This is a genomic window from Streptomyces sp. NPDC004667 (assembly GCF_040609475.1).
Classification (GTDB): Bacteria; Actinomycetota; Actinomycetes; order Streptomycetales; family Streptomycetaceae; genus Streptomyces.
In genome coordinates, this window is sequence record NZ_JBEXKC010000029.1 from 1 (window position 1) to 56,674 (window position 56,674).

54 protein-coding genes (1 of these 54 cut by a window edge) are annotated in these 56,674 nt (G+C 74.7%); 31 read left to right on the forward strand and 23 right to left on the reverse strand.

Going from position 1 to position 56,674, the window contains the following annotated elements; genetic code table 11:
• From ABZW32_RS18215 to ABZW32_RS18225, 3 genes are all read left to right on the forward strand, one after another.
• A partial coding sequence (locus ABZW32_RS18215; protein WP_356217058.1) for a helix-turn-helix transcriptional regulator occupies nt 1-292 on the forward strand: 292 nt, incomplete at its 5' end.
• Entirely contained in the window at nt 289-2,844 is a 2,556-nt protein-coding gene (locus tag ABZW32_RS18220) for a LuxR family transcriptional regulator (protein WP_356217060.1), read from the forward strand. The genes ABZW32_RS18215 and ABZW32_RS18220, both read left to right, overlap by 4 nt.
• Before the next feature lie 5 nt (nt 2,845-2,849).
• The gene (locus tag ABZW32_RS18225; RefSeq protein ID WP_356217062.1) at nt 2,850-5,684 is read left to right on the forward strand and encodes an AAA family ATPase; all 2,835 of its coding nucleotides are present in this window, start codon (nt 2,850-2,852) and stop codon (nt 5,682-5,684) included.
• 33 nt (nt 5,685-5,717) lie between these two features.
• Here ABZW32_RS18225 and ABZW32_RS18230 read toward each other — a convergent pair whose 3' ends face one another.
• The 3 genes from ABZW32_RS18230 to ABZW32_RS18240 form a co-directional block, all read right to left on the reverse strand.
• On the reverse strand, nt 5,718-6,542 hold the full coding sequence (locus ABZW32_RS18230) for an AfsR/SARP family transcriptional regulator (protein WP_356217063.1): 825 nt from the start codon (nt 6,540-6,542) through the stop codon (nt 5,718-5,720).
• 189 nt (nt 6,543-6,731) lie between these two features.
• Entirely contained in the window at nt 6,732-8,666 is a 1,935-nt protein-coding gene (locus ABZW32_RS18235; protein ID WP_356217065.1) for a 5'-nucleotidase C-terminal domain-containing protein, read from the reverse strand.
• Nucleotides 8,667-8,962: 296 nt separating this feature from the next.
• The gene (locus ABZW32_RS18240; protein WP_356217066.1) at nt 8,963-9,400 is read right to left on the reverse strand and encodes a hypothetical protein; all 438 of its coding nucleotides are present in this window, start codon (nt 9,398-9,400) and stop codon (nt 8,963-8,965) included.
• A 269-nt stretch (nt 9,401-9,669) separates the two neighbouring features.
• Between ABZW32_RS18240 and ABZW32_RS18245 the strand changes: the two genes are divergently transcribed.
• Together ABZW32_RS18245 and ABZW32_RS18250 are read left to right on the forward strand one after the other, a co-directional pair.
• Nucleotides 9,670-10,035 carry a gamma-glutamylcyclotransferase family protein gene (locus tag ABZW32_RS18245; protein WP_356217068.1) on the forward strand — a complete coding sequence of 122 codons (366 nt, stop codon included), beginning with the start codon at nt 9,670-9,672 and terminating at the stop codon, nt 10,033-10,035.
• A 149-nt stretch (nt 10,036-10,184) separates the two neighbouring features.
• Complete coding sequence (locus ABZW32_RS18250; RefSeq protein ID WP_356217070.1) at nt 10,185-10,718, forward strand: DM13 domain-containing protein; 534 nt, start codon at nt 10,185-10,187, stop codon at nt 10,716-10,718.
• Nucleotides 10,719-10,773: 55 nt separating this feature from the next.
• Here the strand turns inward: ABZW32_RS18250 and katG are convergent, their stop codons facing one another.
• Nucleotides 10,774-13,005 (reverse strand): catalase/peroxidase HPI, encoded by a 2,232-nt coding sequence (katG, locus tag ABZW32_RS18255; RefSeq protein WP_356217072.1) that lies wholly within the window; start codon nt 13,003-13,005, stop codon nt 10,774-10,776.
• 378 nt (nt 13,006-13,383) lie between these two features.
• On the opposite strand from katG, the gene ABZW32_RS18260 reads away from it, so the two are divergent.
• The gene (locus tag ABZW32_RS18260; protein ID WP_356217073.1) at nt 13,384-13,800 is read left to right on the forward strand and encodes a Fur family transcriptional regulator; all 417 of its coding nucleotides are present in this window, start codon (nt 13,384-13,386) and stop codon (nt 13,798-13,800) included.
• Between the two features lie 70 nt (nt 13,801-13,870).
• Here the strand turns inward: ABZW32_RS18260 and ABZW32_RS18265 are convergent, their stop codons facing one another.
• The 3 genes from ABZW32_RS18265 to ABZW32_RS18275 form a co-directional block, all read right to left on the reverse strand.
• On the reverse strand, nt 13,871-15,103 hold the full coding sequence (locus tag ABZW32_RS18265; RefSeq protein WP_356217075.1) for a VWA-like domain-containing protein: 1,233 nt from the start codon (nt 15,101-15,103) through the stop codon (nt 13,871-13,873).
• A complete protein-coding gene (locus ABZW32_RS18270; protein ID WP_356217077.1) occupies nt 15,100-16,383 on the reverse strand; it encodes a MoxR family ATPase in 1,284 nt (427 codons plus the stop codon). The genes ABZW32_RS18265 and ABZW32_RS18270 overlap by 4 nt, the downstream gene beginning before the upstream one ends.
• Before the next feature lie 84 nt (nt 16,384-16,467).
• A complete protein-coding gene (locus ABZW32_RS18275) occupies nt 16,468-17,904 on the reverse strand; it encodes a hypothetical protein (protein WP_356217078.1) in 1,437 nt (478 codons plus the stop codon).
• Nucleotides 17,905-18,517: 613 nt separating this feature from the next.
• On the opposite strand from ABZW32_RS18275, the gene ABZW32_RS18280 reads away from it, so the two are divergent.
• The 6 genes from ABZW32_RS18280 to ABZW32_RS18305 all read left to right on the forward strand — a co-directional run bounded on the left by ABZW32_RS18280 (nt 18,518) and on the right by ABZW32_RS18305 (nt 24,546).
• On the forward strand, nt 18,518-19,309 hold the full coding sequence (locus ABZW32_RS18280; protein ID WP_356217080.1) for a serine/threonine protein kinase: 792 nt from the start codon (nt 18,518-18,520) through the stop codon (nt 19,307-19,309).
• Nucleotides 19,278-20,714: a serine/threonine-protein kinase gene (locus ABZW32_RS18285; RefSeq protein WP_356217082.1), complete on the forward strand. Its 1,437-nt coding sequence runs from the start codon at nt 19,278-19,280 to the stop codon at nt 20,712-20,714. Before ABZW32_RS18280 ends, ABZW32_RS18285 begins: the two co-directional genes overlap by 32 nt.
• 205 nt (nt 20,715-20,919) lie before the next feature.
• Nucleotides 20,920-21,393 (forward strand): RICIN domain-containing protein, encoded by a 474-nt coding sequence (locus ABZW32_RS18290; protein ID WP_356217084.1) that lies wholly within the window; start codon nt 20,920-20,922, stop codon nt 21,391-21,393.
• Between the two features lie 32 nt (nt 21,394-21,425).
• Nucleotides 21,426-22,454, forward strand: a complete 1,029-nt coding sequence (locus ABZW32_RS18295; RefSeq protein WP_356217086.1) for a hypothetical protein — start codon at nt 21,426-21,428, stop codon at nt 22,452-22,454.
• A 12-nt stretch (nt 22,455-22,466) separates the two neighbouring features.
• Nucleotides 22,467-23,501: a hypothetical protein gene (locus tag ABZW32_RS18300; RefSeq protein ID WP_356217088.1), complete on the forward strand. Its 1,035-nt coding sequence runs from the start codon at nt 22,467-22,469 to the stop codon at nt 23,499-23,501.
• A gap of 52 nt (nt 23,502-23,553) precedes the next feature.
• Nucleotides 23,554-24,546, forward strand: a complete 993-nt coding sequence (locus ABZW32_RS18305) for an esterase family protein (protein WP_356217090.1) — start codon at nt 23,554-23,556, stop codon at nt 24,544-24,546.
• 56 nt (nt 24,547-24,602) lie between these two features.
• Here ABZW32_RS18305 and ABZW32_RS18310 read toward each other — a convergent pair whose 3' ends face one another.
• Both ABZW32_RS18310 and ABZW32_RS18315 read right to left on the reverse strand, forming a co-directional pair.
• Nucleotides 24,603-25,910 carry an MFS transporter gene (locus ABZW32_RS18310; RefSeq protein ID WP_356217092.1) on the reverse strand — a complete coding sequence of 436 codons (1,308 nt, stop codon included), beginning with the start codon at nt 25,908-25,910 and terminating at the stop codon, nt 24,603-24,605.
• Entirely contained in the window at nt 25,907-27,013 is a 1,107-nt protein-coding gene (locus ABZW32_RS18315; RefSeq protein WP_356217094.1) for a PLP-dependent cysteine synthase family protein, read from the reverse strand. Before ABZW32_RS18315 ends, ABZW32_RS18310 begins: the two co-directional genes overlap by 4 nt.
• Nucleotides 27,014-27,432: 419 nt before the next feature.
• Between ABZW32_RS18315 and ABZW32_RS18320 the strand changes: the two genes are divergently transcribed.
• Complete coding sequence (locus ABZW32_RS18320) at nt 27,433-27,582, forward strand: hypothetical protein (RefSeq protein WP_356217096.1); 150 nt, start codon at nt 27,433-27,435, stop codon at nt 27,580-27,582.
• 307 nt (nt 27,583-27,889) lie between these two features.
• Here ABZW32_RS18320 and ABZW32_RS18325 read toward each other — a convergent pair whose 3' ends face one another.
• The gene (locus ABZW32_RS18325) at nt 27,890-28,270 is read right to left on the reverse strand and encodes a hypothetical protein (protein WP_356217098.1); all 381 of its coding nucleotides are present in this window, start codon (nt 28,268-28,270) and stop codon (nt 27,890-27,892) included.
• A 204-nt stretch (nt 28,271-28,474) separates the two neighbouring features.
• On the opposite strand from ABZW32_RS18325, the gene ABZW32_RS18330 reads away from it, so the two are divergent.
• Nucleotides 28,475-29,029 (forward strand): DoxX family protein, encoded by a 555-nt coding sequence (locus ABZW32_RS18330; protein WP_356217100.1) that lies wholly within the window; start codon nt 28,475-28,477, stop codon nt 29,027-29,029.
• 61 nt (nt 29,030-29,090) lie between these two features.
• On the opposite strand, the gene ABZW32_RS18335 is transcribed toward ABZW32_RS18330, so the two are convergent.
• The 4 genes from ABZW32_RS18335 to ABZW32_RS18350 all read right to left on the reverse strand — a co-directional run bounded on the left by ABZW32_RS18335 (nt 29,091) and on the right by ABZW32_RS18350 (nt 34,139).
• On the reverse strand, nt 29,091-30,992 hold the full coding sequence (locus ABZW32_RS18335) for an ABC transporter ATP-binding protein (RefSeq protein WP_356217101.1): 1,902 nt from the start codon (nt 30,990-30,992) through the stop codon (nt 29,091-29,093).
• Between the two features lie 369 nt (nt 30,993-31,361).
• On the reverse strand, nt 31,362-31,880 hold the full coding sequence (locus tag ABZW32_RS18340; RefSeq protein WP_356217103.1) for a universal stress protein: 519 nt from the start codon (nt 31,878-31,880) through the stop codon (nt 31,362-31,364).
• Between the two features lie 95 nt (nt 31,881-31,975).
• On the reverse strand, nt 31,976-33,379 hold the full coding sequence (locus tag ABZW32_RS18345) for an ATP-binding protein (protein WP_356217208.1): 1,404 nt from the start codon (nt 33,377-33,379) through the stop codon (nt 31,976-31,978).
• An 82-nt stretch (nt 33,380-33,461) separates the two neighbouring features.
• A complete protein-coding gene (locus ABZW32_RS18350) occupies nt 33,462-34,139 on the reverse strand; it encodes a response regulator transcription factor (protein WP_356217105.1) in 678 nt (225 codons plus the stop codon).
• A gap of 133 nt (nt 34,140-34,272) precedes the next feature.
• On the opposite strand from ABZW32_RS18350, the gene ABZW32_RS18355 reads away from it, so the two are divergent.
• From ABZW32_RS18355 to ABZW32_RS18375, 5 genes are all read left to right on the forward strand, one after another.
• Complete coding sequence (locus ABZW32_RS18355; RefSeq protein WP_356217107.1) at nt 34,273-34,917, forward strand: hypothetical protein; 645 nt, start codon at nt 34,273-34,275, stop codon at nt 34,915-34,917.
• 163 nt (nt 34,918-35,080) lie between these two features.
• On the forward strand, nt 35,081-37,213 hold the full coding sequence (locus ABZW32_RS18360) for a SpoIIE family protein phosphatase (RefSeq protein WP_356217109.1): 2,133 nt from the start codon (nt 35,081-35,083) through the stop codon (nt 37,211-37,213).
• Between the two features lie 84 nt (nt 37,214-37,297).
• Nucleotides 37,298-37,726, forward strand: a complete 429-nt coding sequence (locus ABZW32_RS18365) for a hypothetical protein (protein ID WP_356217110.1) — start codon at nt 37,298-37,300, stop codon at nt 37,724-37,726.
• Nucleotides 37,727-37,779: 53 nt separating this feature from the next.
• Nucleotides 37,780-37,965, forward strand: coding sequence for a helix-turn-helix transcriptional regulator (locus ABZW32_RS18370; RefSeq protein WP_356217210.1), 186 nt, complete (start codon nt 37,780-37,782; stop codon nt 37,963-37,965).
• Nucleotides 37,962-38,936, forward strand: a complete 975-nt coding sequence (locus ABZW32_RS18375) for an NAD(P)-dependent alcohol dehydrogenase (RefSeq protein ID WP_356217112.1) — start codon at nt 37,962-37,964, stop codon at nt 38,934-38,936. The genes ABZW32_RS18370 and ABZW32_RS18375 overlap by 4 nt, the downstream gene beginning before the upstream one ends.
• A gap of 68 nt (nt 38,937-39,004) precedes the next feature.
• Here the strand turns inward: ABZW32_RS18375 and ABZW32_RS18380 are convergent, their stop codons facing one another.
• Nucleotides 39,005-39,727 carry a hypothetical protein gene (locus tag ABZW32_RS18380; RefSeq protein WP_356217113.1) on the reverse strand — a complete coding sequence of 241 codons (723 nt, stop codon included), beginning with the start codon at nt 39,725-39,727 and terminating at the stop codon, nt 39,005-39,007.
• 175 nt (nt 39,728-39,902) lie between these two features.
• Nucleotides 39,903-41,600, reverse strand: a complete 1,698-nt coding sequence (locus ABZW32_RS18385; protein WP_356217115.1) for an AMP-binding protein — start codon at nt 41,598-41,600, stop codon at nt 39,903-39,905.
• A 107-nt stretch (nt 41,601-41,707) separates the two neighbouring features.
• Here ABZW32_RS18385 and ABZW32_RS18390 point away from each other — a divergent pair, with 107 nt between their 5' ends.
• The 7 genes from ABZW32_RS18390 to ABZW32_RS18420 all read left to right on the forward strand — a co-directional run bounded on the left by ABZW32_RS18390 (nt 41,708) and on the right by ABZW32_RS18420 (nt 47,009).
• Nucleotides 41,708-42,334, forward strand: coding sequence for an alpha-ketoglutarate-dependent dioxygenase AlkB (locus tag ABZW32_RS18390; RefSeq protein WP_356217117.1), 627 nt, complete (start codon nt 41,708-41,710; stop codon nt 42,332-42,334).
• A 6-nt stretch (nt 42,335-42,340) separates the two neighbouring features.
• The gene (locus ABZW32_RS18395) at nt 42,341-43,324 is read left to right on the forward strand and encodes a tellurite resistance/C4-dicarboxylate transporter family protein (protein ID WP_356217119.1); all 984 of its coding nucleotides are present in this window, start codon (nt 42,341-42,343) and stop codon (nt 43,322-43,324) included.
• Nucleotides 43,303-43,737, forward strand: a complete 435-nt coding sequence (locus tag ABZW32_RS18400; protein WP_356217121.1) for a VOC family protein — start codon at nt 43,303-43,305, stop codon at nt 43,735-43,737. The genes ABZW32_RS18395 and ABZW32_RS18400 overlap by 22 nt, the downstream gene beginning before the upstream one ends.
• Nucleotides 43,738-43,756: 19 nt before the next feature.
• A complete protein-coding gene (locus ABZW32_RS18405) occupies nt 43,757-44,434 on the forward strand; it encodes an epimerase (RefSeq protein WP_356217123.1) in 678 nt (225 codons plus the stop codon).
• 71 nt (nt 44,435-44,505) lie between these two features.
• On the forward strand, nt 44,506-45,714 hold the full coding sequence (locus ABZW32_RS18410) for an RNA ligase (protein ID WP_356217125.1): 1,209 nt from the start codon (nt 44,506-44,508) through the stop codon (nt 45,712-45,714).
• A 3-nt stretch (nt 45,715-45,717) separates the two neighbouring features.
• Nucleotides 45,718-46,653, forward strand: a complete 936-nt coding sequence (locus ABZW32_RS18415; protein ID WP_356217126.1) for an AAA family ATPase — start codon at nt 45,718-45,720, stop codon at nt 46,651-46,653.
• Between the two features lie 14 nt (nt 46,654-46,667).
• Nucleotides 46,668-47,009, forward strand: coding sequence for an NTP pyrophosphohydrolase (locus tag ABZW32_RS18420; RefSeq protein WP_356217212.1), 342 nt, complete (start codon nt 46,668-46,670; stop codon nt 47,007-47,009).
• A gap of 9 nt (nt 47,010-47,018) precedes the next feature.
• On the opposite strand, the gene ABZW32_RS18425 is transcribed toward ABZW32_RS18420, so the two are convergent.
• From ABZW32_RS18425 to ABZW32_RS18450, 6 genes are all read right to left on the reverse strand, one after another.
• Nucleotides 47,019-47,561, reverse strand: coding sequence for a hypothetical protein (locus ABZW32_RS18425; RefSeq protein ID WP_356217128.1), 543 nt, complete (start codon nt 47,559-47,561; stop codon nt 47,019-47,021).
• A gap of 95 nt (nt 47,562-47,656) precedes the next feature.
• Nucleotides 47,657-48,631: a helix-turn-helix transcriptional regulator gene (locus tag ABZW32_RS18430; protein ID WP_356217130.1), complete on the reverse strand. Its 975-nt coding sequence runs from the start codon at nt 48,629-48,631 to the stop codon at nt 47,657-47,659.
• A 252-nt stretch (nt 48,632-48,883) separates the two neighbouring features.
• Nucleotides 48,884-49,192, reverse strand: a complete 309-nt coding sequence (locus ABZW32_RS18435; RefSeq protein WP_356217132.1) for a hypothetical protein — start codon at nt 49,190-49,192, stop codon at nt 48,884-48,886.
• Between the two features lie 107 nt (nt 49,193-49,299).
• Complete coding sequence (locus tag ABZW32_RS18440) at nt 49,300-49,560, reverse strand: hypothetical protein (protein ID WP_356217134.1); 261 nt, start codon at nt 49,558-49,560, stop codon at nt 49,300-49,302.
• Nucleotides 49,561-49,812: 252 nt separating this feature from the next.
• The gene (locus ABZW32_RS18445) at nt 49,813-50,739 is read right to left on the reverse strand and encodes a hypothetical protein (protein ID WP_356217136.1); all 927 of its coding nucleotides are present in this window, start codon (nt 50,737-50,739) and stop codon (nt 49,813-49,815) included.
• Nucleotides 50,732-50,959, reverse strand: a complete 228-nt coding sequence (locus ABZW32_RS18450; RefSeq protein WP_356217137.1) for a hypothetical protein — start codon at nt 50,957-50,959, stop codon at nt 50,732-50,734. Before ABZW32_RS18450 ends, ABZW32_RS18445 begins: the two co-directional genes overlap by 8 nt.
• 948 nt (nt 50,960-51,907) lie before the next feature.
• On the opposite strand from ABZW32_RS18450, the gene ABZW32_RS18455 reads away from it, so the two are divergent.
• Both ABZW32_RS18455 and ABZW32_RS18460 read left to right on the forward strand, forming a co-directional pair.
• Nucleotides 51,908-52,282, forward strand: coding sequence for a YbjQ family protein (locus ABZW32_RS18455; protein WP_356217139.1), 375 nt, complete (start codon nt 51,908-51,910; stop codon nt 52,280-52,282).
• Between the two features lie 82 nt (nt 52,283-52,364).
• Complete coding sequence (locus tag ABZW32_RS18460; protein ID WP_356217140.1) at nt 52,365-52,997, forward strand: methyltransferase domain-containing protein; 633 nt, start codon at nt 52,365-52,367, stop codon at nt 52,995-52,997.
• Nucleotides 52,998-53,040: 43 nt separating this feature from the next.
• On the opposite strand, the gene ABZW32_RS18465 is transcribed toward ABZW32_RS18460, so the two are convergent.
• The gene (locus tag ABZW32_RS18465; RefSeq protein ID WP_356217142.1) at nt 53,041-53,979 is read right to left on the reverse strand and encodes an EamA family transporter; all 939 of its coding nucleotides are present in this window, start codon (nt 53,977-53,979) and stop codon (nt 53,041-53,043) included.
• A 29-nt stretch (nt 53,980-54,008) separates the two neighbouring features.
• Here ABZW32_RS18465 and ABZW32_RS18470 point away from each other — a divergent pair, with 29 nt between their 5' ends.
• The 3 genes from ABZW32_RS18470 to ABZW32_RS18480 form a co-directional block, all read left to right on the forward strand.
• Entirely contained in the window at nt 54,009-55,496 is a 1,488-nt protein-coding gene (locus ABZW32_RS18470) for a PLP-dependent aminotransferase family protein (protein ID WP_356217144.1), read from the forward strand.
• A 154-nt stretch (nt 55,497-55,650) separates the two neighbouring features.
• A complete protein-coding gene (locus ABZW32_RS18475; RefSeq protein WP_356217146.1) occupies nt 55,651-56,133 on the forward strand; it encodes an LAETG motif-containing sortase-dependent surface protein in 483 nt (160 codons plus the stop codon).
• A gap of 8 nt (nt 56,134-56,141) precedes the next feature.
• Nucleotides 56,142-56,674: the 5' portion of a SigE family RNA polymerase sigma factor gene (locus ABZW32_RS18480; protein WP_356217147.1), read on the forward strand. It continues 160 nt past the right edge of the window; the window shows 533 of its 693 coding nt (coding positions 1-533); its start codon is at nt 56,142-56,144; its stop codon lies beyond the right edge, outside the window.

The window sequence follows — 56,674 nt, forward strand, 5'->3', positions numbered from 1 at the left end:
GGCGCTGGCCGCGGCGGGCCTCACCGGGCCCGGCCCCCGTCCCGGCGCGGCGACGCCGGTCCGGGCCCGCCCGCTGAGCGGCACCGAGCGGCAGGTCGCGCACGCGGCGGCGCGGGGCGCCACCAACCAGGAGATCGCCGAGACCCTGTTCATCGCCCGGCGCACCGTGGAGATGCACCTCACCTCGGTCTACCGCAAGCTCGGGCTGGCCGGCCGGGCCGACCTCCCCGACGCGCTCCTCGCCCTCGCCCCCGCCCCGCCCGCGCCCCGCCCGCGGACCGGCACCCGGTGATCGCGGGAGAGGACCGGGCCCCCGACGCCCTCGTCGAGCGGGACGGCGAACTGGAGCTCCTGCGCGAGGCCGTGGCCGACCTGCTCGCCGGAGGCTCCCGCGTGATCACCGTCGAGGGAGCACCCGGCACCGGCCGCAGCGCGCTCCTGCGGTACGCCGCCGCGCGGGCGCGGGCCGCCGGATGCGCCGTCGCGTACGCCGTGGGATCCCCGACGGAGTCGGCCCTGCCCCTCGGCATCGTCACCCAGCTCCTCGCCGGGCGGGACACGCCGGGCGCCCCGGACCCCGCCGCCCTGCCCCTGCCCGCACTGTGCGAGCTCTTCCTCACCGCGGCCCGTGAACGGCCGCTGCTGCTCGCCGTCGACGACGCGCAGTGGGCGGACGCGGACTCGCGGCGCTGGCTCGAAGCCCTGCTCCGGCGGGTTCGCGGCGCGCCCCTGGCGATCCTCGTCGCCGGGACCCGGGGCGCCGTCCCCGCCACCCGGCCGGGCACCGACGGCCGCGCCGACGGTGCCCCCGCCCCCGCCGCCCGCGTCGCACTGCGGCCGTTGACCCCGCCCGGCGTGGCCGCGATGCTGGCCGCCGCCTTCGACGGGCCCGTGGATCCGGCCTTCGCCTCGGCCGCGGCCGAAGCCTGCGCGGGCAACCCCGCCGTGCTGCGCGCGGTGGTGGACGGGATCGGCGCGGACGGGCTGGAGCCGAGCGCGCACACGGCGGCCGAACTGCCGTGGCGCGCGGCCGAGTCCGTGGGCGAGCGCACCGCACGGCTGATCGACGGCCTGTCCGCGGAGCACGTCCGCCTCCTGCGCGCGATCGCCGCCGGCGGGCCGCACCTCGGCCCCGCCGCGCTGGGCGAACTGGCCGGACTGCGCGCCCTGCCGGTGTCCCGCGCACTGCGCCTGCTGGCCGACACGGGCCTGACCGAGGGCGCGGACACCCCGCGCACACCACCGGACGTGGCCGAAGCGGCCCTCGCCGGCATGACCGGGCCGGACCGCGCGACGCTGCGCGCGCGAGCCGCCGTACTCGCCCCCCGCGCCGCCGTCCCGGCCCAACCCGCCGCACCACCCGTCGGCACGGGCGCACCCGCCGACACGGGTCCGTCCGACGACGACCCCCACTGCGACGAGCGCGCGGGGTGGCGGCTGCTCGACAGCCCCGACGACCACGTCCCGGCCGTCGACCGGCTGCGCGCCGCGGACCTCCTCACCACCTGCGGCCACGAGACGACGGTGCGCCGCGGCGGCGCCCTTCCCCGGACCCTGGCGCACCCGGACACCCGCGGGGCGGAGCACGACGCGCTCCTCGCCCTGCACTGGCTGATCGAGGACGCCGCGCCCACGGAGGAGAACGCGGACATCGCGGACCACGTCCCGCCGCTGCCCGTACCACCGCGGGGGCCCGCGCAGGAAGGCGTGGCGGCCCTGCGCGGCGCCCTCGCCGGGTCACTGCCGCCCGCCCGCGTGCGCGGCCTGGCCGAGGCCGCGCTGCGTCCCGCGCCGGGGCACCCGCAGCTGTTCACCACACGGCTGGCGGCCTGCTACGCGCTGGCCCTGGCGGACGCCCACGAGGACGCCGCCGCCGGCCTCGACCCGATCGTCGCGCAGGCCCGCGCGCTGGGGGCGCGGAGCGCCGTCGCGGCGACCCTGGCCGTACGCGCGACGGTGGCCCTGCGGCGGGGCTGGCTCCAGGAGGCGGAACAGGACCTGGCGGAGGTCGAACGGGTGGCGTCCCACGGCTCCGGATCCGTGAAGTCCGTGCCGCTCACCGCCGCCCTGCGGATCCTGCTGCACCTGGAGCGCGACGAGGTGGACGAGGCGGGCCGGGCCGCGACGGCGGAGGTGCCCGTACGGGCGGTGAGCGGCATGTGGTGGCCGACGTTCCTCTACGCCCGGGGCCGCCTGGGCCTGCGCACCGGCGACCACGAGGCCGCCCTGTCGGACCTGCTGGAATGCGGACGCGGGCTGCTGGCCCGGGGCTGGACCAACCCTTCCTTCGTGCCCTGGCGTTCGGCCGCCGCCCTGGCCCGCCTGGGCCGCGGCGACCGGGCCGGGGCCACCCGCCTCGCCGCCGGGGAACTCGCGGCGGCGCGGGCGTGGGGGAGCGCGAGCGCCATCGGTACGGCCCTGCTCGCCGTGGGCCGGGTGACCGAGGGGGAACGGGCCCGCGCGGCCCGGGGCGAGGCGGCGCGGCTGCTGCTCCGCGGGGACACCCCCGCCGAGTGGTCCGCGCCCCGCCGGGCGCGACGCGTCCGGGCGCTGACCGGCGCGCACGGCATCCCGACCACGCCGTCCCGAACCGAGGGCCGGACCCCGGGCCCCCTCCCGGGCCCCTTTCCGGCGGTGCACGGCGGCGAGCCGGTCCGCGAGGAACTGACCGCGGCCGAGACGCGCGCCGCCGGACTGGTCCGCGAGGGCATGACCAACGGGGCCATCGCCCTGCGCCTGGGGGTGTCCCGGCGCATGGTGGAGATGCACCTCAGCCGTGTCTACCGCAAGCTCGGCCTCTCCGGCCGCGCGGACCTCTCCCGTCACCTCCCCGACAAGGACTGAGCCGGATGCTCCTCGAACGCGACGCCGAGCTGCGCGCGGTGGCCGAGGCCCTGCGCACCGCCAAGGACCCCGCGGCCGGAGCCGGCGCACCCGTCGTCGTCACCGGCGCCCTCGGCGCGGGCAAGACGGAGCTGCTCGACCACCTCGCACCCCTGGCGGGGCGGGAGCGGACCAGGGTCCTGCGGGCCGACGCGGCCCCCTCCGAACGGGACTTCGCCTTCGGCGTGGTGCGCCAGATCCTGGAGCCCGTGCTCGCCGGTGCCCGGCCCCCCGTCCGCGACCGGTGGCTCGACGGGGGCGGGGCCGCCGCCTGGGCCGTCGTCGCGGGCGCAGCGCCCGCGCCGGCCCCGCAGGCGTACCCCCACCTCCTGCGGGACCTGCGCGCGCTGGCCGAACGCATCGGCGCCGACCAGCCGTTGGCGGTCATGGTGGACGACCTGCAGTGGGCTGACGAGGACTCCCTGCGCTGGCTGGCCTACCTCGCCAAACGGCCCACCGCCCGACCGGTGACCCTCGTCGTGACCGTCGCCGACGGCGATCCCGGCGCCGAACGGCCCGCGGTGCGCGAGCTCCTCGCGGGCGGCGGACGCACGCTGCGACTGCGACCGCTGTCGCCGACCGCCATCCGCGCCGTCGTGGAAAGCCGCCTCGGCGTCCCGGTGCACGACGCCTTCGGCCAGGCCTGCCACGAGGCCTTCGCGGGCAATCCGATGCTCGCGGTGTCCGTCGGCGACAGCATGCGGCACGCGGGACTGCGGCCCTTCGGCACGGACGCCTCGGCGGCGCTGCGCCTGCGGCCTCCCGTCCTGCGCGAACGCCTCGCCCTGCGCCTGGAACAACTGCCCTCCCCGGTCATCGGGTTCGCCCGGGCCATGGCCGTCCTCGGGGACCAGGCCGAACCGGGGCTGACCGGCGCACTGGCGGAGCTGGACGCCGTGGACTGCCGCACCGCCGAACGGGCGCTGCGACGCCTGGGCCTGCTCACCCGCCGCCCCGGCCGGACGGGGTCGGCCTTCGTCCACCCGGTGGTCCGGGACGCCGCCGAGGAGACCATCCCCGCCGAGGAGCTCCAACGCCTCACCGGCCGCGCGGCGGCACTGCTCCACCGGTGCGGGCACCCGGCCGAACAGGTCGCGGCCCGCCTCATGGTCACACCACCGGCCACCCCGCCCGACGGCGCCCGGGCGGTGACCGTACTGCGCGCCGCGGCCGACGCGGCGCTCGACCGCGGTGCGCCCGAGGAGGCCGTCGGTTACCTGCGCCGGGCCCTGCGCGACGCGTCCACCGACGGCGAGGACCGTGCCGCGGTCCTGGTCGACCTGGCCGGCGTCGAGCGCAACCTCGACCCGTGGATGGCCGTCCGGCACGTCTCCCAGGCGGTGCCCCTGCTGCCCTCGGCCGCGCGCCGGGCCGCGGCCCTCCTGCGCGTCCCGCCGCCCCTCTTCGACACCGCGCCGCCGCACACCGCCGACCTGATCCGGCGGGAGTGGGCCGCCCACGCCCCCGGCGGCGAGCGGGACGGAGCCCGCCCCGAGGTGGCGCTGCGGCTGGAGGCCAGGCTCCGCTGCACGGAGCCCACCACGCCCGAACGGCTCGCCCGGTCGGCGGAGCGGCTGCGCGGGCTGGGCCCGGAGCCCGCCCTCGACACCGGAGCCGCCCGCGAACTCGCCACCGTACTGCTGCACGACGCGGTGGCGGCCGGGCGGATCGACCGCGGCGACGCCGTGCGGCTGGCCCGGCGCATCCTGGAGCGCACCCCGGCCGCGCCCGAGCTGCCGTACACGGCCCTGCCGCTGCTCGCGGTCACGCTGCTCGCGGCGGACGAACCCGCCGACCTGCCCGGGTGGCTGGAGACCCTCCTGGCCCGCGCGGTACGCTGGCGGGCCCCGGTGGCGCAGGTGCTGGCCGGCAGCGAACTCGCGGTGACCCTGTTGTGGTCCGGGGACGCGGTACGGGCCGAAGCCCTGGCGCTACGGGCCCAGGAGACCGCCGGGCAGCGGTGGGGGCCCGACGCGGCGGCGGACGTCGCGCTGGCGCTCGTCGCCATCGAGACCGGGGACCCGCACACGGCCGACCGGCTCCTGGCCCGGGAGGCGGCTCCCGGCTCCGCGGACACCGCCGGGGTGTACCGCAACGTCACCCACCAGCTGCTCCAGGGCGTCCGCGCCTACCACCGGCGCGACGAGGCCACCGCGCTGGACCACTTCCTGGCCTGCGGCAGGCGGCTGGAACGGGCCGGCTGGCACAACCCCGCCCTCGGCCCCTGGCGCCCCTGGGCGGCCCTGGCCCACCGCCGCCTCGGCGAGGTGGAGGCGGCCGGGGAGCTGATGCGCGACGAGTACGAGCGGGCGCGGGCTTGGGGCGCCCCGGCCGTCCTCGGCAGGGCGCTGCGCGTACGGGGCGTGCTGACGGAAGGAGAACGGGGGACGGAGCTGCTGCGGGAGGCCGTGGCGGTCCTGCGCGACTCGCACCACCGCCTGGAGCTGGCCAGGGCCCTGGTACAGCTCGGCGCACGGGCGGCCGGCGAGGGGGACCCCCGGGCGAGGAGCCTGCTGCGGGAGGGCGGCGCCCTCGCTTCGGCGTGCGGCCTGCCGGACCTCGCGGCCCGCGCCCGGAACCTGCCGGGAGTCCCCGCGGCCGACCGGGCGGCGGCCCCGACCCGGATCCAGCTGAAGGTCGCCGGGCTGGCCGCGCGGGGACTGTCGAACCGTGACATCGCCGACGAACTGGGCGTGACGCGCCGCGCGGTGGAGAAGCACCTCACGGTCGTCTACCGCAAGCTGACGGTTTCCGGCCGGTCCGAACTGCCGGAGGCGCTGGCGGCCCTCGAAACGCGCTGACGGACCGGGGCGGACCGGGCGGACCGGGCCGGCCTACGCCGATATGCGCGCGAGACGGGGATTGTCCGCGGTGAGAATGGCGTGGTGAATCCGGCGGGTCGCGAGGCAGGGATCGAGTCCGAGTTCTTCCTTCAGGACATCGCGGGCGGTCCGGTAGACGTGCAGGGCGTCAGCCCGCCGGTCGCAGCGGTAGAGCGCCAGCATGAGCTGCCGGTGGAACGCCTCGTGCAAAGGGTGCCGACCGAAGAGCGCATAGAGCCTGCTGACCGTTTCCCGGTGCCCGCCCAGGGCCAGTTCCGACTCCATCAGTAATTCCGTGCAATCCAGGATGGTTGCGTCGAGCCAGGTCGCGAAGCCATTGATGATCGGGCCGCTCCGCAGGCCTCCCAGGGGCGTGTCCTGAGTCGGTTCCAGCGCGGCGCGTAACTGCTCGACCGCCGCTTCGTGCTGCCCCGCCCGCGCCGCAGCACGGCCCTGAGCAGCCAGTTGACTGAACCGCTCGACATCGAGCTCGCCCGGCTCGACGCGGATGAAGTAGCCGGGTGAGCGGGTGACGATCGGGCTCTCGGCGATTCCGCAGGACCTCAGGAACTTCCGCAGCTCGCAGATGCGGACATGGATCGCGGTGGTGGCCCGCAGAGGCGATTCCCGGCCCCAGATCTCGGAAATCAACTCTTCGAGCGATACCACGTGGTTCGCCCGGATCAAAAGGGCGGCGAGCACGATTTCCTTCTTGCGGGCCGAAAGGTAGGACCGCTCGCCCTCGTTCACGACATGAAGTTTTCCGAGAATGCTGTATCGCACCGCTGCTCCGATCTCTTCGGCGAGCCGAACCGCCCATTCGTGCCGTCCGGGCACATTTCCAACCTAGCCAGCGGCCGTCGAAGGGGTCAACGAATCGGGAAAAGCCTGCGGTGCGGTACGGACCGAACCGCCGGGGGTGGTACGGAGGCGGGGGCCGACGGCGCACCGTCGGCCCCCGCGCCCGCGGCGGTCGCTTCCCGGCGAGCCCGCGGAGCACGAGGTCCGCCCGGAAGTACGAAGCGCTCAGCAGACCGGGCGGCCCCCGGTGGAGCCCGCGGCGGCCTCGGCGGCGGCCACGGGAGCCGGCACCGAAGGCACCGGTTCCCCGAGCGGGACCAGCCGGCCCGGCCGGCCGGCCGCCAGCGCGCCGCCCTTCGCCGAGACCCGCCCGGTCGGCACCGCCCGCAGGGTGCCGAGGGCGGCGACGTACGCGACGAAGCTGTCCGTGTCCCGACGGTGCCGGGCCGGATCCCGGAACCCGCCGAGCGCCGGGTACCCGTCCTGCCCGGTCAGCGTGTACGAGGACGTCACCACCCGGTACGTGCCGTCCAGGCGCAGCGCGGAGCCCCCGATGAGCACGTCGGCGGGCGCCACCCGGTCACCGGCCGGCCCCGAGGCGTCGAAGGAGTACCGCACGTTGGCGGAGACCGCGAGCGGCGCGTACGTCAGCCGGCCCTGCGCGTCCGGCGCCCACTGCTGCTCCAGGGCGTCGTGGAGCTGCCGTCCGGTGACCGACGCCGTGACCAGGGGACTGCCGTACCCGACCGCCCGCCAGGCCCGCTCGAAGGTGACCGGATCCTCCGTGGCGGACCCGAGGAGCAGGTCCGTGTTGATGAGGCTCCGGCCGGTCCGCGGGGCCAGTGCGATCAACGCCAGGTCCGCGGCGCCCCCGTCGGGACGCGGGCTGGTGTCGAAGGAGTCCGCCGGCTGCGCCGAGGCCCACAGCGCCCAGTCCGCCACCAGGTTGCCCATCGTGCTCTCCCCGGCCGGTGACAGGGCGCGGCGGAACGAGGCCCGCTGCCGGCCGATCGTCGCGCCCGCGTACCGGGCGGCGTACCCCTGCCAGTAGTCGACCACCTCGCGCATCTGCGGATCCGGCTCGACATCACGGGTGTTGGGGTGGTTGGTCGACGTGGTCAGCTCCCGGACGACCGCACCGGTCACGGGATCGAGGCGCAGGGTGATCTCGTTGACGATCTGGCCGTGGCAGCCCGCCTCGACGAACGGCCGCAGCCGTCCGGAGGGATCGGGGAGCATCATCGTGAAGGCACAGTGCCAGTGCCCCGTCACGATCGCGTCGATGTCCGCGGACACGCGCAGCGCCAGGTCGTACGCCGGCCCGCTCGGGTCGCTGCCCGAGTCGAACGCGGATCCGGCCACGGCGCCGTCGTGCATGCTGAGCACGATCGCGTTGACCCCGCGGGCCTTGAGCTCGGCGGCGCAACGGTTCGCGGCGGACACCTCGTCGAGCGTGGTCAGGCCCGGCTGGAAGGAGTTGGAGAACCGCTCCGTGCCGAGGGCGGTGAGGTGGATGAAGCCCAGGGGCAGCTGCCGTCCGTCGGGGGCGTCCACCCACTCGACGTGGTACGGGGGCAGCACGGTCGCCCCGCCCGGACCCGCGACGGCGTTGGCGCTGTAGTAGCGGAAGTCGGCGCCGTGGAAGCGCCTGCCGCGCGAGTCCGGCAACGTGTTCGTGCGCCCCTCGCCCTCGTACGGGAGGCCCTGCTCCATGTGCCGGACGAGGAACCCGGGGGTGCGGTCGAACTCGTGGTTCCCGGCCGTCGCGAAGTCGAGCCCCATCAGGTTGAGCGCCTCGATGGTCGGCTCGTCGGACAGGGCGAACGCCGGGAACTCCCAGCCCGAGAAGAGGTCACCCGGTGCGAAGAAGAAGGAATTGGCGCGTCCCGCCCTCAGCCGCCGCAGATGCGTGGCCATGTAGGCGACCCCGCCCACCGTGTACGTCTGCCCTCCCGCTCCGGTGATCACGGAGTCCCGCGCGGGCGCGGCGCTCAAGTAGCCGTGCAGATCGGTGATGTTCAGCAGCTGTACGTCCACGTACCCGGCTCCGCTGACGGCGTCGAGCGCCGCCCGGGTGGCCGCCGCGGCGGTACCCGTGACGGCGCGCACGCCGACGGCCCCCGCCGCGGTCAGGAAGACGCGCCGGCCCAGTCCGTTCATGGACGTTCCCCCAACGACGTACGAGAGCTGCTGGATGCGTTCGTGCACGGGTCTCCCCGGCCCGGAAGACCAACCGGTGTGCGGCACGGGCCCTGTGGGCGAACCGTTGACGAACTCCGTGTCACCGCCATGGCGGTGACATCTTCTCCCCCGGACGGCACGGCTCGTGGCACGCACCGGATCGTCCCCGTTCACGGGGCCTTCCATGCCCCGGACCCCGTACCGCGCCGTTGACGGCGCACGCGTACGGGCCCCGGCGTGGCGGGGCCCGTATCGGCGGGTGCGGCGGGGCGCTGTCAGGCGGTACGGGTGCTCGTGCGGCTGCTGTCCGTGCACAGGGCCCAGATGATGAAGAGGGAGATGGCGATCGAGACGAGCGCCCACAGTGGCGTGTAGGGCAGCCACATGAAGTCGAAGATCACGTTGATGGAGGCCAGCGCCACACCCATGACCCGGGCCCAGCCCGCGCCCTTGAGGAGACCGGCGCCGACGATGAGGAGTACGACGCCGAGCAGCAGGTGGATCCAGCCCCAGGCTTCGACGTTGAACTTGAACACGTAGGAACCCAGCCGCGCGTAGACCTCGTCCTGCGCGATTCCGGAGATGCCCTTGATCACGCTGAGGACGCCGTCCACCAGGAGCAGGACGGCGGCGAACATCGTGCCGCCCGCGGCCCAGGCGCCGCTGGCGCTGTGGGGCTGGGGAGACCTTGGGGTGGTGCTCTGTTGGGACACGGAATGCTCCTTGAGCCGGGGGGCGCCGCTTGCGGCAGGCAGTCCCATCGTTCGGCCGAGCCCGGGAGGGGGACACCGGAGCGCGGCCGTTCGGGTGAATTCCGGAGGTCCGGTCTGCGGCGGCGGCCGGTCGGGCCCGCCGCCGGCGGGCCCGCGCGCGGCTGCCGCGGGTCGCCGAGCGCCTTCAACGACGTTCCCTGATCGTGGCGTTGAGGGGATCGGATAGGTTGGGGCGGCCTTTCCGGCGAAGATCCCAGGAGGTTGTCCGCATGACCGCTCCCCCCACCCACCTGCTGTTCTCGTACGGGACCCTCCAGTCCCGGGACGTCCAGCTGGCCCGGTTCGGGAGGCCGCTCGACGGCCGCCCGGACGCGCTGCCCGGGTACCGGACCACCTACGTCACCATCACGGACCCCGAGGTCATAGCGGCCAGCGGCTCCGACCGGCACCCCCTCGTCGTCGCATCGGACGCCCCGGCGGACGCCGTCGACGGCACCGTGTTCTCGATCACCGACGCGGAACTCGCCTCGGCGGACGACTACGAGGTCGACGACTACGCCCGGACCGAGGTCGTCCTGAGCTCGGGCACGAAGGCCTGGGCCTACCTCGCCGCACCGGCCGCCGACGCGGGCTGAGGCCGCTCCGGCCAGGGCCCCGCCCAAGGCCCCGCCCCGGATCCCCGCCGGCCTCCGTAAGACTTCCGTCATCGCGCCGCCCCTGTCACCGGGGACGCCGGCGCCGTTGAATGGCGGGGAGAGGGAAGATCGAGGGAAGGCGGAGTGCGGTGGCCACGAAGAATCGGCGCCGGGGAGCGGTCGTCGCGGTACTGATCGCGGTGACGGCGGTGCTGGGGGTGGGCCTCTACTGGTTCCAGCCGTGGAAGCTGTGGCAGGACGACACCGTCCGCGAGGCCCTTCCGGCCGCCGGATCCTCCCCGGCCTCCTCGCGGACCGCCCCCGCGGGACCCCGTACGGTCGCCAGGGGCACGCTGATCAGCCACGAGCACACCACCACGGGCACGGCCAGGATCATCCGTCTCCCCGACGGCAGCCACACCCTGCGCCTGGAGGGCCTGGACACGAGCAGCGGCCCCGACCTGCGGGTCTGGATCACGGACGCGCCGGTGAAGGAGGGCACGGCGGGCTGGCGCGTGTTCGACGACGGGAAGCACCTGAGCCTGGGCAGCCTCAAGGGGAACAAGGGCGACCAGAACTACGCGATCCCCGCCGGCGTGGATCCCGCCGAGTACACCAGCGTCACCATCTGGTGCGACCGCTTCGACGTCTCCTTCGGCGCGGCCCCCCTCACCGCCGTGTGACCACGGCGGTGGGGCGTCCGGGCCGGCCCGCCGAGGGCCGGCCCGGACCTCGGACTCAGACCAGGTCGAACCGGTCCAGGTTCATGACCTTGTCCCAGGCGGAGACGAAGTCCTTGACGAACTTCGCCTTCGCGTCGTCGCTCGCGTACACCTCGGCGACGGCGCGCAGCTCCGAGTTCGACCCGAAGACCAGGTCGGCGCGGGTGCCGGTCCACTTGACCGCGCCCGTGGATGCGTCGCGGCCCTCGAAGGTGCTCTGGTCACCCGACGTCGCCGTCCACGTCGTGCCCAGGTCGAGCAGGTTGACGAAGAAGTCGTTGGTCAGGGACCCCGGGGTCTTGGTGAGCACCCCGTGCGCGGACTGCTGGTGGTTCGCACCCAGCACGCGCAGGCCGCCGACGAGGACCGTCAGCTCCGGCGCGCTCAGGTTCAGCAGGTTCGCCCGGTCGATCAGCAGGTACTCGGCCGGCAGGCGGTTGCCCTTGCCGAGGTAGTTGCGGAACCCGTCGGCCACCGGCTCCAGCGCGGAGAACGACTCCACGTCGGTCTGCTCCTGGGTGGCGTCCGCGCGGCCCGGCGTGAAGGGGACCACCACGTCGAAGCCGGCGTCCTTGGCGCCCTGCTCCACGGCGGCGGCGCCCGCCAGCACGATCAGGTCGGCGAGCGAGATCTGCTTGCCGCCGCTCTGGGCGGAGTTGAACGACGTCCGGATGCCCTCCAGGACGCGCAGTACCGTCGCCAGCCGGTCGGGCTCGTTGACCTCCCAGCCGCTCTGCGGCTGGAGACGCACCCGTCCGCCGTTGGCGCCGCCGCGCTTGTCGCTGCCGCGGAACGAGGACGCCGCGGCCCAGGCGGCCGAGACGAGCTGGGACACCGTCAGGTCGGAGGCGAGGATCTGCCGCTTGAGCGCGGCGATGTCCGCCGCGTCGACGAGCTCGTGCGTCACCGCCGGCAGCGGGTCCTGCCACAGCAGCGTCTCGGAGGGGACCTCGGGGCCGAGGTAGCGCACGACCGGGCCCATGTCGCGGTGGGTCAGCTTGAACCAGGCGCGGGCGAAGGCGTCGGCGAACTCCGCCGGGTTCTCGTGGAAGCGCCGGGAGATCTGCTCGTACGCCGGGTCGATCCGCAGCGAGAGGTCCGTCGTCAGCATCGTCGGGGCGTGGCTCTTCGACGGGTCGTGGGCGTCCGGCACGGTACCGGCACCGGCGCCGCCCTTCGGCCGCCACTGGTTCGCGCCGGCCGGGCTCTTGAAGAGCTCCCACTCGTAGCCGAACAGGATGTCGAAGAAGCTGTTGTCCCAGGTGACCGGGGTGTTCGTCCAGATGCCTTCCAGGCCGCTGGTGATCGCGTCGGCGCCCTTGCCGGTGCCGTACGAGTTCTTCCAGCCCAGGCCCTGCTGCTCCATCGGGGCGGCCTCGGGGTCGTCGCCGACGCTCTCCGCCGGACCCGCTCCGTGGGTCTTGCCGAAGGTGTGACCGCCCGCGATCAGCGCGACCGTCTCCTCGTCGTTCATCGCCATCCGGCGGAAGGTCTCACGGATGTCGCGGGCCGCGGCGAGCGGGTCCGGGTTGCCGTTGGGGCCTTCCGGGTTGACGTAGATGAGGCCCATCTGGACCGCGCCGAGGGGGTTCTCCAGCTCGCGGTCGCCGGTGTAGCGCTCGTCGTCGAGCCAGGTGGTCTCGGGGCCCCAGTACACGTCCTCGTCCGGCTCCCAGACGTCGGCGCGCCCGCCGCCGAAGCCGAAGGTCTCGAAGCCCATCTGCTCCAGGGCGACGTTGCCGGTCAGGATCATCAGGTCGGCCCAGGACAGGCTCTGGCCGTACTTCTTCTTGACCGGCCACAGCAGGCGGCGGGCCTTGTCGAGGTTCCCGTTGTCCGGCCAGCTGTTCAGAGGCGCGAAGCGCTGCTGACCGGCCCCGGCACCGCCGCGGCCGTCGCTGATCCGGTAGGTGCCCGCGCTGTGCCAGGCCATGCGGATCATGAACGGGCCGTAGTTGCCGAAGTCCGCCGGCCACCAGTCCTGCGAGGTCGTGAGCACCTCGGCGATGTCCCGCTTGACGGTGGGCAGATCGAGGGCCTCGAAGGCCTGCGCGTAGTCGAACCCCTCACCCAGGGGGTTCGCCACGGCGGGGTTCTTCGCGAGGATCTTCAGATTGAGGCGCTCGGGCCACCACTGGCGGTTGCCACCGCCCTGCGTCGGGTGAGGAGCGCGGTCGTGGGCGACCGGGCAGCCGCCCGAGCCCTCCGACTTCGCCTCTGTGACGATTGCATCGTGGTTCTCAGACATGGGAATCCTTCCGGACCTGGTCGATCACAACGCTCGAAAACTGCCTGCAGGTGAAGGGGCCGGGGCGCGGGGCCCCGGTAACGCGCTCGGTCCCGTCGGCCGCCATGACGTCACGGGGGCCACGGCGCGGACGGTCGAGCGAGGGGAAACGGGCGGCCCGCACCTGCGGGTCGACGCCGTGCGGCTCCTCGGCGGTGGTCCGTCACGGATCCGATCTCCTGCCGCTCTGGAGTTTTCCTGTCCCTTGGCTATCTACGAATCCGATCCTACGATGGACGGAATCCAAGTCAAGAAGGACACCAAGACCCTGTCCTCCCGGATCCCGGACGACCGTCGCCACGTTCCGGACATCCGGCCGACCCGAACGGGTGAGCCGACATGAGTGACCTGCTGGAACGCCTGCGAGAGCGCGGCTGGCGCCTGACGTCCCAGCGACGGGTGGTCGCGGAGGTCCTCGACGGCGACCACGTGCACCTCACGGCCGACGAGGTGCACGCCCGTGCGGTGGAGCGGCTGCCCGAGATCTCCCGCGCGACCGTCTACAACGCCCTGGGCGAGCTGGTCTCCCTCGGGGAGGTCGTCGAGGTCTCCACCGACGGCCGGGCCAAGCGCTACGACCCCAACGCGCACCGGCCGCACGAGCACCTCGTCTGCTCCGGCTGCGGCCTCATCCGCGACGTCCACCCCACCGGCGACCCGCTGGCCCAGCTGCCGGCGGACGAACGCTTCGGTTTCACCGTGTCCGGCGCCCAGGTCACCTACCGGGGGCTGTGCCCCACCTGCGCCCGCGGCTGAAACCCCTCCCTCCGGCGCCCGGCACCCCGCTCGCCCCGGCCCACCTCTCGACCCCGTATGGACCGGGGGACTACCCGATCTCCACCACCCGGGCCCACGCGGGCGGCGCGTCCGGAACGTAGTCGGGATCCTCCTCGCTCCACGACGGCGCCCGGGGGAAGAGACCCACCACCGTCCGGCACCCGGGCCGGTCCCGCGGCCACGGGGTCTGCCCGTCGGTCAGGACCACGATCACGTCCGGCCGCGTGGCCGTGCGCAGCGCGCGGGCGAATCCCGCCCGTAGATCGGTGCCCCCGCCGCCCACCAGCGCGAACCCCTCGGCACGGCACAGCGGGTCCGCCACCCGGGCCGCCGCGTCGCAGGCCAGCACCGTGACGAGGTCGCGGCGTCCGCCCACGGCCCGGGAGATCGCGGTGACTTCGAGGAGCGCGCTGCCCAGTTCGGCGTCGCTCACCGAGGCGGAGGTGTCGATGATCACGCTGACCCGGGGCGGCCTGCGCCGCAGACTCGGCAGGACGGCGCCCGGCACCCCGGCGGAACGCCGTGACGGCCGCCCGTACGTGTAGTCCTCGCCCGCGCCGGAACCCGAGACGGCCGAGCGCAGCGCCGCCCCCAGCAACTCCCGCCACGGCTGCGGCGGGTGGAACGCCTCGTCCGCCCACCGCCGCCAGCCCCGCGAGGCCCTCCCCGGGCGGCCGGTGATGCCCTGTGCCACCCGGAAACGGACCGCGTCCTTTTCCTGCTCGCTGAGCCCGTGCGCCCCGTCCGGGCCCAGGTCCCACTCGCGGTCCAGTCCGTCGGCCCCGCTGCCGCAGTCCAGCCAGCTCAGGTGCAGGGTGCCCGCGCCGAGGCTGAACTGGCGGAAGTAGTCCTCCATCAGCTCCCCCGGGGACAGCCCCAGGGTCCCCGGTGTGACGGCCCCCTCGGGTACCACCAGCCCGTCGCCGAAGGCGTCGTCGTTGATCTCGCAGTCCGCGGCGATGTTCATCCGCAGCCGGTCCCCGGGCCCGCTCAGCCCCTGCTCCCGCGCGAGCCGGTCACCGCGCCCGTGGTGGTCGCGCAGCAGGTGCGACACCTCGTGCACCCACACCCCGGCGAGCTCCTCCACCGGGGTGCGCTCGACGAACCCGGGCGAGGCGTAGCACCGCCAGTGCCGGTCCACGGCCATCGTAGGTACCCGGGGCGACTCCACGACGTGCAGGGCGAACAGGGCCGTCGCCAGGTAGGGCCGGGCCCGTACGGCGTACAGCCGGGCCGCGAACAGCTTGTCGAGGTCCAGCGTCCCGGCGGTGCCCCCGGTCACGCGCCGGCCTCCGCGCCGGCCCGGCCCGCGACCCGGTCCGCCGCCCGGTCGGCGCGCCGGGACAGCGTCACCACCCCGGCGAGCCGCTCGATCTCCGGTGGCACGTCCCAGTCCTCCTGCCGCAGCGCGGCGAGGGTCGTCGCGGGCACCACCACCAGGTCCGGGGCCCCCGTCTCCAGCGCCCGGACCAGCAGCGCCCACGCCGCGTCCCAGCGGGACCGCCCCGGGCGCGCCCGGACGGCGGCCACCACCGCGTCGAGTACGGTCCGGCGCAGGTCCCCCCGTTCCGGCAGCTCGGCTCGGGCCGGATCCGCGAGCAGCGTCTCCGGGTCCGGCAGGTCCATGCGGTCCAGCCAGGCCAGCAGCTCCAGACCCGGGCCGTCTCCCACCGTGCCCCGGACCAGCAGGGAGAGCACCTCCCGGAAGGAACCCGCGGCCGTCGCGAAGGCGGTGAGGCACAGGGCCATGTCCCAGCTCCGGGGCGACGGCCAGGGACCGCCCCGGCGGGCCTCGCCGCTCGGCAGCCGGTGGACCAGTTCGGGCCGCGCCGTGAGCAGTCCGCACACCGCGCGGCGGGCGAAGGCCACGGCCTCCGGCAGGAGTCCGGGGTCCAGCGTGGGCAGGGTCGCGCGAGGCCAGGTCCCGCCGAGACCGCGTACGACGACCTGGTGGTCGTGGGTCCACTGGAGGTGGACGAACCGGTTGGCCAGGGGCGGACTCAGCTCCCAGCCGTCGGCCGCCGAGCCCCTCGGGTTGGCGGCGGCCACGATCCGTACCCCGGGCGGCAGTTGCAGCGCGCCGATCCTCCGTTCCAGCACCAGGCGCAGCAGGGCTGCCTGGACGGCGGGTGGCGCGGTGGACAGTTCGTCCAGGAACAGAAGCCCCCGGCCGGCCCGCACGAGGCGCACGGCCCAGTCCGGCGGCGCCATCGGCACGCCCTGGACGGCGGGGTCGTCGCCGATGACGGGCAGTCCGGAGAAGTCGGACGGCTCGTGCACGCTGGCGATCACCGTGGTCAGCGGCAGGTCCAGGGCCGTGGCGAGCTGGGTCAGGGCGGCGGTCTTGCCGATCCCCGGCTCACCCCACAGCAGCACGGGCAGGTCGGCGGCCACGGCCAGGGTCAGCGCTTCCAGCTGGATGTCGGGACGGGGTTCGGTGGTGGTTTCGCGCAGGAGGGCCAGCAGGTCGCCGGCGACGTCGAGCCGGGCGGGCGGGGCGGACTCCGGGGGGACGGTGCGGGCGGGGGAAGGGGAAGGGGCGTACGAGGACAGCGCGGACATATCGATCACCTGTGGGTTCGCGGAAGACGGGCGGGCATGCGGAAACAGGGGTACGGCGGGTACGGCGGACGTCGGCCGGAGGGGTCAGCGGGCGGTCGCGGGACGGGGGCGGGGGCGGGGGCCGCGCGGACGGCCGCGCCCGTCGGGGACGCGGCCGGGCCCGGGCCCGGCCAGGCCCGCCCGGAACAGCCCGTACACGAGGCGCCGCTGCGCCGCCGCCCGGAGCTCGTCCCGCAGGGCGCCGCCCCGCAGCACCGCGTCGGGTCCGAGGAGCCCCTCCACGACGGCCAGCGCGCCGGCCGTGTCCCCGTGGTCGAGGCGCTCGCGGACGCCGGTGAGGCAGTCGGGACGGCGGTGCGCCTCGTCGATGGCGCGCAGGCAGGGCAGGGGAGTCCCGCCCAGCGCCACCAGCAGTTCCTCGCGCCGGATCTCGTCGGGGCCGTGGTCCAGCGCGGTCAGCACCCCGCCGACCGGGCCGATCCGGTGCCGGGCACCCCGGCACTCGACGAGCCGGGGCCCGCCGGGCGGGTCCGGGTCCCGTCGAGGGCCGGCCGGCCGGTACCCGGGCTCCAGGGCGGAGGCGACCAGGGGGTGGAGCCGACCGGCCTCGATCAGTCCGGCGCGCAGCAGTTCCAGGTCGGGCGCCACCCGGGTCGCCGCATCGGGCAGGACGGGCGGGACGCGCGCGTCGCGGCCCCCGCTCCCGGAGGCCGCCGCGTCCCCGGACACGGCCGTGATCCGCAGCGCGGGCGGCCCGGAGCCGTCCCCGTCCGGAGCCAGGTCGAGGAGCAGCTGCCGACGCGTGCCGAGCCGTACGGTGACGGCTCCGGCGGTGCGCCCCTCGGCGCGGAGCAGGATCCCGGCCTCGGCCGCCCACCGGTCGACGGCGAAGCGGTGCCCGTCCGGGACCGTCCCCGGCAGCTCCGGCAGCCTCCGACGCGCGACGGCGCCACCGCCCGCCGCCGGTGCGCCCGCTCCGGCGCGGATCCGCAGCTCGTCGCTGCGGCGCGCGTCCCAGAGGTGGCGGTGCAGGTCGAGGCGGAACCGCCGGTCGGGGCGCGGGTGGGGATGGCGCGCCTCACCCGGTTCGGGAAGGGAGCGGTCGTACAGTGCGAGGCTGAACCGCTGGCCCGCGTCCGCCCAGGCGGGCGGCGTCCGCACCACGAGGTGCACCGGGCACGAACCGTCGTACCCCGCGCCCTCGTACCGGGCCAGCGTGAGGGTCAGGCCGGGACGCAGCAGCCCGTCGGGAGCGATCCGCGGCAGGTGCCAGCGCAACAGGTCGGGAGCCAGATGGCGCAGGTCCGCCCGGATCCGCGCCGCGAGGTCCCGGCCGTGGGTGCGCGCCAGTCGGCGCAGGTCCAGGTCGAGGTCGATGCCCGCGGCGGCGCAGGCGCCCGCCCAGTCCCCCGCGCGGCGGCGGGTGGTGGCGGTTTCGATCATGGGGGCCGGCACGGCGAACTCGCGCACGCGCAGCCACAGGGAAAGGCGGGAATCCCCGTACACGTCCTGAGTGAGCATCAGCGCTCACCTTGCGTGGACGGGACCCCCGATCTGTGAAGGGTTTCGGTGGTCATCGCGGTGATCTTAGCGCTCCGTGGATCCTTCGGCCAGGAGTTTGCGCGCCGGTGGCCGTGCGGGGCCGGAACCAGCCCCGGTGTCAACGACGTTGACGCGGTTCCCGCCGGAAAATCGCCAGTCCCGGGCCCGTTCCGGCCGACTCCGGGGCCCGCGCCGGGCCGTCGCCCGGCCCGCCCGGTGGCAGGGGAAGAGGCCGGCGCGCCCGACGGCTCCGAGCCCCCTTCCCGCGTACGCCCCGGCCCGCCACCCGGGGACCCGGCGCCCGACGTGGACCGGCGGGCGGCCCCGATCCGGCCCCTGACCAGCGGCGGCGCGCCCCGCCGGGCCGGGGCGGGGCCCGCCGGTCCGCGTCGGCCCCCGACCCGGCCGGGCTCCCGCCGCGCGGCGCCGAAGGCCACCGGCGGGCCCGCGCGCGGCGCCGCCGAAGCGGCCGGCAGGACCGCGCGGGACGGCGCGGGGCTACGAAAGCAGCCAAAGCACCCCCGGGATCCCCCGTCCGGCCTGTGTACCCTTCGCCGCGTGACGACCGGTGACACGGAGCGAGGAGGGGGCCGTGAGCGGGGTACTGATCCACCTGCCGCGGGGCAGCGGTGACGCGGTGACCCTGCGGCTGGGCCCGGGGGAATCGGCGCGCTTCGGGCGGGGCTCCGAGACGACCCCCGTGGAACTGCGCCTCGTCGACGCGGCGATCTCCCGGCTCGCCGGGGAGATCCGGGTGACCGACGACCACTGGCAGCTCAGCAACCACAGCACGACCCAGAGCTACCTGGTGGAGAACCCGGAGGGAGCCGGCGAGTACCTGCGGGTGCCGCCGCGCCGGGCCGGGGCACCGATCCCCTTCGAGTTCTCCCGGGTCGTGCTGCCCACCCGCGGGGAGGCCACGGTCTCCTTCCAGGTGTTCGCGCCCGACCACGTCTACCTGGACCCGGCCGGTACGGGCGCCTCCTGGGGGAGCCCCACGGTCACGGCGTACTCCCTCGACGAGACGGCCATCTACTTCCTCGTGCTGGTCGCGCTCTGCGAACCACGGCTGCGCGACGAGTCCCCGGTCGCGGTGCCCACCACCCCCGAGATCGTCGAGCGGCTCGCGGGACTGCCGGGCTGCGCGCAGCTGACGGCCCGCGCGGTCAGCTCGCACATCGACTACCTCGCCGACGAGAAGACGCGGATCAGCGCCCCCGCCGAGACCGGCCCCGGCAGGGGGCCCCGGCGCAACGGCAAGCGGGAGACTCTCGTCGGCCTCGCGCTGCGGTTCGGGCTGGTGCGGGAGGAGCACCTCGCGCTGCTGCCGCCCCGGGCCGGAGGAGGAGAGGGTGCAGCGCCCGGCCGACGCCTCGGGAAGTGACCGCGGCGAACCGCTGCCGCGCGGCCACCGCGTCGGGGCGTGGGAGGTCACCGGCCCGATCGGAGCCGGCGGCTGGGCAACGGTCCACGCGGGCCGCCGGGCCGCCGACGCCCCGGCGGACGCGGGCCGGCCCGGGGAGGTCGCCCTGAAGGTCCTGCCGACCGGCGGACTCGCACCCCGCCAGGCCCGCGCGATCGCCGAATCCGCCCGGCGCGAGGTCGAGCTCGCCCGCCGGGCCGGACACCCCCGGCTGATCCGCCTGCTCGACTCCTTCGTGCTGAGCGAACCGGGCCACCCGTACCTGGACGGCGCGATCGTGCTGGTCATGGAACGGGCCGAACGCAGCCTGCGCGACCGGCTCGCCGCCCCGGTGACCGTCGCCGAAGGGGCCCGTCTGATCACCGGGATCTGTGAGGGGCTGGCCCACCTGCACCGCAGCGGCTGGGTCCACGGGGACCTCAAACCGGACAACGTCCTGCTGATGCCGGACGGCTCGGTCAAACTCGCCGACTTCGGCCTCGCCACCGAACTGACCGGCACCCACGGCACCCACGGGTACGCACCCCCGATGGGCACCCTGGACTACCTCCCGCCCGAGCGCCGCCGCGCACCGCTCGGCGAACACGGCGTCCAGGTACGGCCCAGCGCCGACGTCTGGGCGCTCGGCATCGTGATCCACGAGGTGTTCGCGGGCGGCGCCCCGCCCTTCCCGGGCGCCACCTCGATGGCGCGCGCCGCGGCGGCCCAGGAGTACGCCGAGGGCCGCGCCGCGCTGCGCACCGACCACGCCGTACCGCCGTTCTGGCGGGAACTGGCCGCCGACTGCCTGGCGCCCACCCACGAGGCCCGCGCCGCGCACACCGCCGAGACCCTGCTCCGCCGCATCGCCGCCGACCGGCCGGCAGAGGGCCCGGGCGTCGCGGGCCCGGCCTCCCCGCCCCCGCCCGCACGCCGGATCCACCGCCGGGCCCGCGCCGCCCTCCTGGCCGGCGCCGCCGTGTGCGGGGCGGCCGTCGCACTCTGGCCCCACGGGGCCCGCGACGTGTCACCCGCCGCCCGGACCGAAACCACGGGCAGCCTGAGGGTGTTCAACGCCGAGCAGGGGTGCCGGAACCGGACGGACCGGATCCCGCGGTGCAGCCTCGGCCTGGCGATCGACCCGCTGAAGGCCTACACCCCCGACAACGTCGTGGCCACCCGGGTGTGGGACGGACAGGTCCTCGCCGTGGACTGCCTGCTCCCCCGGGGGATGCCCATCATCGACGAATCGGACGCCGTGTCCGTCGAGTGGTTCCGCGTCCGCCTGCCCGAGGACGCGGCCCGCCCCACCGCCTGGCTGCCGGCCGTGCGCACCAAGGACCGCCCCACCGTCCCCGAATGCCCGCGCCCCACCCCCGCCGGCTGACGGGTTCCCGCACCGAGGGTCCCTTCGCGTGGGCGGCGGCTGCCCCGAGTCTGCGGCCGGCGCTCCCCGCCGTCACTCCGGAACGTTGCGGATGCCCCCGCCCCTTGCCCCGCCGCTAACTTGCGGTCTGCCCGGTCCGCGGACCGTGCCCACGCCCGCCGGCAGCGGGCGCGGGTCCACTCACGGATGGAAGTGAACCGCACAGATGCACGTCACACGAACCCCCCTGCTCGGCAAGGCCCTTGCCCTCACCGCCCTCACCTCCCTCACCGCCCTGGCCGCGGCGCCCACCGCCTCGGCGGCCCCCGCCCGCCCGGCCGACGCCGTCCAGAGCTTCCGCAGCCAGGCGACCGGCCGCTGCATGGACGACACCTCCAACGGGTTCCGCACCTGGAGCTGCAACGGCAGCAACCCGCAACTGTGGACCGTGCACGTCTGGGGCGACGGATCCCGGCAGTTGCGCAACGTCAACACGGGCCGCTGCGTCGAGGACACCGACAACGGGTTCCGCACCGTCGGCAGCTGCAACTCCAGCCCGGAGCAGAGCTGGTGGGTGAAGGTCTGGGGCGACGGCAGCATCCGCCTGCAGAACCAGGCCACCGGCCGGTGCATCGACGACAGCTCCCTGGGCTTCCGCACGTGGGCGTGCAACGACACGCCCTACCAGAGCTGGTTCTGACCCCCCGACATCCCTCACGAAGGAGCACACAGGTGCCTGGACCGGCCGCACGACGCGCGGGACGGGGGCTGGCGGTCGCGCTGGCCCTGACCACCGCGACCACCCTGGGCGGACCGGTCCGGGCGGCGGGACCGCCGCCCGGCGTGCCGGGCCCCCTCGGGCACCCGGCGACAGCCGAGATGTTCTGCGCGATACCACCCGAGCGGGACATCGCGGTCACCCGCAAGGTCTACGAGGTCGGCCAACGGCGCGGCGTGTCCGACAAGGTGATGCTCGCCGGATTCGAGACCGGCTGGGTGGAGTCCCGCATGAACAACCTGAACTGCGGGGACCGCGACTCGCTCGGCGTCTTCCAGCAGCGGCCCTCCCAGGGCTGGGGCTCGCCCGAGCAGGTCCTCGACGTCGACTACGCGGCGAACAAGTTCTTCGAGGTGGCCCAGCAGATGGAGCCCGGCATGGAAGGCGGCAGCGCGGGCGAACTCGCCCAGGCCGTCCAGCGCTCGGCCTACCCGGAACGCTACCCCCAGGCGGAGGGCACGGCCCGGCAGATGCGGGACGAGGCGTTCCAGCCCTACGGCGCGATCGGGTCCAAGTACGCGGCCCTGGGCGGCCCCGGCGGCCCCCTCGGCCCTCCGGTCCGCGCCGAGGAGGACGCGATGCTGGGCGGGCGGTTCCAGGTGTTCGCGAACGGGATGGTGATCTGGCGTCCGGACGTGGCGTTCGCGGTGTACGGGGAGATCCTGGCGCGGTTCTGGGCGACGGACGCGGAGCGGGCGTGGGGTTTCCCGGTGATGGACGAGGCGGATGCGGGCCGGTCGCCGGGCGGGACGCTGGGGCGTTATCAGTCGTTCGAGCGGGCGTTGTTCCTGTGGTCGGCGCAGACGGGTGCGCACGTGGTGCACGGGGCGATCCTCGACGGGTTCCGGGCCGGGGGGAACGAGCGGGTGCTGGGTTATCCGGTGGCCGACGAGGTCGACGAGCCGGGCGGCCGGGCCCAGCGGTTCCAGAACGCCACCATCCACTGGAACCCCTCCCGGGGCACCTGGACCACCACCAACTGACGGGGGACCGACATGGGAGCACGCAAAACGCGGCGCACACCGGCGGCGCTGGCACTGGCCCTGGCGGCCCTGGCGGCCCTGGCGGCCCTGGCGGCCCTGGCGTTCGGCCTCGGGGCGGCGCCGGCCGCGAGCGCCTCGGAGCGCGGCGGGTCCATCGGGCGGGGCGAGGTGATGGACCGCGCCTGGTCCTGGATCGCGGAGCAGGTCCCGTACGACCAGAGCGGCTGCCACGAGAACCGGTTCGGCTGCTACCGCCCGGACTGCTCGGGCTACGTGTCGATGGCCTGGAACCTGGACTCCTCGCTGACCACCTGGACCCTGTGGAACGTCACCTCGGACATCCCGGCGAACGAACTCCAGCCCGGTGACGCCCTGCTGCGCGACTCGGGCGGCACGGACCACGTGGCGCTCTTCGTCCGCTGGGCGGACGAGGCCCACACACGGCCGGTGGTGCGCGAGACGTACGACTTCGGGCACGTCCCCGAGGAACGGGCATGGAACGACGGTCTGCGCGGCTTCACCCCCCGCCGGTACGACCGGCTCGACGACCTGATGCCCTACGGCGCGATCGGGTCCAAGTACGCGGCCCTCGGCGGCCCCGGCGGACCTCTGGGGCAGCCCGTCTCCGGTGAACGCGACGCGATGCTGGGCGGGCGGTTCCAGGTGTTCGCGAACGGGATGGTGATCTGGCGTCCGGACGTGGCGTTCGCGGTGTACGGGGAGATCCTGGCGCGGTTCTGGGCGACGGACGCGGAGCGGGCGTGGGGTTTCCCGGTGATGGACGAGGCGGATGCGGGCCGGTCGCCGGGCGGGACGCTGGGGCGCTACCAGGCGTTCGAGCGGGCGTTGTTCCTGTGGTCGGCGCAGACGGGTGCGCACGTGGTGCACGGGGCGATCCTCGACGCGTTCCGGGCCGGGGGGAACGAGCGGGTGCTGGGTTATCCGGTTGCCGACGAGGTCGACGAGCCGGGCGGCAGGGCCCAGCGGTTCCAGAACGCCACCATCCACTGGAACCCCTCCCGGGGCACCTGGACCACCACCAACTGATGGAACGTCAATCAAGGCTTCACCAAGACCACTTCGCGACCAGGAGATCATCGTGAACGAGTACCGTCCCACCCGCAGGAGCGTCCTCAGGACCGTCGGCGGACTCTCCGCCGCGGCGGCCCTCGGCGCGGGCGGCGTCCTCGCGGCGGCCACGTCCGCCGCCGCCGTCGGCGACGCCGCCGGACTGCACATCGTCGACCGGGGCGAGGCCGACCCCCGCATGTGGTACTACCGCTTCGCGACCAACGAGATCGGCTGGCAGCCCGCCGTCAACGTCCTGCTGCCCGACGACTACCACACCAGCGGGAGGACCTACCCGGTCCTCTACCTCTTCCACGGCGGGGGCACCGACCAGGACTTCATCACCTTCGACCGCCCGCCCCTGAACATCCGCGCCTGGACCGCCGGCAAGCCGATCATCGTCGTGATGCCCGACGGCGGCCACGCGGGCTGGTACTCCAACCCGGTCGGCTCCAACGTCGGCCCCCGCAACTGGGAGTCGTTCCACATCAACCAGCTGCTCCCGTGGGTCGAGGCGAACTTCCGCACGTTCGCCGAGTACGACGGCCGCGCCGTCGCCGGGTTCTCCATGGGCGGCTTCGGCGCACTGAAGTACGCGGCCAAGTACTGGGGCCACTTCGCCTCGGTCAGCTCCCACTCCGGCCCGGCCAGCATCCGTCGCGACGGCGGCGCGGTGGTCCACTGGGCCAACCTGTCCTCCGCCGCCCTGGACCTGGGCGGCGCGACCGTCTACGGCACCCCCTGGGACCAGGCGAGGGTCACCGCCGACAACCCGATGGAGCGCATCGAGAGCTACCGCAACAAGAGGGTCTTCCTGGTCGCCGGGACCAGCCCCGACCGGACCAACGCCTTCGACACCTTCAACGAGACCCAGGTGCTCGCCGGGCAGCGGGAGTTCCGCGGCGCCCTCGACCGGGCCGGCATCCCGCACGAGTGGCACGAGGAGCCGGGCGGCCACTTCGTCCGCGACTACATGATGACCCGGGACCTCGACGGCATCATCGACCGCCTCCGCAAGGCCTGACCCCGGTCGCCCCGGTCCACCCCTCCTCCGGGAGGTGGACCGGGGCGCGCCGCCGCTCAGCCGGTCAGGGCACCGGCCCGGGCACCGGCCCGTACGGGGGGTGCGAGCCGGCCCGTGCGGTGGAGCCCGTAGACCGCGGCGGAGCAGCCGAGGCCGAGCGCGAACAGCGCCAGCCAGGGCAGTGCGGACATCCCGGCCGACCGGGCCGCGTCCAGCGCCGCGCCCGTGAGCAGGTTGCCGAGCGCGATGCCCACCCCGCAGACCGTGTTGTACAGCCCGTAGTGGGTGGCGACGAGCCGGTCCCCGCAGAGCCGGACGATGGTGTCCATCTCGAAGGGGTACGCCACCATCGTCCCCACCGCCAGCAGCAGGGCGGACAACGCCGGCGGCCCGGCGGCCAGCAGCCGCGCGAGCGGCCCCGACCCCACCGCCGGGAGCGCGGTGGCGGCCAGCAGGGGCAGGAAGGCCGTCCCCATGGTCAGCAGCCCCCAGGTCAGCGCCCGGCCCGGTGCCATCCGCGCCTTGCACCAGGCGGTGACCTTGGTCTGGAACAGGATGGTGCTCAGCCCCGAGACCGCGAACAGCATCGCCACCGCGGCCGTACCGAACGCGCCTTCGCCGCCGAGGCGCCGGACCTCCAGCGGCAGTGCCAGGTAGACCTGGAAGGTCATCACGTAGGAACCGATCATGGCCACCGAGAACAGCAGGAACGGCCGGTTGCCCAGGATCCGCCGCCACTGCGCGAGCACGCCCTCGCGCGGGCCGGCCGTCCGGTCCTCGGCGTCGTTGCCCCGCCGGTCGGGCAGCGCCCGGATCTGGACGACGCTCAGCAGGGCGAAGATGCCCGCGGCGGCCAGGCAGGTGACGCGGAAGTCCACGCCCGTCAGCACCATGCCCACCAGCGGCCCCAGCAGGATGCCCGCCTGGTAGAAGACGTTGAACAGCGCGAACGCCTCGACACGGCGCTCACCCGCGTCGGCCGCCAGGTAGGCCCGGGTCGCCGGGTTGAACAGGGCCCCGGCCAGGCCCGTGGCCGCGGAGGCGGCGAGCAGCGCGGGCACGGAGTCGACCAGCCCGAGCGTCGCGAAACCGGCGATGCGCAGCACCAGCCCGGCGATGATCATCGGCTTGTAGCCGAGGCGGTCGGCCAGCGTGCCGCCCACGAGGAACATGCCCTGCTGGCTGAAGTTGCGCACCCCGAGGATCAGCCCGACCGTCCAGCCGGCGAGCCCGAGCGGGCCGGCCAGGTGCGTGGCCAGGTAGGGCATGAGCATGTAGAAACCGAGGTTGATGGTGAACTGGTTGACCATCAGCAGCTGGACGCTGCGTTCGTACGAACGCACCTGCGCGAGGGTGCTCCTCATCGGGTCCGCCCCTCCGCCCCGCGCAGCGTGAGCGGGTCCACCACCGCGGCGCAGCGGGTCCAGCGCGTGACCTCCCTCTCGTCCAGGCCGGCGATCACATCGGGTTCGTCGGCCGGGGGCGAGTCCAGCAGGCCGTGCGCGGCGCAGTAGTCGTCGTCGTACACGGTGCCGAGGTAACGCTGCGGCCCGTCGGGGAACACCGCCGCGATCCGGGTCTCCTCCGGGAGGGTGCGGGCCAGCCAGCCGGCGACGAGGGCGACGGCGCCGACGCTCCAGCCGCCGGCCGCGTAGTGGGAGGCGGCGAGCTGACGGCACGCCCACACGGCCTCCGCCGGGGCGACCCAGTGGACCTCGGAGAACTGCTCGTAGGCCACGTTCCTGGGGTAGATGCTCGACCCCAGGCCGCGCATCAGCCGGGTCCGGGCGGGCTGCCCGAAGATGGTGGAGCCCACGGTGTCGACGCCCACCAGCGTCAGGTCGGGGTAGAGCTGCCGCAGGACGCGCGAGACGCCCGCGGAGTGCCCTCCGGTGCCCACGCTGCACACCAGGACGTCGATGTGGCCCAGCTCGCGGGCCAGTTCGAGTGCGAGCGGGGTGTACGCCGTGGTGTTGTCGGGGTTGTTGTACTGGTCCGGGCACCACGAGCCGGGGTGATGCCCCATGAGCTCGCTCACCCGGTCCCGGCGCGCCTGCTGCCAGCCGCCGGCGGGGTGCGGTTCGCGGACGACGTCGACCAGGGCCCCGTACGCCGTCAGCAGCCGGGTCATCGACGGCTCGAGGCCGGGGTCGGTGACGAGGGTGACGGGGTGCCCGTAGACCATTCCGGCGAGCGCCAGGCCGAGACCCAGGGTGCCGCTGGTGGACTCGATGATGCGGGCCCCCGGCAGCAGCTCCCCGCGGGCGCGGGCGCGCTCGACCATGTGCAGGCCGGGGCGGTCCTTGATGCCCCCGGGGTTGAAGCCCTCCAGCTTCGCCCAGAAGCCGCGCCCCTGCGGGGCGAGGGGCTGTGACACGCGCAGCAGGGGGGTGTTGCCGACCAGCCCGGAGAGACCGGCGCGGGCGGGGTGGGCGGGTTGGGACACGTCGGTGGCCGAAGAATGCATTGTTCCGCTCTCGTTCGATGATGCTTCGGGGTGGTCGCTCATGGGGATGCCGACCTCGGCCGGGGCGGGGCCCGGCCGTTGGGCATGCGTCAGCCGTTGCGAAGGGAACTACGGGAGCGGACTAGAGCCGCCATCGACAGACACTGGTCAGGACGGAGCGGCCGGAACGGGCCCGCGGAGCACCCGCCGGCCGGGGTCGGCGCGGTCGGCCCGGCACGGGTTCCGGCACCCCGGCCCGGGAGGCCGCGCGCCGCCTGCCCGCCGCCGTCGCGCGCCGGGCCCGGGGCCGAACGGGCCGTGCCCGGGGCGGCGGCGCAGGAGGAACCGTGCTCCGGATGCGGATGCGGCCGTCCTTCAGGCGCGGTCGGCCCGGACTGCGGCGCGGCTCCAGCGGCCCGCGACCCGGCGGAGACGGCCTCGTGCCGCGTGCCGCCGGGAGCCCCGGCGCCGTCGAGGAGGTGCGGGAAGCAGACGAGGGCCGCGAGGAGCAGGACGGCGGGCACCGCGCCGAGTACGGCGGATGCCCACGATGGGCCCGGGCGGGCCGGGGGTACGCGGGGACGGCGTGACACGGTTCCTCCGTGCGGCGGGCACCCCGTCCCGGTACGGGAGGGGGCGGCGGCGGATCGCGGGGACGGGCCCGGGCGGCCGGGGGCGGGCCGGGTCCGGTCGGATACGGGCCGCGGACGGGCCGGGGACGGACCGACCGGGGACGGCCCGGATGCGGGCCGGGGACGGACCGGATGCGGGCAGGGGCCGACCGGGTGCGGACCGGGGTCACGGCGCTCGCCGTGGGGACCGCGTGGACCGGCCGGGTACGGCTACCGGGGCGCGGTCGGGGCCGCGCGCGGGTCGCCGTACGGAAGGCCGCGGTGTCTACACCCGCAGGACCGGCGGAGCCGCCGTACGGGCCGGGGCGGATCCGGACGCGCCGGCCGGGTCGTACCCGGGCAGACCCCGGCGGACCTCGGGGGCGCACCGGGTGACGGCCGCCGACGGGGCGGCCGGGGCGTCCACCACCGAACCCTGCCGGGGCGGCACGGGCGCGCACTCGTCGGCCGGGTGGGCGGGGCCGTGGCCGTCGGCGGGGGAGGCCTGCGACACGGAGGCGGCCGCGGCCGGGTGGGCGGACGCGCCGGGCGCGTGCGCGCCGTGCGTGCAGATCAGGCCGAGCAACAGCAGGGCCAGCCCGAGCAGGTGCAGCAGACCCGCCGACCGGCGGGCCGACGGCAGGTGCTGCGCACGGGCTGTGACCACACCGTGATCCTAGCGTCTCCGGAGCGTGATGAAGGGTCGTCAATCGGACGATCCGTGGCCGATGGTGCACCCGGGAGCCCGTATGGCGGATCTGCGGGTGCTTGCCGGGGCGCCGGCGCCGGGAGCGGATATGGATGCCGGGACCGCCCCGGGCCGGCCGCGCCCCGCGTGCCCGCCCGTCCGCGCACCCACCGGGAGACCCTGATGACCTGCATCAACCGCCGTGACCTCGCACTGCTGGCGCTCCGCACCGGCACCGGCGCGGTGCTCATCGCCCACGGGGCGCAGAAGCTCTTCGGGTGGTTCGGCGGCGCGGGTCTGGAGGGGACGGCGGCCGCGATGGAGCGCATGGGCTTCCGGCCGGGCCGGCAGAGCGCGATCGCCGCCGGCCTGGGGGAGGCGGGCGGCGGGGCGCTGCTGATGCTGGGGCTGGCCACCCCGGTCGCCGGGGCCGCCGCGGCCGGGGCCATGGCGGGAGCGGTGTCCGTGCACGCCCCGGCCGGTTTCTTCAACCAGGGCGGCGGATTCGAGTACCCGGCCTTCCTCGGGTTCACGGCGGCGGCGGTCGGCCTCGCCGGACCGGGCCGCTACTCCGTCGACCACGCCACCGGCCACCACTTCGACCAGCCGTGGACGGTGGCACTGGCCTTCGGGGCCAGCGCCCTCGCCGCCGCCGCGGTGGTGACCGGCCGGGCACGGGCGCTGGCGGAGGCGGAGGCGGAGGCGAGGGCGGGGGCGGAGGCCGCCGGGCGGGAATGAACCAACGGCCCCGCCCGGCCCCGCCCCGCACCCCACCCCGGCCCCGGCGGGCCGTCCCGCGCTACCGGTCCTGCGACAGCTCGTAGAGCTCCCGGAACGTGCCGCCCTCGACGGCCAGCAGCTGCTCGAAACTGCCCTGTTCCTTGATCCGGCCGCCGTCGAGGACGATGATGCGGTCCGCCAGGCGGCAGTTCTCCATGCGGTGCGTGACGATCACCGTGATCCGTTCGTCCTTGGTCTCCCGCAGGCCGGAGAACACCCTGTGCTCGCCGCGCGGATCCATCGCGGAGGTCGGCTCGTCCATGACCAGCAGCGCCGGGCGCCGGTGGAAGGCCCGCCCGCAGGCCAGGCGCTGCCACTGGCCACCGGACGGCTCGTGACCGCCCCACAGCGAGCGGGCCAGCAGGGTGTCGAGGCCCTGCGGGAAGCCGGCGACGACCTCCTTCATCCCGACGGCGCCCAGCGCCTCCCAGACCGCCTCCTCACCGCGCGGACCCGGCTGGCCGAGGGTGATGTTCTCGCGGGCGGAGAAGGGCCAGTACCCGTAGGACTGGGTGACGAGCCCGACGTGGGTCCAGGCCGAGCGCTGGTCCGCGTCGGAGGTCGGCACCCCGTCCCAGGACACGGTCCCCGCCGTCGGGGCCGTCAGCGCCGTCAGCAGCCGGACCAGCGTGGACTTCCCGGCCCCGTTCTCCCCGACGACGGCGACCACCTCGCCCCGGTTCAGCGTCAGCGACACCGGGCCGAGCGCGGGGGTGTCCTTGCCGGGGTAGGTGTACCCGGCCTCCTCCAGCCGGATCTTCTCGGGAGCCTCCATGGCCTGGGCACCGCGCGGCCCCGACCGTTCGGCCGCCTGCGCGATGAAGGCGGTGTAGTCCCCGAGGTAGAGGGCGTGCTGGAACATCGCGGCCCCGTACACCACCAGCGAGGACAGCGCCGCCGTGGAGGTCCGCATCGCGACGATGGCGGTACCGGCGGCGCCCAGCGCGAGGTACCCGCCGACCACGAGCCCGCCCAGCGACAGCCACGTCAGGGCCGTGAACAGCCCGGAGGCGCAGGCGGCGACGAGGTACACCACGAGGTAGCGGGGGGCCGCGCCGGTCATCCTGGAGTCGATGCGCTCGCAGACCGCCGCGTACCAGTGGTGGGCGTACGCCCGCATGCTGTTGCCGCGCAGCTCGTCCGCGAGTTTGGGCGTGGTGAGGTGCCAGCGCATCATGTGGCGGATGTTGCGGGAGGCGATCGTCTCGTTGTGCAGGGCGTGGTCGAGCCGGGCCGCGTGTACGGAGCCCAGCCCGCGCGGGACCACCGACAGCAGCAGGAGCGGCAGCAGCACGGGGTGCACCACGGACAGTACGGAGGCCACGGCGAGCAGGTCGATCAGACCGCCGGTGAACCCGAGGGCGTCCTGGAGCAGCATCGAGGAGCGGGCCGATCCGGTCTCGGCGGCCTCGGAACGCTCGGCGAAGTCCGGGGCGTCGTAGCAGTCGAGGTCCACGTCCATGTGGGCGTCGACCATGGCGAGGTCGGCGATCGTGGACATGCCGGGGGTCAGGCGGCGCGCCGCGCTCCCGGCCGCGATGGAGGCCAGGGCCCCGAGCGCGGTCATCGCGGCGGCGGCCGCCAGCGGCCAGGCCGCCGCCGAGACGCGCTGCTCGACGGTGCCGCCGCTCAGCAGGGGGCCCATGGCCTTCGAGACGGCGGCCAGGGCGGCGGCCGTGCAGAGCCCGCCGAGGACCTGGGCGCAGACCAGCCATACGAAGGCCGTCCGGTTCACCGCCCACGCCAGCCGGGCGGTGTGGCTGAGGGAGGCCGGGACGCGCCGGGCCATCTGCGCGAGCGAGAGCCGCTCCATGGCCTTGTTGTGCCGGCCCCACTTGAACGTGAACTCCGGCGGGGCGGGCGGGACCGCAGGGGCGGCCGCCACGGCCCGCCTCCCGGGCCGGTGCTGCTTCTCGGACATGCCGGTTCTCCTTCGACTCGCCTACGGGCAGGCCCAGTTCGGCCCGGATTCCGGCACGGCGAAGCTGCCCTTCCCCCGTCGTGGAGGGAGGGCCGGCGCGGGGTCCGGGGGAGCTGGAGGAGTGAGTACACAGCAGCCCCGGGGACGGAGCAACGCGATCTGGCCGACCTGTCGGCGGCCCCGGCCCCGGCCCGCGAACGCCTCCGGTCGGGGCCCGGCCCCGGCCCCGGGCTCCCGGCACGGGCAGAACGGCCGGAACCGGTCGGTGGCACGGCCCGGCGTACGGAAACCGCTTGCGGGGGACCCGGGTCGGCGCGGCCCCGGGCCGGTGCGGCCCCCGGCGCACCCCGTGCGGGGCCGGCGCACCGCTCAGGGCATGAGCTCCCGCGTGTCGAGGGGGACGTGCCACGCGTTGCGCCGGTGCAGGGAGTCCAGTTGGGCCCGGAGCGGGTTCGGCGGCACGGCCAGGACGGGGCAGGGGGCGTGGGCCAGGCAGTAGCGGCCCACCGAGGGCCGCAGGGCGCCGAGCAGCCGCCCCCGCGTGCCGGCGCCGACCACGAGCAGGTCGTCCCCGTCCCGGGCGGCGTCGACCAGAGCGGCCCCGGGGGTGCCCCGTACCGCCTGCCCGGCCAGGGCCACACCCGGGCCCGCGGCTCCGAAGGCCCCGTCGAGGACCTCCCGCAGCCGCTTCACCGCGGCCGCCCGGCACTCGGCGTACACGAGGGAGCCGCCGCAGGACGCACGGGACCCCGGGCCCCCGCCCGGTGCCTGCCAGGCCAGCACCACCCACAGCTCCGCCCCGCGCCACCGCGCCTCCGCGGCGGCCCGGTGCAGGGCCGTCAGGCTTCCGCTACTCCCGCTCACACCCGCCACCACGCGTCGCCGCACCGCAGGTCCCTCCCCTGTCGCCCTCGTACGCGCTCCCCCGGCGCTGCGCCGCGGGAGCCCGTCTCCATTCAACGGCGGCCTGCGCGGTCCGTCCGTCAGCGATCCGTATGAACCCGGGGCGCGGGCGTCAAAGCTGCGTCAGGGGAGGGGGGAGCCACGGGCAGGCGGACGACCAGGCGCGCCCCGCCGGGGGAGTCGGCGGCCGTCAGGGTGCCGCCGTGATGGGACGTCAGGTCGCGGGCGATGGCCAGGCCGAGGCCGGCGCCGCCGTGGTCGCGGCTGCGGGCGTCGTCGAGCCGGGTGAAGCGTTCGAAGATCCGCTCCCGGTCCTCCGGCGCGATGCCGGGCCCGTCGTCGGCCACCTCCAGGACGGCGGTCCGCGCCCGGGGGCCGCCGACGGTGCGCAGCGTGAGGTCGACCCGTCCGGCCGCGAACCGCTGCGCGTTGTCGAGGAGGTTGGTGACCACCCGGGCCAGCCACAGCCCGCTGCCCTCCACCACCACGTCCGCCGCCAGCGACACCCGGACGGGGACCCGGTCGCCCAGGCGCGCGTCCACCGCGTCGCGCACCACCTCCCCGAGGTCCAGCCGCTGCGCGGGCACGGGCTGGGCGGCGTCGATCCGGGCCAGCAGCAGGAGGTCCGAGGCCAGCTGCTGGAGCCGCTCGACGTCCTCCAGCGCCCCGCCGATCAGCTCCGGCCACAGCTCCTGGTCCCGGACGGCCAGAGCCACCTCCAGCTGGGTGCGCAGCACGGTGATCGGGCTCCGCAGCTCGTGGGAGGCGTCCGCGATGAAGCGCCGCTGGCGGATGCCGGAGGACTCCAGCCGGTCGAGGGTGAGGTTCATCGTCTCGGCCAGCCGGGCCACCTCGTCGCGGGTCGGCGGCACCGGCACCCGCCGGTGCAGGTCGCGGTCGCCGATCTCGGCGACCTCCGCCCGGATCGCCTCGACGGGCCGCAGGGCGCGCCCGGTGACCCGCCAGGTCACGAACCCGACGGTCGCCAGCAGCAGCGGCCCGCCCACCAGGAGGGCGGCGGCGGTCGTGTCGTCGGCGGCGTCCACGTCGCGCAGGGAGGTCCCCACGAACACGGCGACCAGCCCCTGTGGCGTCTGCGTGGTCACCTGGACCACCCGCTGGCGGTGCTCGCCGCCGAGCGGGCGGACCCGCCAGGTGTGGAAGGACGTGCCCGGACGCAGCGGGGTGACGGGGGCGAGCGCGGGGAGCCCGGCCAGGTTCGGGGTGGACCGCAGCACCCGGCCGCGGGCGTCCACCACCTGGACGAAGTCCGCCCCGAGGCCGGCGGGCCGCATCCGGCCGAGGTCCCCGGCGGCCGCGAGCCCGGCGACGGTCTGCGCCTGCTGGGCGGCGTCCCGCTCGGCGTTGCGCAGCAGGTCGGCCCGCAGCAGCCCGAGCAGCGCGAAGGAGGCCACGGCCAGGGCCACGGCCACCACCACGACGGCGCCCGCGGTCGCCCGGGCGCGTACGGTCGTGGGCCGCAGCCGCCCCGGGCGCCACCTCGGGATCCACGCCGGCAGCAGTGCCACGGGGACGCGCAGCCGGCTCAGGGCCGAGGCCAGGGCATCAGCCACCGTCGACCGCCAGTCGGTAGCCCGCGCCGCGCACGGTCTCCAGGGCGGTGCGGCCGAAGGGTGCGTCGATCTTCCGGCGCACCGCGCTCACGTGGACCTCGACCACGTTCGGATCACCGTCGAAGGCGCTGTCCCAGACCTGCTCCAGGATCTCCCGTTTGGGCACCACCTCGCCCGGCCGTCGGGCGAGGTACTCCAGGACCGCGAACTCCCGGGCGGTCAGCCGTATCTCCGTGCCGCCCCGGGAGCAGAAGTGCCGTGCGGGGTCGAGCGTCAGGTCGCCGAAGGTCATGGTCCGCGGGCCGCGGCGGCCCGTACGCCGGCCCAGGGCGCGGAGCCGGGCGACGAGCACGAGGTAGGAGAAGGGCTTGGACAGGAAGTCGTCGGCGCCGGTGTCCAGCGCCTCGGCCTCGTCGTACTCGCCGTCCTTCGCCGTGAGCATCAGGATCCCGGCCTCGTGGCCCGCCGCGCGCAGCCGTGAGCAGACCCGGTAGCCGTTGAGGCCGGGCAGCATGATGTCGAGGACGATGAGGTCGTAATCGTGCTCGGAGGCCATCCACAGCCCCTGGAGCCCGTCGTGGGCCACGTCCACCGAGAACCCCTCCGACTGGAGCCCGCGCTGCAGGGCCAGGGCCAGCCGTCGTTCGTCCTCCACCACCAGTACGCGCATGGGAACAGGGTCTCAGGCGCTCCGGCCGGGTCGCTGAAGAGGTCTTCAGGTGGCTTCAGGTGGGCTTCAGCAAGCGCTCCGCATGCTCGGGGCCGAGCCGGGTGAGGTGCCCGGGTGCATGAGGAGTGCCGGTATGTCTGAGTTCTACCCGCCGTCGGAACCGTCGGAGCAGTCCGGGCAGCCCGAGCCCGCCCAGGAGGGCAAGCCCGGCGGGCGCAAGCGCCTGGCCCGGGTGCTGCCCCGGGGCAAGGGCGTGCGCTGGGCTGCCGCGGGTGTGGCCGCAGTGGCGATCGTGGGCGGCGGGGCGGCGGCGGTCGCCGTGGCCGAGCACCACGAGCGGGCGGGCAAGGGCCACGGCGTCGAATGGGCCGAGGGTGATCACGAGGGCGGGCGCGGGCACGGCCGCGCCCACGAGGGCAAGGGGGAGCGCGAGGACGGCCCCGGCCGCGGCCGCGAGGGCAAGGGGGAGCGCATGGCCCACCGGCAGGGCGCTCCGACGGTGCGCGACGGCGCCGACCTGCCCGGGAACGCCCCGAAGCAGGCCCAGGCGCCCGCTCCGCTGCCCTCCCTGCCGATCGGGCAGGCCGCCGAGAAGGCCGCGGGCGCGGTCAGCGGGGGCAAGGTCGAGGCCCTGCGCCCGGTCGCCCAGGAGGGCGGCGGCAGCGCCTGGCTGGCGGTGGTCCTCGGCCCGGACGGCGTCCGGCACGCCGTGACCGTCTCGGGCTCCGACGGCACGGTCAGCGGGAACGTGGTCATGGACGGCCGCCAGGTCCGGTAGAGCCGTCCCCGCCCGCCGCCCGTGGCGCGCCCCCGAACCCGGGGGCCGCCGCGGGCGGCGGCGCCGTGCCCGTCCCGCCGCCCTGCCCGTCCCGCGCGCTGCGCGCAGAATGAAGGGGACGTTCTCCGCCCCGCTGCGGGGCGGACGGCAGAGGAGGCCGCCGGTGCTGCCGTCGGATCAGCCGGGGGAGGCACGGGCACACGGCCCGATCCTGTCCGAACCGGGATCGCTGCTGGAGCACGTGGCCGTGGCCGTCTTCGGCATGGACGGCGAGGGCCGGGTCTGTTACTGGGGCCCCGGCGCGCAGGACCTCTTCGGCCACGCGGCCACCGACATCCTCACCCGTCCCGCCGCCCTCCTCTTTCCCCCCGCCGACTCCGACCCGGCCTCCGCCTTCTCCGACCAGGCCTCCGCCGACCCCGCCCCCGGCCCGGCCGAACGCCTCGCCGAACGTGGCCGCACCCTCGGGTACTGGCGCGTCCGGCTGCCGGTCCTGCACCGGGACGGCTCCGTCTTCGACTGCGGGTTCCGCGTCTTCCCGGTGACCGGGACCGCCGACGGGACGTCCGGCGGCTCCGTGGTCATGGGCCTGGTCAGCAGGAGCGACGAGCTCGACCGCGTCAAGGCGAACCTCGCCTTCCTCGACGCCCTCTTCGAGACCTGCCCCATCGGCCTGGTCATGCTCGACGAGGACCTGCGCTACGTCCACGTCAACCAGGCGCTGGCCGACATGGACGGGATCCCCGCCCGCGACCACCTGGGCCGCGCGGCCACCGAGGTCATGACCACCTCCGACGGCGGCGAGTTCGCGCGCATGCTGCGCGCCGTCGCCGACGGGGGCAGCCCGCTGGTCGACACCCTGGTGGGACTGCGGACCTCGGGCCACCCCGACCGCGACCAGGTGCGTTCGTTCAGCCTCTTCCCGCTGAGCCGCGCGGTCGGCACCCGTTCCGGGGTGGGCGGACTGGTCGTGGACGTCACCGACCGGGAGCGGGCGCTCCTGGAGGCCACGGCCGCCCGTCGGCGCCTCGACCTGCTGGACCGGGCGGCCGCCCGGATCGGCACCACCCTCGACGTGGACACCACCGCCCGGGAACTGGTCGACGTCGCCGTCCCGGAGTTCTGTGACGGCTCGGTCGTCGAGCTGGTGGAGTGGATGGACCCCACCGAGGCCTTCGACCCGCGCCTGCCCCTCTTCACCCGCCGGATCGCCGCCCGGGCGACGCTGTCCCGGCCCGCCGTCGAACAGCTCGTCGGCCTCGAACACGTGAAGTACCCGCCCGGATCCAGCGTCCACCGGATGTTCGCCACCGGTCGCCCGCTCCTCGTCCCCGTGGACGAGGACTTCACCACCCGTACCATCGCGCACCCCGAGCGCGCCCGGGTGATCCTGGACAGCGGCCTGCTGAGCATCCTGATCGCCCCGCTCGTCGCCCGCGGCACCGTCCAGGGCATCGCCATGTTCGGCCGGTCCGCCGACCGTCCCGCCTTCCCCGAGCAGGACCTCAGCCTGGCCGGCGAACTCGCCTCCCGCGCCGCCCTGTGCCTGGACAACGCGCGCCTCTACAGCCAGGTCCAGGACATCGCCCTGACCCTGCAGCGCGCCCTGCTGCCCGACGCCCTGCAGCCCGGCCCCCACCTCACGGTCGCCCACCGCTACCTCCCCGGCAGCCGTGTCACCGAGGTCGGCGGCGACTGGTACGACGTGATCGGCCTGCCGGGGGACCGGGTCGCCCTGGTCGTCGGTGACGTCATGGGCCACGGCGTACCGGCCGCCGCGTCGATGGGGCGGCTGCGCATCACGGCCGAGGCGCTGGCCCGGCACGGCCCGGAGCCGCACGACCTGCTCACCGAGCTCGACCTCTGCGCCAGGGAGTCCGGCATCGAGCTGGCCACCTGCCTCTACGTGGCCTACGACCCCCACACCGGCGACGCCCGGATCGCCGGAGCCGGCCACCCCCCGCTCCTGGTGCGCCACCCCGACGGGGCCGTGGAGACCCTCGCCGACGCCATGGGAGTCCCCCTCGGGGTCGGCGGCGTGCCCTTCCGGACCATGCGGACCCACCTTCCCGACGGCGCCGTCCTCGCCCTGTACACCGACGGCCTGATCGAGGCGCGCGGCCGGGACATCGACGCCGGACTGGCCGCGCTGCGCGCCGAACTGAGCAGTGCGGAAGGCTCGTTGGAGGAGATGGCGGACCGCGTCCTGACGGCCCTGCTGCCCGCTGCGCCGACCGACGACACGGTTCTCGTCCTCGCCCGGATCCACGGCGCCACCCCGCCCCCGACCGGCTGAAGTCAAAGAATCTTGACATGGTGTCCCGGATCCTTGACACTCCCCATGTCTGGTTTTCTTGACACGGGAAAGAGGGGGTCCGCCGTGGCCGTCGAAGAGAAACGTTCGTGGATCATGCTGGTGGTCGCGGTGGTGTCGTACGCCGCCTACCTGTGCGCCGTACTGTCCCGGCCCGGGGGCGTCGCGCTGGAGCGGGCCCCCTACGCCGCCGCCCTGCTGTGGTCGGTCGGGCTCGCGATCGCCGTCACGATCGCCGCCAACATCGCCGTCGCCGCCACCTCCGGCGAGGAGGGCGCCGTCAAGGACCAGCGCGACCGGGAGATCCACCGCTTCGGCGAGTACGTCGGACAGTCCTTCGTGGTGATGGGCGCCGTGAGCGCCCTCTGCCTGGCCATGGCCGACGCGCCGACCTTCTGGATCGCCAACGCCGTCTACCTGGCCTTCGTCCTCTCCTCCCTGCTCAGCTCCACCGTCAAACTCGTCTCCTATCGCCTCGGCTTCCACCCGTGGTGAGGCCGACCCGGGTCACCAACACCATCAGGGCGCAGCGCTTCGCCCACGGCGAGATGACCCAGGCCGAACTCGCCCGCCACATCGGCGTCAGCCGCCAGACCGTGATCGCCATCGAACAGAGCCGCTACTCGCCCACCCTGGAGATGGCCTTCCAGATCGCCGCGGTGTTCCGCGTCCCGCTGGACCAGGTCTTCCAGTACTCCGCCACCACCCCCCTGCCCGATGGAGGCACCCCGTGAGAGCAGTGGTCCAGGACGTCTACGGACCGCCCGAGGTCCTGCGCGTCGAAGAAGTGGAACAGCCCGTCCCCGGCCCCGGCGAGGTCCTCCTGAAGGTCCACGCCGCCGGGGTCGACCAGGGCGTCTGGCACCTGATGGCGGGCCGCCCCCACCTGCTGCGCGTCCTGGGGTTCGGGCTGCGGGCCCCCAAGGCCCGGACGCCCGGCCAGGACGCCGCGGGCCGGGTGACGCAGGTGGGCCCCGGAGTGACCGGGCTGCGCCCCGGCGACGAGGTCTACGGGACCTGCGTCGGGGCCTTCGCCGAGTACGCCCTCGCCCGCGCCGACCGGCTGGCGCCGCGCCCGGCCCGGATCACCGCCGAACAGGCCGCGGCCGTGCCCGTCTCCGCCTGCACCGCCCTGCAGGCCCTGCGCGACCGCGGCCGGCTGGCGCCCGGCCGGAGCGTGCTCGTCCTCGGGGCGGCGGGCGGCGTCGGATCGTACGCCGTCCAGCTGGCCAAGGCCCTCGGCGCGGGCCGCGTCACCGGGACCTGCCGCCCCGCCAAGGAGGACCTGGTCCGCTCCCTCGGCGCCGACGAGGTCCTGGACCACACCCGCGAGGACCCCGTCGACGGCAGCCGCCGTTACGACCTCATCGTGGACACCGGCGGCAACCGGCCCCTCGGCCGGCTGCGCCGGGCCCTCACCCCGCGCGGCACCCTCGTGATCGTCGGGGGCGAGAGCGAGGGGAGCTGGATCGGCGGCACCGACCGGCAGCTGCGCGCCCAGCTGCTGTCCCCGTTCGTCCGCCACCGCCTGTGCGGACTGGCCGCCACGCCCCGCGCCGCCGACCTCGCCACCCTCGCCGAGCTGATCGACTCCGGCGCCGTGACCCCCGCCGTGGACCGCTCCTACCCCCTGGAGGAGGTCCCCGAGGCGATCCGCCACCTGCGCTCGGGCGGCGCGCGCGGCAAGCTCGTCATCCGGATCTGAACGGTCCGGCGGTCCCGGCGGTCCGGCGGTCCTCCGGGCCGTTGGGCCGCCGGCCCGGAGGAGCCGCGTCAGCGGGCCGCGGCGAGCGCGGCGGCGTCCGTCGCGTAGGGCGCGAAGCCGGCGTTGTTCTTGCAGCCGAGCTCCTCGAAGGTGCTGACCTTCGTCTGCGGGTCCGTGTAGGTCAGCCGGAACTTGCAGGCCCCCTTGATGTAGCGGCCCTTGACCCCGCCGGGGAAGTCGACCTCCTTGTTCCAGAGGTAGGGCGAGTTGTAGTTGTTGAGGCGGGCGGTGGCGTTCACGTCGATGCCGCCGGGCGCGTAGATCTCGTAGACCCAGCCGGTCTTCTCGCTGCCGTACGTGGCGAACTTCTGCGCCACCCACTTCTCGCAACTGGTGCTGAGGTGCGCGCTGTTCTGGCCGCCGCCCTTGACGATGTACTCGGCGAGCGGGGTCACCTGCTCGCCCCGGGGCGTGAAGCCGGTCCGGAAGATCTCGTCCACGGTCTCGCGGGTGTCGCCGCGCCACAGGGTGTTGACGTCCGTGCGCCACTGCCACCGCTCGGCCGCGGCGGCCTCGGCGACCGGGCCGGCCAGCGAGGGGTTGGTCGTCGTGCGCCACCAGTCCCAGGCGCGGTACTCCACCGTCGGCCCGCAGGGCGCGGTGAGCGGGTCGTCGTAGACGGCCGTGGCGGTGGCGGGGGAGACGGCTGCCGTGGCCGGGGAGACGGCGGCGGCGGAGCCGAGGGAGGCGAGGGAGACGGCGGCGAGCACCCGCAGAGCGGCCTGCAGCATGGTGAGGACCCATCAGTCGATCAATGTGACGGGCCCCTTTATAGGCGCGGGTGCCGGGTCGGGCCGGGGGCGGTGTGGCGGGTCCACCCACATGGGTGGATCAGTCGTACCGGCGAAAGGATCCGCCACCCCGGCCGCGAGCATCCCCGCCCCGCCCACCGCCGCCGCAGCGGGGTCAGGCGCCGCCGGCCGGCGCGTCCTGCGCCTCCAGCAGGCGGGCCGCCATCGCGCGCATCTCGATCTTGCGGATCTTCCCGGTGACGGTCATCGGGAACTCCTCCACGACGTGGACGTAGCGGGGGATCTTGAAGTGGGCGAGCCGCCCCGCGCAGTACGCGCGCACGGCCTGCGCGGTCAGCGGCTCGGCCCCCTCGCGCATCCGCACCCACGCCATCAGCTCCTCCCCGTACTTGGGGTCGGGCACCCCGATGACCTGGACGTCCAGGACGTCGGGGTGGGCGTGGAGGAACTCCTCGATCTCGCGCGGGTAGAGGTTCTCGCCGCCCCTGATCACCATGTCCTTGATCCGGCCGGTGATGCTCAGGTAGCCGTCCCCGTCCATGACCGCCAGGTCTCCGGTGTGCATCCAGCCCTCCGGGTCGACGGCCTCGGCGGTCTTCTCCGGCTCGCCCCAGTAGCCGAGCATGACCGAGTAGCCCCGGGTGCACAGCTCGCCCGGGGTGCCGCGGGGGACGGTCCGGCCCGACCGCGGGTCGACCACCTTGACCTCCAGGTGCGGGCCCACCCGGCCCACGGTGGAGACCCGGCGCTCGACGGAGTCGTCCACCCGGGTCTGCGTGGACACGGGGGAGGTCTCCGTCATGCCGTAGCAGATGGAGACCTCTGTCATCCCCATCCGCTCGATGACCTCGTTCATGACCTCCACCGGGCACGGTGATCCCGCCATGATCCCGGTGCGCAGGCTCGACAGGTCGTACCCGTCGAAGCCGGGGGCGGCCAGCTCGGCGATGAACATCGTGGGGACCCCGTACAGCGAGGTGCAGGCCTCCGCCTCCACCGCGGCCAGGGTCGCCGCCGGGTCGAAGGCCGGTGCGGGGATCACCATGGCCGCGCCGTGGCTGGTGCAGGCGAGGTTGCCCATCACCATCCCGAAGCAGTGGTAGAACGGGACGGGGATGCACACCCGGTCCCGCTCGTCGTACCCGCACAGCTCGCCGACGAAGAAGCCGTTGTTGAGGATGTTGTGGTGCGAGAGGGTGGCGCCCTTGGGGAAGCCCGTGGTGCCCGAGGTGTACTGGATGTTGATCGGGTCGTCCGGGCCCAGCGCCGCTCCTGCCCGCGCCAGCGCGTCCGGATCGGCCGCGCGCCCGCGCTCCACCAGCGACTCCCACTCGGGCCCGTCGAACAGGACGGTGAACTCCAGCCCCGGGCAGCGCGGCCGGACCTCCTCGATCATCGCCGCGTAGTCGGAGGTCTTGAAGCGCTCCGCCGCGACCAGCAGCCGGATGCCGGACTGGCCGAGCACGTACTCCAGCTCGTGGGAGCGGTACGCGGGGTTGACGGTGACCAGGATCGCCCCGATCTTCGCGGTGGCGTACTGCACCAGCGTCCACTCGGCGCGGTTGGGTGCCCAGATGCCGACCCGGTCGCCCTTGACGATCCCGAGGTCCAGCAGCCCGAGGGCGAGGGCGTCCACCTCGGCGGCCAGCTCCGCGTACGTCCACCGGCGGCCGGCGGCCACGTCCACGAGGGCGTCCCGGCCCGGGAAGCGCCGCACGGTCCGGTCGAGGTTGTCCCCGATCGTCTCGCGGAGCAGCGGGACCCCGGAACTCCCGGACGCACGACTCGACGCTACGGACACACGTACCTCCAGCACTCGCTGCGGCGATGACGGCCAACGCGCGCCGCCCATGATCCCCTCACGGCGGGCCGCAGCACCAGGGGTACGGGGGTGAGCCGAAGTGCGCGGCGTGGACATGTAATCGAGCAGGTGTTCGGGTGCGGGGGTAGGCTGGAACGATGCACGCACTCCAGGGCTCCCTCTTCGACCAGACCGACGAGATCCGGCTCGGACCGCTCTCGCCGGTGCGGCGGACCGTGCTGGGTGCCGGAGCCTGGGTCGACCGGCTCCCCGGCTGGCTCGCGGGCGCCGACGCCCTCTTCGAACGGCTCGCCGCCGACGTGCCCTGGCGCGCCGAGAGCCGGCAGATGTACGACCGCCGGGTGGAGGTGCCCCGGCTCCTGGCCTCCTACGGGGCCGGCGAGCCCCTCCCGCACCCCGTGCTCACCGAGGCCCGCGAGGCCCTCGGCCGCCACTACGCGGCCGAACTCGGCGAACCCTTCGTCACCGCCGGGCTCTGCCTCTACCGCGACGGCCGCGACAGCGTCGCCTGGCACGGCGACCGCACCGGCCGCTCCGCCACCGAGGACACCATGGTCGCGATCCTCTCCGTCGGCGACCCCCGCGACCTGGTGCTGCGCCCCCGCGACGGCGGCCCCACCCTGCTGCGGCTGCCGCTCGGTCACGGCGACCTCGTCGTGATGGGCGGCTCCTGCCAGCGCACCATGGAACACGCCGTCCCCAAGTCCGTCCGGGCCGTCGGCCCCCGGATCAGCATCCAGTTCCGCACCCGCGGCGTGATGTGAGCGGCGATGGCCGGCCGGGCGGTGTGCGGCTGGTGGGCGGGACTCCCGCCCGCCGCAGGCGGCGCGGTCATGGCCGCCGGCATCCTCTCCGTCGGCCTCCAGCTGACCGGCCACACCGGAGCCTCGCTGGCCGCGCTGGTCATCGCCGTCGTGCTCTGGCTCCTGCTCGCCGCCGACTTCGTCATCCGGTTGGCCGCCGACCGCGGCCGCTTCCGCGCCCAGGCCGACACCCCGGCCGCCCTGACCGCGGTCGCCGCCACGGCCGTGCTCGGCACCCGCCTGGCACAGCTCGGACTCCAAGGCCTGGCCGCCGCCCTGCTCCTCCTCTCCGCTGCGATCTGGCCCGGCCTGCTCTGCGCCGTCATGCGCCACTGGCACCACCGCATGCCCGGGGCCGCCTTCCTCGTGTGCGTCGCCACCCAGGGACTCGCCGTCCTGTCGGCCACCCTCGCCGCCGCGTACCGCCTCGACTGGCTGGACGGGGCCGCCCTGGCCTGCTTCTGCCTCGGCGCCCTGCTCTACCTCGTCGCCCTGCGCCACTTCGACTTCCACGAGGTGTGCGGCGGGGCAGGCGACCACTGGGTGGCGGGCGGCGCCCTGTCCATCACCGCCCTGGCCGGCGCCAAACTCACCGCCGCCCCCCTGTGGACGGGAACCGTCCACACCGCGCTGCGCACCGCCACCCTCGTGGCCCTGGCGGTCTCCCTCGGCTGGTACGCCGTCCTGCTCGCCGCCGAAGTCCGCAGCCCCCGTACGCACTACGACATCCGCCGCTGGTCCACCGTCTTCCCGCTCGGCATGACGGCCACCGCCTGCCTCTCCGCCGCCGGACCCACCGGCGTGCCCTGGCTGCGCCCCCTCGGCGAGGTGCTGCTCTGGATCGCGGTCGCCGCCTGGCTGCTCACCCTCGCGGCCTGGGCGGCGCAACCGCGCTGGCGCGGCCCCGGGCCGCTCAGTAGGGTCCGGGCATGGCCTACACGTTTCAGGTGACCATCGACTCCACCACACCGCACGCGCTCGCCGACTGGTGGGCCGAGGCCCTCGGCTGGGAAGTGGAACCGAGCGACGAGAAGTTCATCCGCGGCCTGATCGAGGCGGGCCACGCCACCGAAGAGGACACCACCACCCACCGCGGCACGCTCGTCTGGAAGGCCGGCGCCGGCATCCGCCACCCCGACGGGCTGGACCGCGCCCCCCGGGTGCTCTTCCAGTTCGTACTGGAGCCCAAGACCGTCAAGAACCGCGTCCACCTCGACGTCCGCACCGGCGAGGACGACCCCGAAGCCCTCGTCGAGCGCCTCCTGTCCAAGGGCGCCACCCGCCTCCACGAGGGCCGCCAGGGCCCCTTCGCCTGGACCACCCTCGCCGACCCGGAGGGCAACGAACTCTGCGTCTCGCACTAGTGGGACGTAGGCTGCGCCCGTGAACGTTATCCTCCTCGGCGCAACCGGAATGATCGGACGCGGAGTTCTGCGCGAGTGCCTGCGCGACGACTCCGTCACCCGGGTCCTCGCCATCGGCCGCACCCCGCTCGGGGTCACCCACCCCAAACTCCGCGAACACGTCGTACCCGACCCCTCGGACCTCTCCGGCCTCGCCGCCGAGCTGCCCGAGTACGACGCGTGCTTCTTCTGCCTGGGCGTCTCCTCCGTCGGCATGAAGGAGGAGGCCTACCGCCGCGTCACCTACGACCTCACCCTCGCCGTCGCCCGCCCCCTCGCCGCCGCCAACCCCCGCCTGACCTTCGTCTACGTCTCCGGCGAGGGCACCGACAGCACCGAGCGGGGCCGCTCCATGTGGGCCCGGGTCAAGGGCAGGACCGAGAACGACCTGCTCGCCCTGCCCTTCCGGGCCTACATGTTCCGCCCCGGCCTGGTCCAGCCCGTCAGCGGAATGCCCTCCAAGACCCTGCTCTACCGCGCCGCGTACGTGCTCACCGCACCGCTGTTCCCGCTCCTGCGCCGGTTCGCGCCGGACAAGGTGACCACCACCGAGGCCATCGGCCGCGCCATGATCGCCGTCGCCACCCCCGCGACCGCGCCCACCGACCCGATCCTGCGCCCCCGAGACATCAACCACATGGGCTCGCAACCCTCGTGACCAGTCATAATTGACTACCGGCCCACCCCTCCCGCACGTGAGAATGGACCATCTCGAACCGGGAGGAACCCATGAGCCAGGACCGCCTGACTCTGCACGACCTGCTGCCCGCACAGGAACTGGCGGCAGCCATCGACGCCGGGCACGTGACCCGCAAGCCACACCCCGAACTGCCGCTGTCCATCTACACGTACACGCGCACCGCGCAGTACGAGCAGATCTGGAACAGGGTCACCACGCGCTGCCGCGGCCTCGTCGCCGACGACACCACCGGAGCGGTCGTCGCCCTGCCCCTGCCGAAGTTCTTCAACGTCGGCGAGCACGAGCAGGGCCGGCCCTACGCGCCCGCCCTGCCCGACGAGCCGTTCGAGGTGTACGACAAGGTCGACGGCAGCCTCGCCGTGGTCTTCCACTACGCGGACCACTGGCGGGTCGCCTCCAAGGGATCCTTCATCAGCGCCCAGGCCACCTGGGGACAGCGGCGCCTCGACACCCGGGACACCGCGGCCCTCGTGCCCGGCGTGACCTACCTCGCCGAGATCCTCTACCCGCAGAACCGCATCGTCGTCGACTACGGCGACCGCCGGGACCTCGTCCTGCTCGCGGCCTACGGCCCGGACGGCACCGAGGTGCCGCTCGCCGAGGCGGCCGCGCACTGGCGGGACATCGGCTCGGTCGTCACCGTCTGGCCCGCCATGCCGCTCGCCGAACTCCTCGCGCTCACCGAGGCCAACGCCCTCCCCGGAGGGGAGCGGGCGAGCGGAACCGACGCCGAGGGCTTCGTCCTGCGCTTCGCCTCCGGAGTCCGCGCCAAGGCCAAGCTCGGCGAGTACGTACGCCTCCACCGGCTGCTCACCCGCGTCACCGAACGGGACATCTGGCGCAGCCACGGCGTGCAGCGCTTCGCCGCGCTGCCCGCCAAGCAGCTCGCCCAGGGCCTCAACTGCACCGTCGCGGACATCGAGGCCTGCGGCGGCAAGCCGCTCGACGAGCTCCTCCAGCAGGTCCCGGACGAGTTCGACGCCTGGGTGCGCGCAGTGATCGACCGCCTGGAGGAGGAGGCCGTACGGCGCGAGCGCGAGATCGACGGGGCCTTCGCCGCCGTGGCCCACCTGGCCGGCGACCGGGGCGCCTTCGCCCGCGCCGTACGGGAGGTCCCCGACGCCGCGCTGCGCCCCGCCCTCTTCCTGAGGCTCGACGGCCGCAGCACGGAGCTGGTCTCCTGGCGGGCCGTCCGCCCTGAGACCTCCGACCCCTACACCACCGACGAGGAGAACTGACCGGTGTCCGAAGAACAGCCCGCACTCCCCGTGGTCCACGTCATGACGGGATTGCCGGCCTCGGGCAAGACGACCGCCGCGCGCGCCCTCCAGGCGGAGGCCGGCGGGCGCATACGGCGGGTCAACCTCGACGACCTGCGCGCCATGCTCGACCTCCCCGACCCCGAGCGCGGCCGCTCGTACAAGCACGAGCAGACCGTCCTGGCCGTCCAGGACGCCGCGGTGATCGCGGCCGTCGAGGACGGTTTCGACGTGGTCGTCGACAACACGCACCTGACGCCCCACATCCCCAAGCGCCTCAAGGCGGCGGTCGCGGGGCGCGCGACCTTCGTCGTGCACGACTTCACCGACGTGCCGGTCGAGGAGTGCGTGGCGCGGGACGCCGCGCGGGAGCGGCAGGTGGGCGAGGAGATCATCCGCATCCTCGCGGACAAGCACCAGCGGTCCCGCAAGGGCGGCTGGAGGCTCACCGCGGAGTGGCTCAACGACCAGCCCCCGGTCGCACCGTACGTGGCCGACCCGGCGCTGCCCGCCGCCGTGATGTGCGACATCGACGGAACGCTCGCGCTGACCGGCGACCGGCACGTCTACGACTTCACCCGCTGTGGCCTCGACCTGCTCAACGAGCCGGTGCGGTACGCGCTGGAGGCCTTCAAGCGGGCCGGGCAGGACACCGTCGTACTGCTCTCCGGACGCAGCGAGGACCACCGTGCGGAGACGGAGGAGTGGCTGGCACGGCACGAGGTGCCGTACGACGAGCTGTGGATGCGCGCGTCCGGGGACCAGCGCCGCGACGACGTGGTGAAGGCCGAACTCTTCGACGCGCACGTCCGCCACCGCTACGCCGTCCGCGTCTCCCTCGACGACCGCGACCGGGTGGTCGCCGTCTGGCGCCGGATGGGCCTGCCCACGTGGCAGGTCAACTACGGGGACTTCTGAGCGCGGTGCGGACCCTGTTGATCGTGGACGCCGCCAACGTCGTGGGGTCCGTGCCCGACGGCTGGTGGCGGGACCGGCGCGGGGCCGCGGAGCGGCTGCGCGACCGGCTCGCGCTGCGCGGGGCGGGGGAGGAGATCGTCCTGGTGGTCGAGGGGGCCGCCCGCGGCGTCGCGTCCGTGCCCGGCGTACGGGTCGACGCGGCGCCCGGCAGTGGCGACGACCGGATCGTGGAGCTGGTCGCGGCCGCCGCCGGGCGGGCCTGCGTGGTGGTCACGGCGGACCGGGGACTGCGGGAACGGGTGCGGGCGTACGGCGCCGAGTGCGCGGGGCCCCGTACCGTACGCCCGGGGGAGTGACCCGGAAGGTCAGCGGCACCACTTCACGGGGGTGATGTCCTTGACGTAACGGGCCGACACCCAGGCCTGCTTGTACTCGGCGCGGTGCGTGCGGACGCGGTCGTCGCCGCTGCCCTCGGCGCCGTCCTCCACGCCGCCGTCCGTGCCCTCCTCCATGGCGTCCCCGGGACGGCCGATGCCGTCCGCGGGCTCCTTGCCGTCCTTGCGCTGGTCCAGCAGGTACCAGATGTTGTTGCCGTCGACCCGCTCACCGCGCTTCTTGCACTCGATGGCGAGCTTCTCGTGCGGGTGCACCTTGCCGACGACCTTCGCGTGCGTGCTCGGGTAGCTGCGGACCTTGAGCGGTCCGCGCGAGATGACCTTGCCCAGCGCGTGCTTGGGCTTGGGGTAGACGCCGGGCTCGTCGTACAGGGGGCCGTCGTCGGCCGCGTGCGTCCGGGCCGGGCCGTCGTCCATCGGGCCCTGGTCCGCGACGGCCGCACCCGCACCCGTCAGGCCGAGCACCAGGCTTCCGGCGGAGAGGGCGAGGACGATCCTGGTGGGCTTCAGCATGAGCCGACTCCTCTACGAAGACTTCCGCCCGGCCCGCGCGATGCGGCCGGGGCGGCAACCTGGCGGCTGCCAGGGACGACTATGGCGGCGGTGGCTCACGGGGCTCCCGCGACGCACCGCCCGATAGCCCGATTTGCCCAACGGTCGGCGCGACCCTCTCGTCCTCGGTCCTCTCGTCCTCGGTCCTCGGGTTCACGGTGCTGCCCGGTGCCCGGCGCGTCCCCGTACATCTTGATCACGTCGTTGATGAAGTGCCGTGTCTCGGACGGGCTGAGCGCCTGCGCCTGAAGGTGGTCGTACATGATCTGGTACATGCGCTGGTCGGAGTGCTTCTCCACGTACAGGTCGCCGGTGAAGCGCTCCAGGTAGACGACCCCCGTGTCGGTGTCGGGGAACGTGAGGGTGGAGAACTGTCCCGTGAGCCCCGGGTGGGCGCCGGCGCTGTGCGGGAGGACCTGCACGGTGATGTGCGGCTGTGCGCCGAGGGCGTTCAGGTGCTCCAGTTGTTCGCGCATGACGTCGCGGTCGCCGATGGTGCGGTGCAGCACGGATTCGTCCAGGACGGTCCATAAGCGGAGCGGCCGGGCGGGGTGGTGGGCGCGGTGCTGGCGCCGCAGCCGCACGTCCAGACGGACCGCGGCCTGCTCGGTAGCGGGACAGGGGACGGTCGCCGCGATGACCGCGGCCGCGTACGCGCGGGTCTGGAGCAGCCCGGGGATGACCAGCGGCTCGTAGGAGTGGATGGCGACGGCCTCCGTCTCCAGGCCGATGTACACGCCGTAGGGAACGTCCCCGCAGGCGACCCACCAGCCCTGCCGGGCCGATTCCCTCGCCATGCGCATGAGCGAGTCGATGACCTCGAGGTCGGTGACTCCGTAGAGCCGGCACAGATCGCGCACGTCACGCGGATTGATGGGGCGGCGGCCGGTCTCGATGAGGCTGATCTTGGGCTGGGACACGAGCAGATGCCTGGCCACCTGCACGGACGTCATTCCCGCTGCCCGGCGGAGCCGGCGAAGCTCGGCGCCGAGGCGGCGCCTTCTCACCGTGGGACTTCCGTTCGCCGTCACCGGCGGGCACCTCCAGCTCAAGGACCTCACGCGGGCCCCGTCGCCCCACGGCCGATATCGGCAAACGAATTCTGCATAACCGGCCCGACCTACAGCGCATCCGCACGGCGACACCACCTGTTCGGACTACGGCGGGAGGCGCGCGTGTCTCTTTTCCGGTAATGCGGTGGCGGGGGGTGGCGTGGGGTGGCGTGAACCCGGTCGCCGTGGCGTCCGCCCCGCAGCGGTGCTGCGGGGCACGGCCGGGGGGGGTCAGGAGGTGCCGGAGATCCACCGTCGGACGGTCGCGTGGGTGACGTCGTCGAGCGCGGAGAGGACTTCGATGGCACGGAGGTCGGCGGCGAGCGGCCGGATGCCGGCGGCGGTCAGGCAGGCGTACAGGTCGAGGCGTCGGCGTTCTTCGGGACCCGGGCCGCGCGGAGGCGGCCCGGAGCCGGGTAACGACCCACGGGCACCCGTTTCCCCGGAGTCCGGCAAGCCCCGCATGCCCGGGAACCGGTAGGGGTCCAGCTTCCTTCGGGGCAGCCACGGGATGGGGGACGAACGCTGCCACGCCTTCATGCGAGAACCTCCGTGCGTGTGTCACTTGTGGCGGTGGAACGGCGGAGTGCCCGTGCGGCACGGCACGGCTCCGGCGGCCGGCCGGGTGTCCTCGGCCGGGCCGGGGTTCACCGTTGCTGGTCCCGCAGGGCGCGGGCCCCGGCCGCGATGACCTCGGCGAGCCGGTTGGCCAGGTCCGTGCTGCACCCTCCGAGCCGGACGAGGCCACGGCAGCCCACCGGTCCGTCGTTGCTGAGCGAGGGCAGGACCAGGCCGGCGAGGGCCAGTGCGGCCTTGAGGTTGGTGACTGCTGCCTCACCGGCCTGGTACGCGGCGTCCTGCTTGCGCTCGTACCGGATTCGTTCGGCGCGGGTGAGATCGTGGACCACGGTGCTGTCCTTTCGCGGTGGACGGGGGAACGGCACGCTGAAGCGCGTTGCCGGTCGCGATGGTTCGGACCCGTTGGGATGGGAGCGTGCGCAGCCCGTGACCTATCGGATGGGTCTTCGTTCCTGAGATGGCAGTGATCATGTTCGTGGGGATCCGGGAAGGACCGATGTCCGAGAGGTTGGCGATACCCGGCTGCCGTGCGCGGCGGTCCTACGGCGCCGCGCTCAGCGGAGCCTCGCCGCGGATCCGCGTCACGACTCGTAGCGGAACCGGTAGCCGGGGGCGGAACGGCCGTCGGCCTTGTGATCCGCGACCGGGTAGTCGGGAAGCGGCGTACCCGGGCTGCCCGGCGTGGCCGGGGGCCGCAGCGGGGCGGGTGTCCGGGGGCGCTGGCGGTGGCGGGCGGCGGGGTGGCGGGGAGGTCGTGTGAGGGTGATCTGGCGGACGAGTTGCTGGAAGCAGGCCAGTGCCGCGATGGGGGGAAGGGTGGCCGCCGCCTGCGCGGCGAACGTCCGGGGAGCCTGGGCCACGCACAGCAGGGTGGCGAGGGTGGAGAACAAGAGGACGATGGACCAGGAGTGGATGGCGCGCCGCTGGTGCAGGGCGGCCCGGAGGATGGACAGCGAGGCGACCATCCAGGGCCCGCAGATCAGCAGGGGCCACCAGATGACGATGTCGTGCGCGGTGCGCGGTCCTGCGGTCTGGCGCAGGGCGTCCGAGATGGCCAGGCCGCTGAAGACGCTCACCACGGCGGCGATCAGCGCGACCAGCAGGGCGGAGAACAGGCTGCCCGTCCGGAAGAGGGTCAGTATCGGCGCCCTCGGGTCCCTCGGCGCCTTCGGTGCCTTCGTCGCGACGCGGCGGTGCCCGTGGGGGGCCTCCGGGCGCGGTCCGACGTACAGGGCCTGGGCCGGTCCGGTGGCGAGGCCGGTGGCGATCGTGTCACCGGTTTCGTCGAGTCCGATCGGGCCGAGCTGCTCCGCCTGCCTCCTTCCCCCGGCCTCCTGCAGCAGGTAGGCCAGCTCCTCCGCCGGATCCCACGTGTAGTTCACCTCGTCCAGCCCGCCCAGCGGTTGCCTGAGAGCCGCCTGCTGTTCCATGTCCGGGCCGGGGTGGAACAGGGGCACGTCCGGCAGCCCGTGGAATCCGCTGCCGTCGGGATGGCCGTACTCATACAAGGGAGTTCCGCCCGGAGCGCTCACCGGCGGACGGTTCGACCACTGCCGCCTCTTGGAACCGTCGGGTGAAGTCGTTCTCGATCGCGCTCATCGCCTCCAGGAAGTCCTCGAAGATCGAGGACGAGTAGTGGAGGTCGACGTCCTTGCCGTCGCGGTGCAACGTCGCGCCCTCGTGCATCGCCCAGCCTGCCGAGACCGCGGTGTAGGTCCAATTCCCCACCCTCGTGCCGTCGGCGTGAACACTGCGCCCATCGCCTTCCGGCACCCGCGGAAAAATTGCCGAGTGGTTTGCTTTTGTCATAGTCCACCCAACGCTCCGGGCGCCGGGGAGGATGTGCTCCATGCAGGTGAGGGTGGCGGAGCGGGCGGGGATTGACCGGTGTCTTTATCGGTTCTACACATGCGCGCAGCGCATCGGGCCGGCCGTCCGCACCCCTTGTGAGCTGCGGTTCTTCCGGTCGGCCGCAGGAGGGGCCGCATGATCGGGTGCGGCCGCGGTGGTGCGGCCCGGCGTCCGCGCCCGGTCGCCGGGCCGGCCGAGGACGCGCACTCGGCAGCTGCCGCGGCGCTCGATTTCCGCTGCGCGCCCCCACTCGGCCGGAGCCCGCGCGGCGTGTCGCGCCGCTCGTCCACGGATGACTGCAATCGGCTGACAGGGCGCAACTCGTCATATGCCGCTGCGTTATGTCGAGGTGTCACCGGGAGCCACCGGTGGCGGCACCTCCATCTCCGTCATGGAAAGGAACAGCTGTGACAGACGCCCTCCTGTGGATCGGGCTGATCTGCGCCGCGCTGGGTACGGCCATCACCGCTTGGACGTCATCAGGGGTGGGCCGTATGCACTACACGGACAGCCGGGAGCTACGCCGCGCGCAATGTTTCAAGGACGTCCTGTCCCGGCACGTGGACGAACTGCACCCCGGGTACGGCAGCGTGGCGGAAGCCCCGCCGGCGATCACGTACGGGATCTGCCGGGGCCCTTGTGATGTGACGGCGCCGGGGGGCGGGCCGTGCCGGCCTCCTTCGGTCCCGCAGCAGCCGCAGGGACGGGACGTCGCGGGTTCGCTGTGATCAGGCCGACGGCACGGGCCGCGTCGAACACGTCGACGGAGCGCCCCGCGGCGCGTCCCGCGTGCGGGCGGCCGGGGCCGGGGCCAGAGTGGGGCGCATGGGTATCGAAGACTACGGCGGCGGGCCCGGCGCCCAGCAGACCGGTGTACTGGTCGTGACCACCAACGACGTTCCCGGCTACCGGGTGGAGCAGGTCATCGGGGAGGTGTTCGGGCTGACCGTCCGCTCCCGGCACCTCGGCAGCCAGATCGGCGCGGGCCTGAAGTCCATGATCGGCGGTGAGCTGAAGGGCCTCACCAAGACCCTCGTGCAGACCCGCAACCAGGCCATGGAACGCCTCATCGAGCAGGCCAAGGCGCGGGGCGCGAACGCGGTGCTGATGATGCGCTTCGACGTGACGGACGCCGCCGACGTCGGGACCGAGGTGTGCGCCTACGGCACGGCCGTGGTCCTGGTGCCCGCCTCGGGCTGAGCCGCTCGCCGAACCTGCCTCCGGCCACCGGGCCCCCTGGGTACGGTGGCACCCCGGGCCGGGGAACGGACGAGGAGGGGTCATGGACCGACGCGAGTCAGCGGCAGAGGTGTTCGACGCGCTGGGGGAGCGCTACGAGGAACTGTTCGGCGAGGTGCCCGGACAGATCGAGGCCCTCGACTGGCTCGCGGCCCGCCTGCCCCGCGGGGCGCGGGTGCTGGACGTGGGCAGCGGCACCGGCCGCCCCACCGCCGACCGGCTCGTCCGGGCCGGCTGCGAGGTCACCGGGATCGACGTCTCTGCGGCCATGGTCGAGACGGCCCGTGCCCGGGTACCCGGAGCCCGCTTCGAGCAGGCCGACGTGCGCACGTACGCCCCGCCCGGCCCGCACGGGTACGACGCGGTGTGCTCCTTCTTCCCGCTGCTGGTCATGGACCAGCCGGAGGTGGCCGAGGCCCTGGAGCGGATGGCGTCCTGGGTCGCCCCCGGCGGCTACCTCGTGCTGGCCACGGTGCCCGGCGACATCCGCGGCCTCGACATCGAGTGGATGGGCCACCGGGTGACCGTCAGCAGTCTCTCCACGCAACAGCACCTGGACCGGCTCGCCGGCGCGGGCCTGGAGGTACTGCGCCACCACACCGCGTCCTTCCTGCCCGCCGATCCCCTCGCCGGTCCCGAGGAACACCTCTTCTGCTACGCCCACAGGCCCGCCTGATCTCCCGTCCGGCGGCCGGGCGGGCCCGTGAGGGGCGGGCGGATCAGCCCCGGGCGTCCCCGCCGCGCAGCCCGAGCGCCAGCCCGGCGATCACCACCACCAGGCCCAGCCACACCGCCGGGCCGGGTGTCCCGCCGCCGAGCACCCCCGCGCCCGCCGCCGCGAGCGGCGCGACCCCCGCCAGCAGCCCGGCCCGGCCGGAGCCCACGGCCGCCACCGTCCGGTACCAGAGCACGAAGGCCACCGCCGTCACCAGCACCGCCAGGTACCCGACCGCCGCCCACTGCCCGGCCGTGAGCGACCCCAGCCCGGCCGCGACGGCCGCCGGTCCGGAGGCGGGCTGCCCCGTGAACACCGCGAGTCCCGCCAGCATCACCGCCCCCAGCCACACCGCGTGCACGGACACCCCCCACGCGCCGTGACGCCCCAGCACCGGCACCGCCAGCAGGGTGAAGCCCGCCTCGCAGGCCAGTGCCAGCGCGGCCCACCCCACCCCGGCGGCATCGGTGCGCCCGGTCCCCTCGACCAGGACCGCCCCCGCCACCACGACCGGCGCCGCCAGCAGCACCCGGCGGCTGGGCCGACGTCCCTCCAGCAACGGGCCGACGAGCCCGAGCAGGATCGGTACGCAGGCCACGGCGACGGCGATCACCGCGGGCTCGGCGTGGGCGACACCCCGCACGACGGCCACGTTGAACAGCACCAGGCCCGTCGCCGCGATCCCGGCCAGCCACAGCCACTCCCGCCCCCGGGGTCGTACCAGCGGCACCCGCGCGACCCGCGCGAGGGCCACCAGGATCAGGGCGGCGGCCGCGTACCGGACCGCCTGCGAGGCGAACAGCGGGGCCCCGACCAGGGACCGGGAGACGGTGACGCTGCTGCCGACCAGGGCCATGCCGATGACGCCGGGAACCAGGTCGCGCGGGGAGACGGAGGGCACCGTCGCCACGGACGGTGCGGTGGAGGTCGCGGTGGTGTTCATACGGTCCAGCCTGAGGGCACAATGGTCCGGTGAGCAGGTCCAAAGAAGGCGCCTTCGAGGGGTCCAAAAGCGGCTCCGACTTCCTCCAGCTCGACATCGGGCAGGCCCCGCCAGGCGGCCGCACCGCCTGGCTCGCCGACCGCCTGCGCGCCGCCATCGCCGACGGCACCCTGCCCGTCGGCAGCCGGCTGCCCGCCGGCCGGGTCCTCGCCGCCGAACTCCGGGTCTCCCGCGGCCTGGTGACCGAGGCCTACCAGCGCCTCGCCGAGACCGGCCAGGTGGCCGGCCGCGGCCGGGGCGGCACCGTGGTCGTCGCCGCACCGCCCCAGGAGGCCGCGGCCCCACCCGCCACGCTCCCGGACGCCGTTTCCCGCGGCGGGCTCGTGGACGCGCTGCGCGCCGTGCCCTGCCGGATCGACCTCTCGCCCGGCGTGCCCGATCTCGCCGCCTTCCCGCGCACCGCATGGCTCCAGGCCGAGCGCCGGGTCCTCGCCGCCCTCACCCCCGCCGACTTCGGCTACGGAGACCCCCAGGGCGCCCCCGCCCTGCGCGCGGCGGTCGCCGGCTGGCTCGCCCGCAACCGGGGGATCCGCGCGGACCCCGCCGAGGTCGTCGTGGTCGCGGGGGTCGCCCAGGCCCTCTGGCTGCTCGCACAGGTACTGCCCGCGCGCGGCGTGCGCCGGGTCGCGGTGGAGGACCCCGGCTCGCTCGGAGCGCGCCGGCAGCTGGAGTTCGCCGGGCTGGACACCGTAGGCGTACCCGTGGACGAGGGCGGGCTGGACGTGGCCGCGCTACGGGCCGCCGGGGCGCGGGCCGTGCTGCTGACCCCGGCGCACCAGTTCCCGACCGGCGTCGTCCTCGACGGCGAGCGCCGCCGCGAGCTGCTGGACTGGGCCGCCGCCGGGGGAGTGGTCATCGAGGACGACTACGACGCCGAACACCGCTACGACCGCGCCCCCGTACCCGCCCTGCGGGCGCTGCTCCCCGAGGCCGTCTGCTACGCCGGAAGCGTGTCCAAACTGCTCGCCCCCGCCCTCCGGCTCGGCTGGCTGCTCGTCCCGCCGGGCCTGCGGGAGGAGGTCGTCGCCGCCAAGCGTTACGCCGACCTCGGCAACCCCGTCCTCGCCCAGCTCGTCCTCGCCCGCCTGATGGACTCCGGCGAACTCGAACGCCACCTGCGCCACCTGCGCCGCCGCCACCGAAGCCGCCGCGACGCGATGCTGCGCGCCGTCGCCGGCCTGCTGCCCGGCGCCCGCGTCCACGGGGCGGCCGCCGGCCTGCACCTGATGGTCACCTTCGACGGCGCCTCCTTCGACGACACCGCCCTGGCCTCGGCCGCCCTCGTCCTCGGCGTCAAGGCCCACCCGCTGTCCTGGCACCGGCTGCGCCCGGGCCCGCCCGGCCTGGTCCTGGGCTACGCGGCCGGACCGGCGGGCGAGATCGAGGAGGGCATCGCCCTGCTGGGCCGGGCCCTGCGCGGACTGACGGACAACGGCCGCCGGAATCCGCGGGGTTGACCCCATCCGCACCCGGTGCGCGGCATGGACAGCGGTGCCGCGCGACGGCGGGGAAAAGTTTTTCGGGAACGGCGGCAACCGATCCGGGACTCGCACGTCGTGGAGGGGTGAAGGGCGAAGTTCCGAGCCCTCGACCCGACCGTGGAGAACCAGAGTGAAGAACCTGAAGCGCGTTCCCCTGTCCGCCCGCCGCGCCGCCGTCGTCGCGGCCGCCGCGGCGGTCGTCGCCCTCGGCGGCCCGGCCTTCGCCTCCGAGGGGTCCTCTTCCGGGGCGGCGGCACCCACCGTCACCACGAGCGCGGCGCCGAGCCCCGTCCCGAGCGCGCCGGGCGGCAAGCCGTCCGCCGTTCCGAGCCAGCCCGCGGGCGGTCAGCCGTCCGCCGTTCCGAGCCAGCCCGGCAACGGTCAGCCCAGCGTCTCCCCGAGCCACTCGGCCGGCGCGAAGCCGACCCCCGTGCCGTCGTCGCCCGCGGGTGGTGGCTCGGGCTCCGCCGAGCCCTCCGCCGCACCCGGCGGATCCGAGCTCGCTCATACTGGCTCTTCCGGGACCACCGTCGCACTCGCCGCCGGAGCCGCCGGGCTCGTCGCCGTCGGGGCCGGAGCCCTGTACACCGTGCGGCGGCGCACCAGCAGCTGAGGACACCCGTGCTCGACCTCGCACCATCCATCAGCCCCCTCACGCCCGGGTTCGCCCGGGCGTGGCGGGGCTTGTGGTGGTGGCTCTCACGCCGCGAGCGGTCCGCGCCGCCGGCGGCCGGGCCCGACGCCCGCCCGAACGCGTCCCGGTACGCGTACACCTACGGCCACGCCCACCCCCTCGGCCCGCACACCGACGGGGACGCACCCCCGCGCCCACCGACCGTCTCCGAGCTCTACCACGCGCACCGCCTCGCCATGGTGCGCCTGGCGGTGCTCCTCGTCGACGACCCGGGCACCGCCGAGGACGTCGTGCAGGACGCCTTCACCGCCCTGTACCGCCGCTACGGGGAGGAGATCGCGGAGGTGGACAACGCCCTGGGCTACCTGCGCACCGCCGTCGTGAACACCTCGCGCTCGGTGCTGCGCCGCCGCCGCACCGCCAGGGCCTGGATCCCGCCGGTGACCGCCGACGTCCCCTCGGCCGAGGCCTCCGTCGTCCTGGGGGAGGCCCACCGCGAGGTGCTCACCGCGTTGCGCGG

Excerpts from the sequence above, each read along its gene's own strand:
- katG (WP_356217072.1), bottom strand. The coding sequence starts at position 13,005 with ATGTCTGAGAACCACGATGCAATCGTCACAGAGGCGAAGTCGGAGGGC.
- ABZW32_RS18350 (WP_356217105.1), bottom strand. The coding sequence starts at position 34,139 with ATGCGCGTACTGGTGGTGGAGGACGAACGACGGCTGGCCCTGGCCCTG.
- ABZW32_RS18330 (WP_356217100.1), top strand. The coding sequence starts at position 28,475 with ATGACCTGCATCAACCGCCGTGACCTCGCACTGCTGGCGCTCCGCACC.
- ABZW32_RS18335 (WP_356217101.1), bottom strand. The coding sequence starts at position 30,992 with ATGTCCGAGAAGCAGCACCGGCCCGGGAGGCGGGCCGTGGCGGCCGCC.
- ABZW32_RS18300 (WP_356217088.1), top strand. The coding sequence starts at position 22,467 with ATGGGAGCACGCAAAACGCGGCGCACACCGGCGGCGCTGGCACTGGCC.
- ABZW32_RS18410 (WP_356217125.1), top strand. The coding sequence starts at position 44,506 with ATGAGCCAGGACCGCCTGACTCTGCACGACCTGCTGCCCGCACAGGAA.
- ABZW32_RS18290 (WP_356217084.1), top strand. The coding sequence starts at position 20,920 with ATGCACGTCACACGAACCCCCCTGCTCGGCAAGGCCCTTGCCCTCACC.
- ABZW32_RS18245 (WP_356217068.1), top strand. The coding sequence starts at position 9,670 with ATGACCGCTCCCCCCACCCACCTGCTGTTCTCGTACGGGACCCTCCAG.
- ABZW32_RS18455 (WP_356217139.1), top strand. The coding sequence starts at position 51,908 with ATGGGTATCGAAGACTACGGCGGCGGGCCCGGCGCCCAGCAGACCGGT.
- ABZW32_RS18310 (WP_356217092.1), bottom strand. The coding sequence starts at position 25,910 with ATGAGGAGCACCCTCGCGCAGGTGCGTTCGTACGAACGCAGCGTCCAG.
- ABZW32_RS18400 (WP_356217121.1), top strand. The coding sequence starts at position 43,303 with ATGGCCTACACGTTTCAGGTGACCATCGACTCCACCACACCGCACGCG.
- ABZW32_RS18275 (WP_356217078.1), bottom strand. The coding sequence starts at position 17,904 with ATGCTCACTCAGGACGTGTACGGGGATTCCCGCCTTTCCCTGTGGCTG.
- ABZW32_RS18390 (WP_356217117.1), top strand. The coding sequence starts at position 41,708 with ATGCACGCACTCCAGGGCTCCCTCTTCGACCAGACCGACGAGATCCGG.
- ABZW32_RS18260 (WP_356217073.1), top strand. The coding sequence starts at position 13,384 with ATGAGTGACCTGCTGGAACGCCTGCGAGAGCGCGGCTGGCGCCTGACG.
- ABZW32_RS18425 (WP_356217128.1), bottom strand. The coding sequence starts at position 47,561 with ATGCTGAAGCCCACCAGGATCGTCCTCGCCCTCTCCGCCGGAAGCCTG.
- ABZW32_RS18395 (WP_356217119.1), top strand. The coding sequence starts at position 42,341 with ATGGCCGGCCGGGCGGTGTGCGGCTGGTGGGCGGGACTCCCGCCCGCC.
- ABZW32_RS18235 (WP_356217065.1), bottom strand. The coding sequence starts at position 8,666 with ATGAACGGACTGGGCCGGCGCGTCTTCCTGACCGCGGCGGGGGCCGTC.
- ABZW32_RS18385 (WP_356217115.1), bottom strand. The coding sequence starts at position 41,600 with ATGGGCGGCGCGCGTTGGCCGTCATCGCCGCAGCGAGTGCTGGAGGTA.
- ABZW32_RS18465 (WP_356217142.1), bottom strand. The coding sequence starts at position 53,979 with ATGAACACCACCGCGACCTCCACCGCACCGTCCGTGGCGACGGTGCCC.
- ABZW32_RS18370 (WP_356217210.1), top strand. The coding sequence starts at position 37,780 with ATGACCCAGGCCGAACTCGCCCGCCACATCGGCGTCAGCCGCCAGACC.
- ABZW32_RS18435 (WP_356217132.1), bottom strand. The coding sequence starts at position 49,192 with ATGAAGGCGTGGCAGCGTTCGTCCCCCATCCCGTGGCTGCCCCGAAGG.
- ABZW32_RS18270 (WP_356217077.1), bottom strand. The coding sequence starts at position 16,383 with ATGTCCGCGCTGTCCTCGTACGCCCCTTCCCCTTCCCCCGCCCGCACC.
- ABZW32_RS18225 (WP_356217062.1), top strand. The coding sequence starts at position 2,850 with ATGCTCCTCGAACGCGACGCCGAGCTGCGCGCGGTGGCCGAGGCCCTG.
- ABZW32_RS18460 (WP_356217140.1), top strand. The coding sequence starts at position 52,365 with ATGGACCGACGCGAGTCAGCGGCAGAGGTGTTCGACGCGCTGGGGGAG.
- ABZW32_RS18315 (WP_356217094.1), bottom strand. The coding sequence starts at position 27,013 with ATGCATTCTTCGGCCACCGACGTGTCCCAACCCGCCCACCCCGCCCGC.
- ABZW32_RS18380 (WP_356217113.1), bottom strand. The coding sequence starts at position 39,727 with ATGCTGCAGGCCGCTCTGCGGGTGCTCGCCGCCGTCTCCCTCGCCTCC.
- ABZW32_RS18355 (WP_356217107.1), top strand. The coding sequence starts at position 34,273 with ATGTCTGAGTTCTACCCGCCGTCGGAACCGTCGGAGCAGTCCGGGCAG.